This is a genomic window from Nocardia sp. NPDC052566, from assembly GCF_044547285.1.
Taxonomy (GTDB): domain Bacteria; phylum Actinomycetota; class Actinomycetes; order Mycobacteriales; family Mycobacteriaceae; genus Nocardia.
Genome location: NZ_JBIUAF010000002.1, coordinates 802,803 through 860,473 on the forward strand (window position 1 = coordinate 802,803; position 57,671 = coordinate 860,473).

General features: G+C 66.1%; 53 protein-coding genes and 1 tRNA gene (2 of these 54 cut by a window edge). 23 read left to right on the forward strand and 31 right to left on the reverse strand.

Annotated features, from left to right (window positions below; genetic code table 11):
* Window positions 1-736, reverse strand: the 5' portion of a protein-coding gene (locus tag ACIG5A_RS10685; RefSeq protein ID WP_397239929.1) for a phytanoyl-CoA dioxygenase family protein. The gene continues 314 nt to the left of window position 1, outside the view; the window shows 736 of its 1,050 coding nt (coding positions 1-736); it begins with the start codon at window positions 734-736; the stop codon falls past the left edge of the window.
* A gap of 522 nt (window positions 737-1,258) precedes the next feature.
* On the opposite strand from ACIG5A_RS10685, the gene ACIG5A_RS10690 reads away from it, so the two are divergent.
* On the forward strand, window positions 1,259-2,542 hold the full coding sequence (locus ACIG5A_RS10690; RefSeq protein WP_397239930.1) for a hypothetical protein: 1,284 nt from the start codon (window positions 1,259-1,261) through the stop codon (window positions 2,540-2,542).
* Entirely contained in the window at window positions 2,539-4,803 is a 2,265-nt protein-coding gene (locus tag ACIG5A_RS10695) for a peptidase domain-containing ABC transporter (RefSeq protein WP_397239931.1), read from the forward strand. The genes ACIG5A_RS10690 and ACIG5A_RS10695 overlap by 4 nt, the downstream gene beginning before the upstream one ends.
* Before the next feature lie 47 nt (window positions 4,804-4,850).
* On the opposite strand, the gene ACIG5A_RS10700 is transcribed toward ACIG5A_RS10695, so the two are convergent.
* From ACIG5A_RS10700 to ACIG5A_RS10785, 18 genes are all read right to left on the reverse strand, one after another.
* A complete protein-coding gene (locus ACIG5A_RS10700; RefSeq protein WP_397239932.1) occupies window positions 4,851-6,131 on the reverse strand; it encodes an MFS transporter in 1,281 nt (426 codons plus the stop codon).
* A 28-nt stretch (window positions 6,132-6,159) separates the two neighbouring features.
* Window positions 6,160-6,732 carry a peptide deformylase gene (locus tag ACIG5A_RS10705; RefSeq protein WP_397239933.1) on the reverse strand — a complete coding sequence of 191 codons (573 nt, stop codon included), beginning with the start codon at window positions 6,730-6,732 and terminating at the stop codon, window positions 6,160-6,162.
* Window positions 6,729-8,081: a hypothetical protein gene (locus ACIG5A_RS10710; protein WP_397239934.1), complete on the reverse strand. Its 1,353-nt coding sequence runs from the start codon at window positions 8,079-8,081 to the stop codon at window positions 6,729-6,731. The genes ACIG5A_RS10705 and ACIG5A_RS10710 overlap by 4 nt, the downstream gene beginning before the upstream one ends.
* Before the next feature lie 154 nt (window positions 8,082-8,235).
* Complete coding sequence (locus ACIG5A_RS10715; protein WP_397239935.1) at window positions 8,236-9,648, reverse strand: nucleotide sugar dehydrogenase; 1,413 nt, start codon at window positions 9,646-9,648, stop codon at window positions 8,236-8,238.
* Window positions 9,645-10,202, reverse strand: coding sequence for an adenylyl-sulfate kinase (gene cysC / locus ACIG5A_RS10720; RefSeq protein ID WP_397239936.1), 558 nt, complete (start codon window positions 10,200-10,202; stop codon window positions 9,645-9,647). Before cysC ends, ACIG5A_RS10715 begins: the two co-directional genes overlap by 4 nt.
* Before the next feature lie 37 nt (window positions 10,203-10,239).
* On the reverse strand, window positions 10,240-11,043 hold the full coding sequence (locus tag ACIG5A_RS10725) for a glycosyltransferase family 2 protein (protein WP_397239937.1): 804 nt from the start codon (window positions 11,041-11,043) through the stop codon (window positions 10,240-10,242).
* The gene (locus ACIG5A_RS10730; protein ID WP_397239938.1) at window positions 11,025-11,747 is read right to left on the reverse strand and encodes a polysaccharide deacetylase family protein; all 723 of its coding nucleotides are present in this window, start codon (window positions 11,745-11,747) and stop codon (window positions 11,025-11,027) included. Before ACIG5A_RS10730 ends, ACIG5A_RS10725 begins: the two co-directional genes overlap by 19 nt.
* Complete coding sequence (locus tag ACIG5A_RS10735; RefSeq protein WP_397239940.1) at window positions 11,744-13,174, reverse strand: Ldh family oxidoreductase; 1,431 nt, start codon at window positions 13,172-13,174, stop codon at window positions 11,744-11,746. Before ACIG5A_RS10735 ends, ACIG5A_RS10730 begins: the two co-directional genes overlap by 4 nt.
* 4 nt (window positions 13,175-13,178) lie before the next feature.
* On the reverse strand, window positions 13,179-13,607 hold the full coding sequence (locus ACIG5A_RS10740) for a glyoxalase (RefSeq protein WP_397239941.1): 429 nt from the start codon (window positions 13,605-13,607) through the stop codon (window positions 13,179-13,181).
* On the reverse strand, window positions 13,604-14,413 hold the full coding sequence (locus ACIG5A_RS10745; RefSeq protein WP_397239942.1) for a sulfotransferase: 810 nt from the start codon (window positions 14,411-14,413) through the stop codon (window positions 13,604-13,606). Before ACIG5A_RS10745 ends, ACIG5A_RS10740 begins: the two co-directional genes overlap by 4 nt.
* Complete coding sequence (locus ACIG5A_RS10750; RefSeq protein WP_397239943.1) at window positions 14,406-15,260, reverse strand: sugar phosphate isomerase/epimerase family protein; 855 nt, start codon at window positions 15,258-15,260, stop codon at window positions 14,406-14,408. The genes ACIG5A_RS10745 and ACIG5A_RS10750 overlap by 8 nt, the downstream gene beginning before the upstream one ends.
* A 4-nt stretch (window positions 15,261-15,264) precedes the next feature.
* Window positions 15,265-16,245 carry a Gfo/Idh/MocA family protein gene (locus ACIG5A_RS10755; RefSeq protein WP_397239944.1) on the reverse strand — a complete coding sequence of 327 codons (981 nt, stop codon included), beginning with the start codon at window positions 16,243-16,245 and terminating at the stop codon, window positions 15,265-15,267.
* A 601-nt stretch (window positions 16,246-16,846) separates the two neighbouring features.
* Window positions 16,847-18,574, reverse strand: coding sequence for an FAD/NAD(P)-binding protein (locus ACIG5A_RS10760; protein WP_397239945.1), 1,728 nt, complete (start codon window positions 18,572-18,574; stop codon window positions 16,847-16,849).
* Window positions 18,564-19,661, reverse strand: a complete 1,098-nt coding sequence (locus ACIG5A_RS10765) for a nucleotidyltransferase family protein (RefSeq protein WP_397239946.1) — start codon at window positions 19,659-19,661, stop codon at window positions 18,564-18,566. Before ACIG5A_RS10765 ends, ACIG5A_RS10760 begins: the two co-directional genes overlap by 11 nt.
* A complete protein-coding gene (locus ACIG5A_RS10770; protein ID WP_397239947.1) occupies window positions 19,658-20,797 on the reverse strand; it encodes a hypothetical protein in 1,140 nt (379 codons plus the stop codon). Before ACIG5A_RS10770 ends, ACIG5A_RS10765 begins: the two co-directional genes overlap by 4 nt.
* Entirely contained in the window at window positions 20,794-21,981 is a 1,188-nt protein-coding gene (locus tag ACIG5A_RS10775; protein ID WP_397239948.1) for an acyl-CoA dehydrogenase family protein, read from the reverse strand. Before ACIG5A_RS10775 ends, ACIG5A_RS10770 begins: the two co-directional genes overlap by 4 nt.
* On the reverse strand, window positions 21,971-23,200 hold the full coding sequence (locus ACIG5A_RS10780) for a type III PLP-dependent enzyme (protein ID WP_397239949.1): 1,230 nt from the start codon (window positions 23,198-23,200) through the stop codon (window positions 21,971-21,973). Before ACIG5A_RS10780 ends, ACIG5A_RS10775 begins: the two co-directional genes overlap by 11 nt.
* 3 nt (window positions 23,201-23,203) lie before the next feature.
* Window positions 23,204-24,664 (reverse strand): class I adenylate-forming enzyme family protein, encoded by a 1,461-nt coding sequence (locus ACIG5A_RS10785; protein WP_397239950.1) that lies wholly within the window; start codon window positions 24,662-24,664, stop codon window positions 23,204-23,206.
* Between the two features lie 881 nt (window positions 24,665-25,545).
* Here ACIG5A_RS10785 and ACIG5A_RS10790 point away from each other — a divergent pair.
* Window positions 25,546-26,163 (forward strand): 2'-5' RNA ligase family protein, encoded by a 618-nt coding sequence (locus ACIG5A_RS10790; RefSeq protein ID WP_397239951.1) that lies wholly within the window; start codon window positions 25,546-25,548, stop codon window positions 26,161-26,163.
* Window positions 26,164-26,168: 5 nt separating this feature from the next.
* Here the strand turns inward: ACIG5A_RS10790 and ACIG5A_RS10795 are convergent, their stop codons facing one another.
* From ACIG5A_RS10795 to ACIG5A_RS10815, 5 genes are all read right to left on the reverse strand, one after another.
* Entirely contained in the window at window positions 26,169-27,380 is a 1,212-nt protein-coding gene (locus ACIG5A_RS10795) for an MAB_1171c family putative transporter (RefSeq protein WP_397239952.1), read from the reverse strand.
* Window positions 27,381-27,390: 10 nt separating this feature from the next.
* Window positions 27,391-27,978: a hypothetical protein gene (locus ACIG5A_RS10800; protein ID WP_397239953.1), complete on the reverse strand. Its 588-nt coding sequence runs from the start codon at window positions 27,976-27,978 to the stop codon at window positions 27,391-27,393.
* 481 nt (window positions 27,979-28,459) lie between these two features.
* The gene (locus tag ACIG5A_RS10805) at window positions 28,460-28,666 is read right to left on the reverse strand and encodes a hypothetical protein (RefSeq protein WP_397239954.1); all 207 of its coding nucleotides are present in this window, start codon (window positions 28,664-28,666) and stop codon (window positions 28,460-28,462) included.
* Between the two features lie 218 nt (window positions 28,667-28,884).
* Window positions 28,885-28,961, reverse strand: a tRNA-Arg gene (locus ACIG5A_RS10810).
* Window positions 28,962-29,064: 103 nt separating this feature from the next.
* The gene (locus tag ACIG5A_RS10815) at window positions 29,065-29,439 is read right to left on the reverse strand and encodes a DUF4345 family protein (protein ID WP_397239955.1); all 375 of its coding nucleotides are present in this window, start codon (window positions 29,437-29,439) and stop codon (window positions 29,065-29,067) included.
* Window positions 29,440-29,523: 84 nt separating this feature from the next.
* On the opposite strand from ACIG5A_RS10815, the gene ACIG5A_RS10820 reads away from it, so the two are divergent.
* The 9 genes from ACIG5A_RS10820 to ACIG5A_RS10860 all read left to right on the forward strand — a co-directional run bounded on the left by ACIG5A_RS10820 (window position 29,524) and on the right by ACIG5A_RS10860 (window position 42,150).
* Window positions 29,524-31,563: a cytochrome c oxidase assembly protein gene (locus tag ACIG5A_RS10820; RefSeq protein WP_397239956.1), complete on the forward strand. Its 2,040-nt coding sequence runs from the start codon at window positions 29,524-29,526 to the stop codon at window positions 31,561-31,563.
* 52 nt (window positions 31,564-31,615) lie between these two features.
* Complete coding sequence (locus ACIG5A_RS10825) at window positions 31,616-32,557, forward strand: threonine/serine dehydratase (protein ID WP_397240590.1); 942 nt, start codon at window positions 31,616-31,618, stop codon at window positions 32,555-32,557.
* A gap of 140 nt (window positions 32,558-32,697) precedes the next feature.
* Complete coding sequence (gene ssb, locus ACIG5A_RS10830; protein ID WP_397239957.1) at window positions 32,698-33,219, forward strand: single-stranded DNA-binding protein; 522 nt, start codon at window positions 32,698-32,700, stop codon at window positions 33,217-33,219.
* A 44-nt stretch (window positions 33,220-33,263) separates the two neighbouring features.
* On the forward strand, window positions 33,264-34,940 hold the full coding sequence (ettA, locus tag ACIG5A_RS10835; RefSeq protein WP_397239958.1) for an energy-dependent translational throttle protein EttA: 1,677 nt from the start codon (window positions 33,264-33,266) through the stop codon (window positions 34,938-34,940).
* Between the two features lie 135 nt (window positions 34,941-35,075).
* Window positions 35,076-35,198 (forward strand): hypothetical protein, encoded by a 123-nt coding sequence (locus tag ACIG5A_RS10840; RefSeq protein ID WP_397239959.1) that lies wholly within the window; start codon window positions 35,076-35,078, stop codon window positions 35,196-35,198.
* A gap of 191 nt (window positions 35,199-35,389) precedes the next feature.
* Complete coding sequence (locus ACIG5A_RS10845; protein ID WP_397239960.1) at window positions 35,390-40,336, forward strand: NAD-glutamate dehydrogenase; 4,947 nt, start codon at window positions 35,390-35,392, stop codon at window positions 40,334-40,336.
* Window positions 40,333-40,797: an acyl-CoA thioesterase gene (locus ACIG5A_RS10850; RefSeq protein WP_397239961.1), complete on the forward strand. Its 465-nt coding sequence runs from the start codon at window positions 40,333-40,335 to the stop codon at window positions 40,795-40,797. The genes ACIG5A_RS10845 and ACIG5A_RS10850 overlap by 4 nt, the downstream gene beginning before the upstream one ends.
* Window positions 40,798-40,828: 31 nt before the next feature.
* Window positions 40,829-41,494 (forward strand): hypothetical protein, encoded by a 666-nt coding sequence (locus tag ACIG5A_RS10855; RefSeq protein WP_397239962.1) that lies wholly within the window; start codon window positions 40,829-40,831, stop codon window positions 41,492-41,494.
* 371 nt (window positions 41,495-41,865) lie between these two features.
* A complete protein-coding gene (locus ACIG5A_RS10860; protein ID WP_397239963.1) occupies window positions 41,866-42,150 on the forward strand; it encodes a hypothetical protein in 285 nt (94 codons plus the stop codon).
* A gap of 106 nt (window positions 42,151-42,256) precedes the next feature.
* Here the strand turns inward: ACIG5A_RS10860 and ACIG5A_RS10865 are convergent, their stop codons facing one another.
* Window positions 42,257-42,568 (reverse strand): AzlD domain-containing protein, encoded by a 312-nt coding sequence (locus tag ACIG5A_RS10865; RefSeq protein ID WP_397239964.1) that lies wholly within the window; start codon window positions 42,566-42,568, stop codon window positions 42,257-42,259.
* A 52-nt stretch (window positions 42,569-42,620) separates the two neighbouring features.
* Window positions 42,621-43,325, reverse strand: coding sequence for an AzlC family ABC transporter permease (locus tag ACIG5A_RS10870; protein ID WP_397239965.1), 705 nt, complete (start codon window positions 43,323-43,325; stop codon window positions 42,621-42,623).
* A 124-nt stretch (window positions 43,326-43,449) separates the two neighbouring features.
* On the opposite strand from ACIG5A_RS10870, the gene ACIG5A_RS10875 reads away from it, so the two are divergent.
* Complete coding sequence (locus tag ACIG5A_RS10875) at window positions 43,450-44,010, forward strand: helix-turn-helix domain-containing protein (protein WP_397239966.1); 561 nt, start codon at window positions 43,450-43,452, stop codon at window positions 44,008-44,010.
* Between the two features lie 7 nt (window positions 44,011-44,017).
* Here the strand turns inward: ACIG5A_RS10875 and ACIG5A_RS10880 are convergent, their stop codons facing one another.
* Entirely contained in the window at window positions 44,018-44,722 is a 705-nt protein-coding gene (locus ACIG5A_RS10880; RefSeq protein WP_397239967.1) for an HNH endonuclease, read from the reverse strand.
* A 268-nt stretch (window positions 44,723-44,990) separates the two neighbouring features.
* Here ACIG5A_RS10880 and ACIG5A_RS10885 point away from each other — a divergent pair, with 268 nt between their 5' ends.
* The 8 genes from ACIG5A_RS10885 to ACIG5A_RS10920 all read left to right on the forward strand — a co-directional run bounded on the left by ACIG5A_RS10885 (window position 44,991) and on the right by ACIG5A_RS10920 (window position 51,241).
* Entirely contained in the window at window positions 44,991-45,395 is a 405-nt protein-coding gene (locus ACIG5A_RS10885; RefSeq protein ID WP_397239968.1) for a globin, read from the forward strand.
* Between the two features lie 133 nt (window positions 45,396-45,528).
* On the forward strand, window positions 45,529-47,133 hold the full coding sequence (locus tag ACIG5A_RS10890; protein ID WP_397239969.1) for a glycoside hydrolase family 13 protein: 1,605 nt from the start codon (window positions 45,529-45,531) through the stop codon (window positions 47,131-47,133).
* 68 nt (window positions 47,134-47,201) lie between these two features.
* Window positions 47,202-47,483, forward strand: coding sequence for a hypothetical protein (locus ACIG5A_RS10895; RefSeq protein WP_397239970.1), 282 nt, complete (start codon window positions 47,202-47,204; stop codon window positions 47,481-47,483).
* Window positions 47,470-47,934, forward strand: a complete 465-nt coding sequence (locus ACIG5A_RS10900; protein ID WP_397239971.1) for a DUF5130 domain-containing protein — start codon at window positions 47,470-47,472, stop codon at window positions 47,932-47,934. Before ACIG5A_RS10895 ends, ACIG5A_RS10900 begins: the two co-directional genes overlap by 14 nt.
* 282 nt (window positions 47,935-48,216) lie before the next feature.
* Entirely contained in the window at window positions 48,217-48,786 is a 570-nt protein-coding gene (locus ACIG5A_RS10905) for an NADPH-dependent FMN reductase (RefSeq protein ID WP_397239972.1), read from the forward strand.
* 108 nt (window positions 48,787-48,894) lie between these two features.
* The gene (locus ACIG5A_RS10910) at window positions 48,895-50,046 is read left to right on the forward strand and encodes an MFS transporter (protein ID WP_397239973.1); all 1,152 of its coding nucleotides are present in this window, start codon (window positions 48,895-48,897) and stop codon (window positions 50,044-50,046) included.
* 27 nt (window positions 50,047-50,073) lie between these two features.
* Window positions 50,074-50,709 carry an HD domain-containing protein gene (locus tag ACIG5A_RS10915; RefSeq protein ID WP_397239974.1) on the forward strand — a complete coding sequence of 212 codons (636 nt, stop codon included), beginning with the start codon at window positions 50,074-50,076 and terminating at the stop codon, window positions 50,707-50,709.
* A gap of 61 nt (window positions 50,710-50,770) precedes the next feature.
* Window positions 50,771-51,241, forward strand: coding sequence for a helix-turn-helix domain-containing protein (locus ACIG5A_RS10920; RefSeq protein ID WP_397239975.1), 471 nt, complete (start codon window positions 50,771-50,773; stop codon window positions 51,239-51,241).
* Window positions 51,242-51,523: 282 nt separating this feature from the next.
* On the opposite strand, the gene ACIG5A_RS10925 is transcribed toward ACIG5A_RS10920, so the two are convergent.
* Both ACIG5A_RS10925 and ACIG5A_RS10930 read right to left on the reverse strand, forming a co-directional pair.
* A complete protein-coding gene (locus tag ACIG5A_RS10925) occupies window positions 51,524-52,114 on the reverse strand; it encodes a ClpP family protease (RefSeq protein ID WP_397239976.1) in 591 nt (196 codons plus the stop codon).
* Window positions 52,111-52,716 carry a ClpP family protease gene (locus ACIG5A_RS10930; protein WP_397239977.1) on the reverse strand — a complete coding sequence of 202 codons (606 nt, stop codon included), beginning with the start codon at window positions 52,714-52,716 and terminating at the stop codon, window positions 52,111-52,113. Before ACIG5A_RS10930 ends, ACIG5A_RS10925 begins: the two co-directional genes overlap by 4 nt.
* Window positions 52,717-52,932: 216 nt before the next feature.
* On the opposite strand from ACIG5A_RS10930, the gene ACIG5A_RS10935 reads away from it, so the two are divergent.
* Window positions 52,933-53,736 (forward strand): NAD(P)H-binding protein, encoded by an 804-nt coding sequence (locus tag ACIG5A_RS10935; RefSeq protein WP_397239978.1) that lies wholly within the window; start codon window positions 52,933-52,935, stop codon window positions 53,734-53,736.
* Between the two features lie 70 nt (window positions 53,737-53,806).
* On the opposite strand, the gene pepN is transcribed toward ACIG5A_RS10935, so the two are convergent.
* Entirely contained in the window at window positions 53,807-56,380 is a 2,574-nt protein-coding gene (gene pepN, locus ACIG5A_RS10940; RefSeq protein WP_397239979.1) for an aminopeptidase N, read from the reverse strand.
* A gap of 244 nt (window positions 56,381-56,624) precedes the next feature.
* Between pepN and ACIG5A_RS10945 the strand changes: the two genes are divergently transcribed.
* Window positions 56,625-57,452, forward strand: coding sequence for a phosphoribosylaminoimidazolesuccinocarboxamide synthase (locus ACIG5A_RS10945; RefSeq protein WP_397239981.1), 828 nt, complete (start codon window positions 56,625-56,627; stop codon window positions 57,450-57,452).
* Window positions 57,453-57,523: 71 nt separating this feature from the next.
* On the opposite strand, the gene ACIG5A_RS10950 is transcribed toward ACIG5A_RS10945, so the two are convergent.
* Window positions 57,524-57,671, reverse strand: the end of a protein-coding gene (locus ACIG5A_RS10950; RefSeq protein ID WP_397239982.1) for an NUDIX domain-containing protein. It continues 335 nt past the right edge of the window; 148 of the gene's 483 nt are visible here — the last part of the coding sequence; the start codon falls outside the window, past its right edge; it ends in the stop codon at window positions 57,524-57,526.

Here is a 57,671-nt window from a genome sequence, read left to right on the forward strand (position 1 = left end):
CCGTGTGGTGATTGCGGTACAGGACGTCACCCGGCCCGCAGTGCACGACTACCTCGCCGGGGAGTGGCCCGATGCCCTTCACTGCGATCTGCCGGCGCTCCGGTTCGGACAGCGGGCGCCGGTGAGATCCGGGGATGACCCGGAAGGCATGCTGCTCTGTGAGGCTCACGTCGAGCTGGACGTGGTTGGAGCCACCGGTGCTGTCGAAGTGTTCGTTCTCGCCGTTGTCCCGGTGCCAGTTCAGCTCGTAGTTCACCAACTGTGGCTCCCAGAGCGCGTGCGCGTTCCAGAAACGCAGTCGCTCACCCAGGAACAGGTGCACAAATCGCATCAGGGCGGGGTTGGCGAACATCGCGGCGAGGTCGTCTTCATACAGGCCCGGATCGAAGACGTGGTTGACCCCCCACGTGTCGACGCGCGTTTCGTCCCGTGCGGTGTAGCGACTCTCGTACGAACCGGGGGAGCTGCGCACCTTGTCCCTCACACGGTCGGCCGCGGCGGTCATTCGCCCTACCTCGTCCTGGGTGAAGACATTCCGGACAACGGTGTAGCCGTTCTCCCTGAACTCCTCGATGTGCTGGTCCATATGCATCGTCCTTCGATTGCTCACCTGATCGAAACTCTGGCGTCCCGGCGAGCGGCGCCGCTCCTGCGGCGCGCGCGGGGTATCGGGGCATCGAGTGCCACTGAGGAATTGGTCGGGGGCATCCGGGCGGAAGTCGAAGTCCCATGTCATGCGGTCGTTCCCTTTGATTCCACATATTTCCTCTCTGCCGATGAACGTCACCGGGCGATCTGTGCCGGGGACAACAGTGGGCAGACTTCATGCTCGCATAATGCGCTTCCGGCAAAGCGTCGCGACTTTTCGTGACAGCACAGCACGGCGGCAGCGGTTAATATGGGATCACACCTTGTCGACTATCGACTCGTTCACCGGGGTGCCTTGTTCCCTGCCATTTCTATTGGAGGCTCGCCGCTCGCGGCGCGGACCCCTATGTCAGTCCTGATTGCTTCGTCCGGCATCAGGCTGCTGAATTCTCGAAGATTTCGCTGACGGGTCTCGGCTCGGCCGCCCGTCGGACGGTTGTTTCCATCGATTGTAGGAAGGAGGTGAAGAACGTGAAGATCGAATTTGTGAAGGTCGACATCGAGACCATCGATGAGTTGGAGCTCGACGACATCGTCGGCGGTCGACTCGGCTGTGGCTAATACCGGCTGATTCTGTCCAATAAACGGAATCGCCAAGTTGTGGGGCGCGGTGGAAATCGCGCCCCACAACTATCCAATCTCCTTGTCGGACTATTGCGAACTCGGGGCGAACATGAAGTTTCCGGTATTGGCCGGTCAGGTGGATTTGCTCCTGGAGCAGCAGCAGGGCTCGACAGGGGGTAGTAATCATCTCGGATTTACGATGAGTTTTCCGAATGGAGTGCGCCCGGAGCACATCGCGGCGGGTATACAAACCGTTCTGCGTGGGTTTTCGGCGCTGCGCTCGGTATTCTCGGGGTCCGTCGCGAGCGGGTATGTGCAGGAGGTCGAGCCGTTCGAGGACCATGTCGCCGCAGTCGAATTTTCCGATGTTTCGGATGCCGACCCGGCCCGGCAGGCGAATTACGTCAGGGGGCTCCTTCATCGAGATGCCGCCCAGTGGGACTGGTCCCGTCACGGGGTGTACCGATTCGTGGTCGTGAAAACTTCGCCGACCAGGTTCCACCTGGTCATTTCCCTGCAGCAGATCGCGGTCGACCACGCTTCGATCGGTCTCGTGTTGGACGCGCTCCGCGCGGCCGTGCTGGCCGCCGCGGCAGGGGAAGATCCAGTGCCGCCGGGCGACCGATATGAATCGGCGATAACCGACGCTCAGCCGAGCCCGGCGGCCGCCGGCGCTGCGCGTCGACATTGGGAGCGTGAATTCGAGCTAGCGGGCGCGACATTCGAGGAGTGCATCGATGTTCCGGTGGCCAGATTGCGCACACACAGCGCGATCATCGCTGGGGCGGCGTATCTCGAGCTCACGCGCAATGCGGCGGCCGGGCCGTGGGGGCCGTCGGCGCTGTTTTTCCAGCGGCTCGCTGCCACCTGGTGCGAATATCAGCCCAGGTTCACACTCATCGATGTCGTCTTCACAATGCGTTCGGAGCGCCTGGCACAGCAGGTCGGTATGTTCTCGACCGTCCGGCCGATAATAATCGACCGCGACCGCCCGCGATGGCAAGCCGGGATAGTGGGGAAGCTCATTCGGGCGTCGGCGCATCAGTGGGTGGACAGCATTGCGCTACGTGATCTGGAGTCGCAGCGCGCGATTTGTGAACGCCCTTTTCCGATCTTCAATTATCTCGATGTCTCCGAGGCGGCAGGGCGTCTCGAACGGGCCGATGGTGTGTCGATCGTCAAATTCGTGGCGCCGATGTCCTCGCAGCGGCCGATATCCCTCAAGATTCGCAATACCGGCGAGTCATTCACCATCGATCTTCATGCGAACTCGGCGGTGTTCCCCCCTGCGGCGTCGGAAAGAATTCTCCAAGGATTGGTGGGACGATGACCGAGCATCCGATCTCGGATTCGATCGAACGGCTGGTTGGTCGGCCGCGGTTTCGCAAGTCGGCGCGTATCAGAAGCGACGGCATCTTCGGCGCGGTATCCTTTCGTGCCGGTAATGATCCGAATCGAATACCGCGCGGTGTCCGGATGGGCCGCCGCATCGATGTACCCTTCTATCCGCAGCACACCATGGCGGACTGTGGGCCTGCCTGCCTGCGGATGGTTCTGGCGACCAGGGGTATCCACGTCTCGGCGCAAGAGCTGCGCGAGCAGTCGAGCAGCGGCCGCAACGGCGTGTCCGCGGCGATGTTGCTGCAGGTCGCACGTCGATACGGGCTCGATGGCCGTGGTGTTCGCGCCGATCTGTCCGGGCTGTCCCATCTGACGCCCGGATCGATTCTGTACTGGCGGTTCAACCACTTTGTCGTTCTAGTGAAGGCCACCCGCTCGCATCTGCTGATCGTCGATCCGGCCGTGGGCCGCCGGGCGATCACGTGGGCCGAGGCCGACTCCGACTTCACCGGCGTTGCACTGGAATTCAACAGTCGGGCCGTCCGCAACCGCGCCGAGACGGGACCGGCCGAGGGGGACGCGATGGTTGCGCTGGCGGCGTCGCTGCTCCCCCGGACGGTGCGTTGGCTGGGCGCGCTCGCCACCTCCGCTCTCCTGCTCGGCTACGCCCTGGCGTTCCCGTTCGTGCTCGGTCGGATGGTTTCCGCGGGCCCGGATGCATTGTGGGACGGGATGCCGGCCTATGTCGACTGGGCGGCTCTACTGGCCTGCGCGATTGCTTCCTTCGGTCTGCTGCAGGTTGCTCGGTCGAGATTGATAGTTTCGGTGCAATGCTTGCTCGAGGAACGCGCGGCGCAGCTTTTGATGGGGCATCTCAGCCGACTGCCACTGGAATTCTTCCAGGCGCGGCACACGGGTGATCTCGCGCACCGTGTGCGCTCCACCGGGCGCCTCAAACAGGTCGTCTCGGTGACTACCGTCGGCGCCGTCTTCGATGTGGTGGCCGTCATTGGATATCTGCTTGTCATCGCCTTCGAAGAATTTTGGACGTCGATGGCAATACTGCTTTCCATCGTGATATTTGCGCTCGTCACGGTGTTGTCCTGGCGGCGGCAGCGGCATCTTTCCGCAGATGCTCTCGAGGCGCGCACCAAGTCGGCCAACGAGATTCACGAAATTCTGACAAACATAACCACCGTCAAGGCATTGGGCGCCGAAGGAATTGCCCATACTCGCTGGTTGAATTCTTTCGCCGACGAACTCACCGCCGGCACCAGGCAGCAACGGCATGCGGGCCTGATTTCGTCCGCGGTGGCGACCCTGCAGTTCGCGGCTCCGCTGCTGGTCTTGCTGGTCGGTCTGGGCAATGCTGGGCAGAGCGGCGCCGCTCTGTCGTCCGTGGTGGCGCTGGGGGCGCTCAGTTCCGGGTTGTTCGCCTCGCTGTCGAACTTGTCGCAGGCATCGGCGGCACTGGTGGAACTCACCCCGGACCTGTATCGGATGAACGATATTCTGACGGCCCGATCCGAGGTGCGCGGTACGTTGAGCGTCGACAAGTCGGAGCGGCCACCGGCCATCCGGCTGGAAGATGTGTCCTACATTTACCCGGGTGCACCGACGGCCTCGGTGCACCCGGTGACCGCCGAGGTCCAACCGGGGGAGACGCTGGCGATCATCGGCCGGTCGGGATCCGGCAAGTCCACCCTCGGTATGCTGGTCGCCGGGCTGATCGCCCCGACATCCGGCCGAATATTGATCAACGGGACAGCTCTTTCCGATCTTGATCCGGTGGAGTTCCGCCAGCAAATCGGATACGTCGATCAGGGGAGTTCACTGATGGCGGGCACGATTCTGGACAATATCAAGTTCTGCCGACCGGAGGCATCAATCGACGAGGTGCGGGCCGCGGCGCGGGCCGCGGAAATAGACGATTTCATCATGTCCCTTCCGATGAAATATGAAACCTTGCTCGGTGTCGGCGGATCCGGCCTGTCCGGTGGGCAGCGGCAACGCGTCGTTCTGGCCCGCGCGCTGGTCAAGAAGCCCATCATCCTCGTTTTGGATGAAGTGACGAGCGCCGTCGATCCGGCGACCGAAGCCGAGATCCTGGACAATATTCGAGATCTGGGTGTCTCCACGATTGTGCTCGGTCACGGTGCGGCGCAATCCGCAGGCGCTTCGGGAATACTCCGCATGACGAGCGGGGTGGGAGAATTTCTGACCGATGCGCTGCCGGGTTCGGCGAGCTGAAAGCGGCACGTCCGAGGGACCGGGGCCGGGGGTATGATCCGACAACTTCACCGCGTGGCTCGTTTCACACCCGATGTCGAGCGCTCTGCCGCGGAATGAGGCAACGCCAACCTGCTCAATGCGCAGCCAAGCCCGACGAGCACAATCTGTACCGGCCATAAAGCCTCGGGGTAGGTGGCCAAGAGAATCGAAACCAGGGCGGGTGTGATCAGCTTGGCCGCGGTATCGCTCGCGGTGAAGACGGCCAGGTATCGCCCCGGGGACGTGGCGGGCGCCAGCGCCACGGAGACGGTCCAGCCCGCGACATAGGAGTAGACCTCGGCGCCTGAGTTCGACACCACCGCGACGACGATCGCGACCGCCGCGAACGGAATCGGCTCCAAGCGGCCGGACAGGAGATACAGCGCGCCCGCAAGGCAGGTCAGCGCCACGACCCGTGGATACAGTGTGCGCGCACCTGTCAGGGATTCGAAGCCACGCGACAGGGGAATCTGCCAGCACACGACGATGACCGTGTTCAGCGTGAGCAGCACGCCTGCCATGCTGACGGGCAGCAGGGTGTGGCCACTGACCCACAACGGCACGGCGAAGGTGCATGAATACACCTGAATGAGGATCAGGGTGTTGCCGGACGCCAGCGCGAGGTATCTGAAATCCCGGTATGGGCTGCCGCCTGTGGGCTGCTCCTGCTTGGGCTCGGGGGCCGCGGCGGGTGTACCGTCCGGCATCGCGCGCACGAGCAATGCGGCCGCAGCATAGGACAGCGCGTCGATGACGATCAGCCATCGAAAACTGCTCGGCCCTATGCTCATCGCGGCCGCGGCAACCAGTCCGCCAACGGCATAGCCCGCGTTTCGCAGTGATCGCTGCACCGCCAGCAACCGCACCCGATCGGGACTTGCGGCGAACGATGCGAGGAAGGTCTGTCTGGCCGTCCGCCCAGTCTGGTTCGCTATCTGGTTGATCGCGGTGATCAGTGCGAGTGCACCCCAAGACGTGGTGAACAGATACGACACGCAGCACGTTGCGTTGACCAGCAATCCGGCGACGACCATCCGCCGGGGACCGAATCGATCGACTGTCGATCCGATGACGGGCGAGGCGATCAGCGCGGCCCCGGTGGCCGCGGAGATCGCGGTTCCGACACCCACCACGGAGATGCCGTCGACCCTTGTGAAATAGAGCAGGATGACCGGAAGCGTCAGACCGGTGCCGATCGCGTCGATCGTCACCGAGACGTACCAGCGCCGCAGCGTCCCGTCGAAATGGATACCGTCGACACCCAACTGCCGCCGCGCTGCCAGCCGCGCCCTGTGCGTCACACCCATCGCGCACCCACTCCCATCGCGCACTCGCTCAGAACCCGAGACACGCGCGAGCCGATCGCACATCGCAGGCATACGCGCGGTTGGCCACCCCGTGGGTGCACAGACTCCGCGATGGGGCTCGATCGACGAACAGGATCCCGTCCAGGTGATCGATCTCGTGCGCTACGACGCGGGCGGCCCTGCCGTGCAACGTCGCGGTGACCACTCGGGAGTTCGCGAGTTGGGCGGTGTAGTGCACGGTGACCGGCCTGGCGACGACACCGGTGATCCGTGGCACACTCAAACACCCCTCGAAGGCATCCTCGGTGTCCGTGCTCGCCTCGGTGATCCGCGGGTTGAAGTGGATCACCACATCGGGATGATCTGGCGACAGCGCCCTGATCTGGCACATCGAGGCCGCTCTCAGTGCGACGACGCGGAGGGGGACGCCGATCTGCGGAGCCGCGACGGCGATCGCGTCGGGATTGACACGCAGTACGCGAACAAGGTTCTCGCACAGTCGGTCCCGGTTCACGTCAGCGCCGGCCAAGGCCACCGGGGCGGCCGATTCGCGCAGCAGCGCCGATCCCATCGGCACCAACAGGTCGCTCAGCGTAGTCACGATGCCCCCAGCAGGTTGTCGGCGACCGTCTCCTGGGTCGCATAGAGGTCGAACTGCCTGACCTTGCCCGAGTCACCGATCACTGCCTCCGGCGTGGAAACGCCGATCGTGACCTGTGACATTCGTAATCGATCGGCGATGCCTGCCCGCAGCCGATCGATTTCGGCGGCCGCACTGCTGTGCGCGTCGTAGGCGAGGTCGATGTGCAGCGTGCCCGCCTCCCGCTGCGCCACCCGCCATGCCGCGACCGGGAGTCCGTCCAGCGTCGTCTGCAGCCACTTGATGTTGAGATGGCCGCCGTCCGAATCGACTAGGAAGCCGCGCTGGCGTCCCTTGATCTGCCGCACCCTGGCCAGCACCCGGCCACAGGAGCAGGGTTCCGGCACCGGGACGGCACAGTCTTGCGGTGCGTAATTCACAAGGGTCATGGCAGTATTGATCAAGCTGGTGAGCGCCAGGATGTTATCCGGCAGGAAGCGCAGCAACACACGCTCCTCATTCACGTGATAGGTATCCACCTCCACCGGGCATTGCCAGGCGACCTGACCGAGTTCCTGCAGCGCGTAATAGTCACAATGCGCGGCTTCGAATGTCTCCCTGATCACGGATCTGGTGCGCGGGCTCACATTGTCGCCGTGGGTCATCACGAGTTTTGGCGTGAGTGCGGGAACAAGCCCGTCGCGTATCTTCGAGGTAGTGATCAGCAATTCCATCGGCTGGCCCCATATTGCGTCGGGACGGAATTGCGCGCAGATATCGTGCACGGTCGCCCGGTTTTCCGGAGTCACCTTGGAGACATTCAACTGGAGCGCCGGTCCGAGAGCGTCGACGACGTCGAAGTCGAGCAGCGGGTGCCGGGGATCGCAGGTGACCCGGAGGCAGCGCAGGCCGGGGGCGAGCCCGTACGCGTCGAGGACGCGCAGGGAGCATGCCGAACCGTAATCGAGTTGGCGGTCTGAATGGTCGATCGAAATCGGCTGTCCGGTGGTGCCGGAGGTGAATACCCGCAGCACGTCGACGGGGTCGACGAGGCCGGTGTGCAAGGCGTCCCAATTCTCGACGAGATCCTTCTTGTCGAGGACGGGGAAATGCGTGAGGTCGAGTGTCTCGGCGGCCGAGGTGGCAGCGGCGCGCTGCCGGAATGGTCCATGGGTGGCGGCGCGCGCACACAGTTCCCGCAATCGGCCGCGTACATGGTCATCGAGCAGTTCGCGGTCCCACTGAGTGCGACTGAGCAGTGTGTGGTGCAGATCCCATCCGCGGGCGACCGAGGCGGTGACCCGGATGGTCTGGTTGTGCCACCACGCCGGTCTGTTTTCCAGCCCGGCTACGGTTATCGAGGTACTCATCGTTTAATTTCGCAATCATTCGTGAACGAGAATGACCGGGAGTCCGTCCCTGTGTCTTCGACTCCCGGTCCTTCATTGCCTCTTAGGAGGTCTTCTCGCCGAGGATGATGATCATTTCTCGGTCCCTCCCTTCATGCTGTATCCGCTGTTGACGTTATCGGTGAACCGAGCGGATTACGAGGTCTTCTCGCCGAGGATGATGATCATTGCCGGAACCTCCTTTCATTTCTCGATATGCGGCCCCGGCGCTGGGAATCGAGTTCCACGCCGGGAAGGCTTGCGCTCGCGGGCGAGCCGGAATTCCGGCCGTTACGAGCACGCAGCTCGCCTCACGAAGAAATTTGGGTTCGTAAATCGAATGTGGCTGTCCGAGAATCACCAGGTCGACCTCACGGACGGCGTGCTGCCAATCTTCGACGCAGTGCAGGACGATTCGATCGACCTCGAGTCGGCTGACGAAGGGATCGTGGATCGAAACGGTGATCCCGTATTCGTGCAACCGTCGAATCAACGGAACGGCCGGCGTGTTGCGTATATCGTCGACGTCCGGTTTGAATGTTGTGCCGAGCACCAGCACCCGGCAGTCGGCCGCGCTGCCCGATCTGGCGGCGAGTGCCTCCGCGCATTGATCCGCGATTCTGATCGGCTGGCGGGTATTGACACCGTGCGCGAGCTCGATCATTCGCATTGGAGTGCCCGCCCGGCGCGCCGCGTCGGCAAGGTACAACGGGTCGACCGGAATGCAGTGCCCGCCGACGCCGATGCTCGGATAGAAGGCTTGGAATCCGAACGGTTTGGTGGCCGCGGCATTGATGCTGTCCAACACGTCGATCCCGCGCGCCTGGCAAAAGGCCGCGTACTCGTGTATCAGCGCGATATTGACCTGGCGATAGGTGTTCTCCAGGACCTTGGCGGCCTCGGCCTCCTCGAGACCTTTCGTCACGTAGGTGTGCGGCGCCACGCCTCGGTACAGCTCATCGGCCCTGCGTGCACAGACGGAGGTGTACCCGCCGATGACCTTCGGGGTGTTCGTCGCGTTGAAACCCGCGTTACCGGGATCGATCCGCTCGGGCGAGAACGCGAGGCTGAAGTGCACGCCTGCCAGCAACCCGGTCGATTCCAGGATCGGTTTCACGATCTCGGCCGTAGTGCCAGGGGCGACCGTGGATTCCAGGATCACGATCTGGCCGGCGCGCAGATTGTGCGCAACCGAGGTGGTTGCGGCGCGCAAGATCACCAGGTCAGGCTGATCGTCCGGGCCGACCGGCGTCGGCACACAGATCAGGATGGCGGTGCAGTGGCGCAGCTCGTGTGCGTTGTCGGTGACAGTGAGCCGCGTGGCCACCCGTTCGATGTCGCGGTGGGCGATGGTGCCCACCGGGCTTCTTCCTGCCCGCAGCGTGCCCACCACTGCGGCATCGACGTCGAATCCGACGACCTCGTGCCCGGCCTCGGCGAAGGCGACGGCCTGAGGTAGCCCGGCATAGCCGAGGCCGACGACACCGATGCGATACCCGAGCGTCCCCGTTGTCCCGGGTAGCGCAGCGGCTTGCACGAGCGTGGTCATCGCGCGACCTCGTCTCGCATTGCGGGGACGGGGTCGCGCACCAGCCCCATGATGCGGGCGACGCACTCGTCGACGGTCAGCACGGCGGTCTCGAGGTGCAGACTGGGATCGTGGGGCGGCTCGTAAGGGTCGTCGAACCCGGTGACGCCCGTGATCTCCTGTCGTCGAGCCCGTGCGTACAACCCCTTGACGTCGCGTCGCTCGCACACCGCGGCCGGTGCGTCGACCCAGACCTCGTCGTACCGAATTCGTGCGTCGGCGTGCAGTTGCCGGACCCACTCGCGCGCCTCGCTGCTCGGCGCGATCACGGAGACCAGGACCGTCACCCCGTGCCTGGCCAGCATCGTCGCCAGGCGGCCGGTGCGCCGGATGTTCTCCGTGCGATCGGACCAGGAAAAGGTCAGCTCCGGAAAGAACCGGTTGCGCAGCATATCGCCGTCGAGTACTTCTGCGGGCGTGGTCAACGCGGCCGCCACTGCGGCGGCCAGCGTCGACTTCCCGGATGATGGCAAGCCCGTCAGCCAGATGGTCCGGCCGGTCGATGGTGCGAGCATGTGAACTCCAGGTTCGTGATGATCGGGTGGATGTGGTTCAGCTCCGCGGCAGGGCGCTGGCGACCGCGTGCACGAGGCCGAGGGCCTGGTTGAGCAGCCGGACGTTCGGTGCGGCACCGAGCCCGCTTGCACCGACGGCGCGCATCGCCTGGGTGACTCCTATGCGGTCCGGAGCGTTCAGGCCCGCGTACCAGGAGTCCGCCACCGCGCGCGGCCAACCCTTTCCGTTGCGATGCGCGATCACCAGATCCGGCTCGAAGACCACCGCCTGACCCATCGCGCGCAGTGCGTCGACGATGCTGTTGTCGCCGCCCGTGCCGGTCCGCGTGAAACCGCCGCAGCGATGGAATACCTCCGACCGGATCGCGCTGTTGCCGCCCGCGAAGAAGGTCACCGGATCACCCGCCGACACCGTCGCGTAGCGCGCGTCGTATCGGGCCTGTCTGCTGCGTGCGACGAGATTGTCGTCGAAGGCCAGCACTCGGCCGGTGATCGCCGGACGAGCGGGCGAGACCCCGCCGGCAACGATCAGCCAATCACCGCGCGGCACGGCGTCGTCGTCGAGGAAGGCAAGCACGTCGCCGGACGCGTATGCGGCGCCCCGGGCTCGGCTCGGCCCCGCTCCGAGCGGCCGCTCATTGCGAAGCACGGTGACCGGCAGGCCATGAGCCGAGCCCAGTACGGTGGGAGTGGCAGACGCGTCGTCGACGATGACAACCTCGTGCAGCGTCGCGGCGAGGTGCGGCTCCAACTCATCCACGCATTCGGCCAGCGCGCTCAGACATCGGCGCAGCTCATCCGGTCGGCTTCGGGTGGGGATGATCACCGAGATGCCAGGCATTGCCGCCTCCATTCTGTGGTCAGCGCTTGCCAGTTTCCGGCGTCCTGACTCGGCAGGTAGGTCCGGCGAATCGAGTGCGGGGCCTGCGACCATGGCGCGGGCGGACTCTTCACCGTGCCGAACGCGAGCATCGACCTGGGGACCACCGGATGGTCAGGGATACGTCCGTAGGGGTAGGCGAAGGTGGCGGGTGCTCGGCCGGTGACCGTGGCGATCGTCGCGATCGAGTCGGTCACCTCGGTTCGGGCCCGTTCGGCCGTGATCGCGGTGAGATCGGGATGTGTCCGGCTGTGGGCAGCCAATACATGCCCCCGCCCCGCGAATTCGGCGCAGTCCGCCCAGCTCAGGTAGTCGCGCCGATGCGAAGGCAGGTTGGCGGCTGAGCCACCGATGCTGTCGGTGATACAGAAGAGGATCACCCGCACGTCGAATTCGTCGAGGATCCCGGCGGCGTGCACCAGGTTGTCGCGGTAGCCGTCATCGAAGGTCAGCAGCACCGATGGGTGGCCGGGCGGCTGGAATCCGGGCGCAACAGCAGCAGGTTCGATCGCGGGGCCGACCTGCTCGAGCACCAATCCGAGACCGCGCCGGAATTCGTCCGGCGTCAGCGAGGTGTAATGCTGCAGGGTCGGCGAAACGTGGTGGAAGTACAGCACGAGCGGCCACCCCGGCGCGCTGCCGATTTCCGGATTCGCGAGATTCATCGGACGGCCCAACCCAATTCGGCGCAGACCGTGGCCGGAATCGTGACACCGTCACGCTCCGCCTGCGCGGTGTGATCGCGTTCCATCTGGTCGGGAAACCACGGGCGGGCCGGCGGCCGATCATGTCCGGACAACACTGCGGCCTGTGCCTGGTCGATCAGATCGTCGACCAGGTCGGCGGGTTCGGCGCCGAAATGGGCCGCGGAAAACCCGATGAACATCTGGGAACAGCCCATCGTCGTTTCCGGTTGCTTGCGCTGCTTGGCCACCTGCGGGCTGATCCGCTGCCCGGCCAGGATCCCGGCCAGCACCTCGACGATCAGCGTGACGCACAGGCCTTTGTATCCGCCGAAGAGGGGAATGGCTCCGCCGCTGTCCAGATCGGCGGGGTTCCGAGACGGCTTTCCGTGCCGATCCTGCAGCCAACCGGGCGGCAGGATCGCGCCCCTGTTGGCCGCATCCCGGATTTTGCCCGCTGCCACGACACCGGTCGCGAGGTCGACGCAGAACGGTTCAGTATCTGAGGCCGTCGGCGTCACCAGGCATAAGGCGTTGCTGCCGAGTGTGGGCCGTTGGGCTCCCGGAGGCGCGACCGAAGGTCCGGAGGTGTTGGTCAGCAATCCGATGACGCCGTGCCGCTGGAACGGCGCCCGGTAGGCGGCGAGCATTCCGATGTGGTTGTTGTTACGCACCGCGACCGCGGCGAGACCGTATGCGCTCGCGGTGGTGGCGCACCAGTGCGCGGCCGCGTCGGCGGCGAGCTGACCCAGCCCGCCGTTCGCATCGATGGTGGCCGTCGTCGCGCCGAGCTCGGTCAACACCGGAGTCGCGGTGACATCGATACCGCCTGACGCGATCCTGCGGAGGTAGGTGGGCACCAGCGCCACTCCGTGCGATCGATGGCCGCGGCGTTCCGCGTCCACGATGACCTCGGCCACCGTCGCCGCCGCCGTTTCGGCGGCGCCCGCGGCGCGCAGCTCGGTCACTATTCGCTGCCGTAGTTCGGCGATCGTCAGCCGGATGGCGTCGGCACCGGAGGGCCTCGGCACGAAGCGACCCCCGGTCAGCTCCAGCCATCGGTAGTCGGTCGGTGATTGAGTGGGCGAGCCTGCGAGCACAACGACACTGCGCCGCGCCCCAGCGATCGATCGGTAACCGGACAACGCCTGGTGTCCGACGGTGTCGCCGCCGTCGAGAACCGTGAGGTTCCCCGCCTCGGGAGCACCGCGGAGCACCTGTCCGTATCCAGGCCGGGTTCGGCCGGCGAGCAGGGCCATCATCGCCTTCCTTGCCCTCGAATCGAGGCCGGAGACGAGCACCGACTCACCCGGCGCGATGTGCAGATCCGCGCCACGGAGCACGACCTGTTCGTTGTTATCGCGGCCGAGTGCCAGCACCACATCCACGAGATCGATTACGGATGTCATGGCCCTACTCCCAGTTCTGATCGGCCGAATCGCGGCACATGAACTCGAGCCGATTCCCGACGTGATCGAAGGCGTAGCAGCGGCGAAAGCCAGGAAATTTGGCGTCCCATTCGACGTCGACACCGCATTCCGAGAGCCAGGAGGCCAGCCCCTCCAGATCCTCGACCAGAATTCCTGGGTGCGCCTTGCGGGCCGGGCGGAAGTCCGCCTCGACGCCGAGGTGGATCTCCAGCGAGTCCGCGCGCAGCCAGAGCCCGCCGCGGCCGGCCAGATCCGGTGGTTTGCGCAGTTCGGTCATGCCGATGATGTCGACGTAGAACTTGCGGCATTCGGCCTCGGAGCCAGGCGGAATGGCGAGCTGCACGTGGTGCAGACCCAATCCGAACGTGTTGGTGGGTTGGGCGCTGTACGGTGCGCCGTCAACGGTTGTCACGATGTTCGAGTCCCCTTGGTCGTATTGGAGCTGTGTGCTTGATCGAGCAGGCGGTTCCATACTCGGCCGATGTCCTTCGGCAGCGAGTGGTCGACCGTGGACTGGTGCTCGATCAGTCCGGCGGCGAAAGGAGCCAGGTTCAGGTCTATGGCCGCGGATAGTCGCCCGAGCCCGTCGCCCCGGCAGAGGCTGTCGTAGTCGAGGACCGTGCACCGAGTCGGATCCGCAGTCCACGGCAAGCCGAGCCACGGGCCGTGCCAATCGGCCCATTTGGCCAATGCGTCAGCCCGGTCGACCGGTCTCCACGGCCGGTCGCCACGCCATCGCAGCATGGACGCCGCGACCGCGGCCGGATGGCGGATCAACAGCAGCCAATGGGCGTCGGGAAAGATCGGTGACAGCGCTTCCAGCTCCAGCAGATGCTCGTTGTATTTCTCGCCGTACCGCGATGCCGGCGCATAGCACTCCTCGATGATGCTTCGGCGTAATGCGCCTGCATCGGCGACTCCCCCGCGGGCAACTCGCGCCGCTGTGGTCCGCAGTACCCGCTCGACTCGCAGACGCCACGTCACCGAATGAGTGCCGTACGGCTGTTTGCGATCGAGGGCGTGCAATATCTCGTCGGCCCGGAAATGTCTGCCGCGGATGTCGGCGTCGGTGCACCAGCGCTGCAGCAAATAGGCCAGCTTGCCGTTGATGGTGAAGATGCCGCCGACCGTGTCGAACGCCGCATCGAGGACCGAAGCCAGTGCCGTGGTTCCGCTGCGCTGCGCGCCGACGAGCAGCAGCGGTGGATGGCTAGACATCGGCGCCCACCCGATCCAGCCAGGACCGCAGCTGTTGCATGCAGACCACGCTCGCCTCATGACCCCCGGCCGAGAATCCGGAGCCCCAGGGGTTGTCTCGTTCCTCCGCGGTCAACTCCCGATCGACCCGCCAGTGTGTCTCGAGGCTCACGTAGCCCGGGTAGGCATCGGCCGCGAGTGCGGCCAGAATCGCGGGCCAGTCGAGGGCGCCGTCGCCGAGCCGGACATAGGCCCGCGTCCCATCGGGGTCCTTCACGTGCACATGCCGGACCAAACCCTTGGCCAATCGGTAGTCGTGCGGGAACGGCGATTCCGTCCATCCGCTGAATACACTGTTGCCGGGATCCCAGAGGATGCCGACGTCGTCGCGGCCCAGCTCGTCCAGGAAACGCACCGCGTGCTCGACGGTTGGTGTATTGGTCCGGGTCCCGGTCTCCAGTACCAGCGGCGTCGGCAGCCGAAGCCCCGCGAGCAGCAGACCGACCGTCTTCGCCGCGGTGGCGGGGTCGGGCGCTTCGTCCCGATAGAAGCTGAACACCCGGACGTGTGGTGCGCCCAACCGGGCCGCCTGGCCCGCGGTATGGACCAGCATGTCCCGGGCGGCCGCGAGTTCCGCGTCGGTCCTCGGTAGGTGGTGCTTGAAGGTCGGCGGGGCAAACCCCGCCACGGTTAGACCGGCCCGCTCGACCGTGGCCTTGGCCGCGTTGAGCTGTTCCGGCCCGAGCTGATGCGGCGGTGTCTCCCAGGCCGAGCGGATCTCCACAGCGGCAAAGCCCAACTGCCGCGCCGTATCGACGGCCAACTCGTGATCCTGTGAGATCTCGTCACCGATGACAGCCAGTTTCATGGGACTACCCCCTTCCGTGCGAGACGAAGCCATCGAGCAGCCCGGACAGCATCGTGACGACGCCGCCGCTGCGCCGCAGGGCGGCGAGCTCGAGCGGCCGAATGCCAAGCGCGGCATCGGCGAGTTCCCGGTAGACCTCGGTCCGCAGCCACTGTGCCGGGCGGGCGTCGCGCTCGACGGCGTCGTCGTCGAGCTGGCCGGATATCCTGCCGTCGCTGATTTCCACCCAATCCCGTCGACCGAGCACGGTGAGCCGCTCGATCCGGGCCGTGGCATTCGTGGTGACGATCACGGTCAACTGGGACCCGTTGCGGAACCGGACGAAGGCCGATTGCTCGACGTCGATCCCCGGTGCGACCTCGGCTCGCGCCAGCCGTTCGACGGAGGCGGGCTCGCCGAGCAGCTGACCTGCGAGGTCGAGGTAGTGCACGCCGAGGTGCGCGGTCACGCCGCCCCAGGCGAGGGCTGGAGCCGAACGCCACCCTGTGCCGCCGTAGTGTTCGGCGGAGCGGGGGCGTGACACCAGCAGCGTGGCTTTCGCCCCCTCGAACCGCCGCGGGGCATCGGACCGGAGTTGCTCCGGCAGTGCGAAGCGGTGCTGGAACATGACGGCCGCGAGCCGGTCTGCGCGATCAGCGGCCTGCAGGAGCCGGTCCAGCTGCGCACCGGTGGCGGCGGGCGGTTTCTCCAGCAACACATGCTTGCCTGCCTCGAATGCGCGCAGTGCGACCGCTTCCGCGGCGCCGGGCGGCAGGCAGATCGAGACCATGTGTACGGCTGGATCGCCGAGTGATTCCTCCAGTGCGGTGACGGGAATCGGGCTGTCGGCGGCGACCGCCGGATCGGTATCGACCGCGGCGTGCATCCGGCAGGTATCGAGCCGGGTCGCTGCGGCCAAATGCTGTCGGCCCGCGCGCCCCAATCCCACGAGTGCGATACCGAGCCTGGGCGTATCGCCGCCGCGGGGCCGAATCACTGCGGTCACGGATCCACCTCCCTGCATTGTGAAATCATCTGATCGAAACGAACTATTCGGATGAATCTCGAACTCGTCCGCTCATGAAGTAACGCTACGGAGTCGACATCCACGCAGCGTCGACAAGACGTATACGAGCAGTTCAGATGGCATTTTTTGGATGATTCGACGGACGCTGGGCCGGTGTGTGCCAAGAATGTGGCCGGTTCGACGGGAAATGCGCAAAAGGTGCTCGTATATCGCGCGTATTCTGCATGTATACCCACCTCGGCGATGATTTGAATTATCGAGCCGACCGGTTACCGCCGTTCCGGCAATATTCACTACATAATATGAGGTATCGAGCATGCCGAAAAACGTGCGACAGAGGTCGTCGCAACTGTGGCGAATTATCGCCGCGGTCAGCATTTCGCTGTCCATCGTGATCGGCGGTGCGGCGGCTGCATCGGCTGCACCGCCCGCGCCGCCGGAGCATACGAACGATTGGGGTTCGCCCGGTCCCTGACACGACCCCTCGGGTACGCACCGGCAGTGTGCCGGCGACGGCAGACGATTCGTCGCCGGCACACTGCTGCCGCATGTCATCGGTCATTCGACAGCGCACCGCCGGTCATGTCCGTGCGGTCGTCGTGTCCAGCACGGCCTCGACGACCGTCGTCGCATCTGCGAATGCTCGTGAGGTGCTGTTCGGTGAGGTGACGTAGTGGTTGTAGTAACTGGACCCCTCGGCGAGCGGCCCGAGGACGAACAGGGTTCGCGACGTGGTGCCATCGCGCGCGACCGGGTTACCGGCGCGGGTCAGCGTCGAGCCGATCTCCAGCGTGCCCGCGGTCCGGGCAGTCAACCGGCCCTTGGCGATCAGATCGCGGACGATCCCGTTCTCCGACACGCTGGCGGTCGGCGGGTTCAGATAGGCCGCGATGGCGAAGTCGGCCCGCTCGCCGCACGGTACCGCCAGCCGCGTTGAACGCACCATCCATCCGTCGCCGTCCCAGCTGATCTCCGGCGAGGGACCCGGTCCGAGCCGCAGGATGCCGCAGCTGATCAGGGCGGACAGTTCCAGATTGCGCTGCGCGGGCGGACCGATCACCAAGCGGTTGATGATCGCGGTGAAGGTGCGGAAGAAGTACTCCTGCGATTTCTCGTTCAGCCCGGGCGCGTCGACGATGAGGCGCAGCACACTCAAGTGGTCGCGGAAAAGCTCCAGCGCGTACTTGAGCGGGCTATGGTCGACCCCTGCCTCGGCCTCGACGAGGTCCTCGTCGATAGCCGTCACATACCACTTCTGGAAGGCCGCTGCGTCGGCGAGAGCGTACTCGGGGACCGCGTCGAAAAGGATCTCGGCCAGGCTCCCGGTGAGCTCGGTGCCGCCGGCGTGTGCGTATCGATGTTCCAATTCGGCCAGCACGAGGGGGAGCACATCCGCGTCGAAGTCGAGTTCGCCGCGCGGTCGCGGGGTACGCAGTTTCGCGACGGCATCCGGCGTGAGGAACCGAGGGGGTTGTCGTTCGGTGGGGTGATCGGGTAGACGGGGCAGAGCTCGAGCCGGCAGGCCGCTGCGGCTGCAGAGGACGATTCGTGGTTCGCGTCCGCTCGCCAGGTAGTCGAGGCGGCGGCCACGTGTGCGGTACCGGCCGCCTCGTCCGACGGTCAGCGCCGCGATGACGTCGACGGCCGACAGCCCGGATCCGACCACGGCGACCGTCGCCTCGGCCGGTATTCCCGCCACAGTGTTCGGTAGCGGGTAGGGCGCTCCGATCCACCGCTGCGGATCGGCGGCCGGATCCGCACTCGATACTGCCGCCACACCGTGGTGGCCAACGGTGAGGATCACCGTGCTCACCGATATGCGTACCCCAGTGTCCAGCCGGACCGATTCGCCCGGTCCCATCGGTAACGGGTCGATGGTCTCGGCGACGGCGCGATGGTGGATGATCCGGCACCGCGCGGACGCGACGATGCGCCGCGCGGCCCATGACAGGTACCTGCCCAATACTGAGCGCGGGAGGTGATCCGTCGGCAGTGGCGGGCGGTCTCCGTTCCTACCGTCGGCGACCCGCACGTGATGGTCGCGGGCCCATTCGAACAACGTCGGACCACGAGAAGAGTCTCCCCGGGTCGATGGGGCGGCGAACGCGGACACATATCCGCATGCGGTGTGGAGCACGAGGTAATCGGGCTGGTCCGGCCGATGCGTGCCGACGCCGAGCTCGCCGCGTTCGATAACATGCACCGTCACGTGAGACTGCGGTGGCGTGCAGGCGACCAGCCGTTCCAACACGTTCAGCCCCCGCGGCCCGCAGCCGATCAATGCGATCGAGATGCCGTCAGTGTGCATGGCTGGCGGGCCCGCCCAGGAGAGCGGTGCTGCCGCCGGGACGGTGGAAGGTGCGGCCGTCCGCTCCCATGGCCTCGGCAAGCCACTCCGGGGCGGCGTATTCGAGGAGGTCGAGTTCGTCGGCGATCGTGGTATCGAACAGCAAGTCGGTATGGCGGCACACCCACGCCATGGGGCGGAACAGGTCGTGCTCCCCGATGATCTGCCCGACCGACTTGCGCGCGGCGGCATCGAGTCTGCGCCACTCGCGCAGCACGTCGCCGAACAGCGCCAGTGCGATGCCCTTGATTCTGGTGAACCGATCCAGCCAACCCTCACGGAACAGGTGCAGGCAGGTGAACAGGAACGAGTACTCGGCACTGAGAACAGGCAGTTCCGGGTCCGTTCTGCGAGTGTCCATGACGGGGTCCATCGGCACGGTCCACGGAGCGTTGTGCCAGGTGAGCGAGTTGGCGACATCCACGATGACGACGGGTACCAGGAGGTCCGCGACGACCCGATGAAAATGCGGCAGGTGATCCGGGGAAAGTTGATACGTCCGCAATTCTGTGCGGGAGCGCGGAACCAGGGTCTTGGTGGCCGGATCCCAGACGTTATCGGCGATGAAGCCGAGTTCCAGCAGTTCCGAGCGAAGTTCGCCGCGATGCCGCGGGTGGATCATCAGGTCGATGTCGTTGAAAACGCGTACGCCGGAATTGTCGTAGAGGGCGGTCTGTGCGACGACGCCCTTGGTCCAGGCGAACGACAGGCCGACCGCCTGCAGATGCGTCGAGATGGCGACCGCGTGCCGGGTCAGTACGGCGGAGCGGTGCTGAGCGGCTTGCAGAAGTCCGTAGAGCGGGTTGCGCAGCGGCACGGGTATGGATCTGCGCAGTCCATGTCGCGTCACGAAATCGGCCAGCGCGGCGCCCAGTTTGTGGCGCATCGCGTGCTCGATCAGCCGTCCGTGGTCGAAATCGGGGCTGGACAGTAGTCCGGCCCGGGCATCCGGCTCGGCGTCGAGGGCCTGGAGTTCGGCGACCATCGTCAGCACGGACCACTCGTCGACACCGATGAAAGGCGTCCACGTCACCGGGGGACTGGTCATGTCAGGTTCTCCTCATTCGGGACGAACAGGGTCGGCGTAGCTCGGTCGCAGTGCCGGGACGGTGTCCAACGCAGCAGGTGCACGGGCACGTCCGCGACGAGTTCGCGCAGGGCGTCACGCAACGAATCCGCGCTCTCCACCTCGGCGCCCGGCGACAGCCACTGTGTTCGGTAGGCCGGATCGGGTACCAGCGCGTGATCGAGGACAGCACTCAGCGGATCGGCCGGATCGGCCCACAGGGGCCGATCGGATCCGTCGGCCGACAGCACGACGATGCGATCCAGCCGAACGCCACTGACGAAACCGCCGCCCACCAGCTCCGCGACCTCGCGATTGGTCAGGGAGATCTTGCCCCCCGGTGCCAGGGCCGGACCGTTGTCCCGGTGCCGGGCCAGACCCGAGGAATCGTTGATTTCCAACGCCTGGACGGCCCCACGACCGAGCCGGGTCGTCGACGGCAGGCCGATCATCCACCACTTGTCCGCGTCGAGATCCCGGAGCACCAGCAGGCGGTCGGTGGCTACACAGCGACCGCCCGTGGCGGCGACCTGCACCGATGCCGTGGTCTTACCCGCGCCGGAGTGGCCAGGCAGCATGATGCCGCTACCGTCGGGCAGCACGCAGCCTCCGGCATGGAACATGAGCGCACCCCGCTGAACGAGGTGTTCACGAACCAGTTCGCGCAGGATCCGGGCTGTGGCGACGGCGGCGCCCGGGATGATGTCGCCGATCAATACCCAGGACCGGAAGTCCTCGGTGACCAGGACGTGCTGCCACGCGTAGCCAACGCCGGAGGCCAGCACGTGGAAGCCGTCCTCGGTCGTCCACGAGCTGTACCACCAGCCGGCGAAGGATTCGACGGCCGTGCACGCACGGATTTCCCCGGTCGCACGCACGTCGGCGGCGAGGTCGGCGTTGACCAGCACATGCAGCTCGTAGGTGGCCGAACGAACGACGGACGCCGGTTCGGCGGTGTGATACTCGGCCGAGACCGCGGCGCGTACCGCGTCCACCTCGCTGAATACCTCGAACCCGACATCGAACCACTCGGCGGGTACCGGCGGTCTCGCCATGGTGGCGGCTCGTGCGATCCCCACCGTGGCGCGCAGGGAGTTCGTATCGATACTCTGTTTCACAGCAGACCCACATTTCGGTCGAGTAGTGCCAGCGCACCGTTCGCGCTCCACAGCTGGTCATTGGAGTAGTTCAGCGCCGCCGAACGCAGATCGCGGAACGTGCGCTCCAACCGCAGCGGCGAATCGGCCGAGTACCCCGCCGCGAGCCCCGCCAACTGAATCATCCGGTCCACGGCGCGGAACGTGAGTTCGGACGCGGCGAGTTTCAGCGTGTTCAGATGGATCTGCCGACGGGGGACATCCAGCGTCTGCCCGCCTGCCCAGACCTCGTCGACAGATTCCCGCACCCGGTCCAGATAGGTGCCGACCAGTTCCAATTCGAACCGAATTCGAGCGATTCGCTCACGCAACAGCGTCGAGGACAAGTCTCGGGAGCTGTCCCGGCTCAGCATCCCGATCAACTGACGGAATGCGGCGTGTGCGGCGCCCAGCCAGCAAGCGCTCCAGCCGATGTGACCCACCGGGATCATCGTCTCGGTCGCGATGATTCGGAATCGGCCGGGCTCGCCGATGACATCGTCGGCGCGGACCGTGCCGATCAGTCGAAGCGCGCCGCTCTCCGTACCACGCATGCCGAGTGTGTTCCAGGCGCCCACCGGCTCGATCGTCAGCGCCGAGCGTTCCGCGTACACCAGGGACACCGAGTGCCGCCCGGCCTCCGCGCTCGCCCGCATCGTGATCAGGAAGGCGTCGGCGTGCATACCTCCCGTGACAACCGGGGCGCTGCGGGACAGCAGTACCTCCGTACCTGCGGTTCGCAGGGGGTCGTCGACGCTGAGCAGGCGACCACCCGAAGTCTCTCCGGTCGTCACCGATGCGAGGTAGAGCTCGCCGTCGGCAATCCGGGGCAGGACATCGCCGAGCAGGCGTGGATTCGCATGCCGCACAAGCACTTCCACCTGCTGGCAGTGCATCGCCCAGATCATGGCCGTCGAGAGGCATCCGCCTGCGAGCGCCTTCGCCGTACGGACCAGCCCGGCAAGATCGCCGCCCATGCCCCCGTACGCAACGGGAACGAGGTAGCCGAGGTACCCCGCGCGGCGTAGTGCGTCCATGCTCTCGGCCGGGAACCGTGCCGCACGATCTACCTCGGCAGCGTGCTCAGCCAGTACTCCGACTACCGAGTCCAGATCGGACCGATCGCTTTCCCGAAGCACCCGATCCTGAGTCGACTCACTCGACAAGATTCACCTCACTCGATCTCAATTGAAGGCGCCGAACGGACTGCACTCGGCCGACATCGACCGTGACTTCCACCGGCATCGGACGGCTGAGGAAGCCGACCAGACTGGCGGAGAGCCCGTACGCGCCGACGTTCGGGACCGCGAGTAGCTGGCCCGGTCGGGGGTTGGCCAGCGTAGCCGCGCGATTGAGAACGTCCAGCGGTGTACACAGCGGACCGACCAGACTCACCGGCATCCCATCGGACGGCTCGGCGCCGACGGTGCGCGGCTGCGTGCTCGGCGACATCAGCCGCCCCAGGCCGGTCATACCACCCAAGACATTCACGCCCGCGTCCAGCAGCACGAAGGTCTGCCCGGACGACCGCTTGATGTCGACCACCGTCGTCAGCAGCGTGCCCGCGGTGGCTGTCAGGTACCGGCCCGACTCGAACAGGATTCGCGGTTGTCCGCCGCGCCAGCCGGGAAAGCATTCGTCCAGCGTTTCGGCCAGTCCCTCAGCCAGATTCGGTAGGGCGACCCTGACACCGGGTTTTGCGGACGGAGCCGGAAAGCCACCGCCGAGGTCGAGAACGCGGGGAGTGAATCCGCAGCGGCCGACGGCGTGCGCGGCGGTCGCCACCGACCGGCGCAGTTCGGCCAAGAGCGCGGCGGGATCTTCGATGTTCGTCGCGGAGAAGGTGTGGGTGCCGATCGGACGTGTCGGCCCTGCCGGGCGGAAGAGCGCAGCCAAGTCGTCCGCCGCGTCCAGGTCGACGCCGAACGCGGTCGATCGGCCCGTCATGCGCAGCGACCCACCTCTACTGCCGCTGGGCCCATTGATCCGAACGAGGTAGTCCGCTTGATGGCCAGTTCGTTCGCACACCTCGGCGAGCCGGTCACGGTCGGCCAGGGATTCGACTGAGAACGTCCGTACGCCTGCCCGGAGCGCCTGGCGCATTTCGCACGGTGTCTTACCGGGACCGGTGTAGAGCGCGCGGTCCGGGGTGATCACGAGGTCGAGCTCGCCCGGCGAGCTCACCTCCGGAGCCATCCCTTCGGCGGTGAGCGTCTCGACCACCGCCGGGTGCGGGTTGGCTTTCACCGAGTACAGCACCTCGGAACCGACTGGCAGCTGGCTGCGCAGCTGGTGCGCCGACGAGCGAAGTTCGCCGAGATCATAGACGTACGCTGGGGTGCCGTACTTGCTCCCGATATCAGCGAACAGCGTGTCCCCGAGCATGTTTCACCGCACCTTTCCTGCTGTCGCGGACAGGGCCGCACGGTCGATCTTGCCGTTGGCCGTGCGCGGCAACTCCGCGACAACCACGCACCGGTCCGGCGTCCTGGCCGCACCGAGCCGGTCGGTCAGTTCCCGGAGCACCTCGGCAGGTGTGCGGCGGGTTACGGCCCAAACCGTCAGTACGCCTTCCGGTCCCGGCGGGACGGCCGCTGCGGCTTCGACGCCGGGCACGTCCAGCATCGCGGTCTCCAATTCCTGGGTGCACATCCGCCAACTTCGGCGCTTGAACAGGTCGTCGTCCCTGCCGACGAAATACAGGCGACCGGCACTGTCCAGGTATCCCTTGTCACCGGTGAACAGCGCGGGCCCGGCATCGTCGGGCCCGGGACGGAAGCGCTGTGCCGTCTGTTCGGGCGCACGCCAATAGCCGTCCATCACATGTGGTCCCGCGACAACGACCTCGCCGATTTGCCCTGTCCGGAGCGGGATTCCGGCCTCGTCGACGATCCACAATCGAGTGCCGGGGAGCGCACGGCCGACAGTGCCCGGGTATGTAAGGTCCTCATCCGGTTCGGCGATCGTGATGCGCTTGCACTCGCTCATGCCGTACATGCAGACCAATGCCGCGGTCGGAAATCCGGCCCGCAGATGTTGCGCGTCTTTGCCGACGAGCGCGGCGCCGGTATTGGTGAACAGGCGCACGGCGACCGGCCGAGTGTCCCGAGCCGCCAGCCGGGCCAGCATCTGTGCGAGGGTAGGTACTACCGGAACAACCGTAGCTCCGCTGTTGCGCAGCAGCGTCAACTCATCGGCGGCGGCGTGCCCTGCGGGCAGCACCAGTTCGGCACCGGAGAACGCGCACAGGAAAATCTGGTAGAGGCCGTAATCGAAGGACAGCGGCAGCCGGGTCCATACGACATCGCGGTGTGTGTAGCACAGCCGCTGGGCAATGGCCGACGTGGCGAACGCGATGGCACGGTGCCTGCACACGATTCCCTTCGGCCTGCCACTCGACCCCGAGGTATACAGCAGCAAACCGATGGCATCGTCGCGGTCGAGCGGCGAACGAACCGACGCGGATATCGGCATCCGGTCATCCAGCAACTCGGCGGGGGCGACGACGGGCACACCGGACACGCCGATCCGATCGGTCACGACGATGACCGGTTCCGCATCGTCGATCAGCCAGTCCAGCTCGAACTGGGAGGCCGCGCCGTTGGCCGGAACAAGAACTGCGCCCAGGCGAAGTACACCGAACAGCACAGCGACGAATTCCCGCCCCGACGGCAGTACGGACAGCACTCGGTCGCCGGGGTGGACGCCACGCTCCACGAGCCCCTCCACCACCAGCTCACTGAACCGGGCGACCTCACGCCAAGTCCAGGTGCCGTGATCGTCGGTGATACCGCGACAATGCCCATAAAGTTGTGCCGTGCGATCGAGCTGCAGCACAATGTCATCCACACAGCTCAGCGGGTGCAAGCTCGCGTGGCGAATCAATTGTCCGCTCCTCTCCGTCCGACGATGTAGAAAACGAGTCGGGCCGAACAGGGGCTACGAACTCCCGATTACCGTATCGACGCGGCCGGAACGCCTGCGAGTCACGAACTTCCGTTACCGGCAGGCCGGAATGCTCAGGACAGTGCTGGATTCTCTACGCCGCACAGAAGATTCAATTCGACGTGTCGTTCCTGCCAGGGATTGAAGTATGCAAGTTGATCGAATCGCCCCGGGATGCGGCCCGAACGTACTTCAGTGAATTTCGGGGCACAGTCGACAACCAGGTGGTTCCGGTGCCGAACATCGCTCAGGAAGTCGACACCCTTGAACCAGTTTTCGATGTCGTCCGCGACGATATCGCCGTGTCGCGTCAATTATCGGACGCTCTGCGCACTTTCGCCGCCAACACCAGCACCGATGCCGACCGATGGCCGCTCGTCGCCTGCGCAGGAGCCGGTCCGGCAGGAGCATTGGTTCGATGTCGGCGCTCGAATTCAGCTCGAAGACAAGTCGTTCGGCGGTGTCGGCCGATCGTGAACAGGACGACCATCGGGCCCTTCGCATCCCACTGCGCGCATGAGTCCCGTAGCGTGGATCGCCGATCGGCAGGGTTCAGCGCTGGCCGCGGTTCGAGATGCCTGGGAGCGTGTTGCGCAGGGACTGGCGTAGCCTGAGCCGGGCTGAGGATATTGAGGCCGGTCGCTCGCCATGGGCTCGATCGGCACTGCGAGGTGCTCGGCATCTCAATCTACCGATGGCCATCTGTCACGGCCTGGCGTTGTAGAATTCTGCCGCCTGCCTGTGTAAGCCATATTCCGATAATCGGAAGGGATGAAACTATCGCTGTGGACACGTTTATGGTTGACCAGCTGAAGCTTCGTTGGCCACCGGACTGGACGAAGTTGCATGTTTATTTCGTACCCGATCCGGTTGAGATCAAGCCATTGATTGATGCTTACGGGAGTATTGTCGATGATTTTGATTTCGTGTCACGACAGCCTGATGAATGGTTGCATTCTACGATAATGGTAGTCGATGGTATTCCGGCTCGCGATGTGACCGTCCAGCAGCGAACCGAGTTTAAGGAGCGGTTACGGCAGGTATTGATAGAGTTGCCTTCGTTCGCGGTGACGTGTGGGCCCGCAATCGTGCGTCGCAGTAGTATTGCCTTGGAGATGGTGCCTGATCGGGATTTTGCCGAGTTGGTCGATCGCGTGAAAACCGCTGCGGGTGATGTTTTTGGGTGGGAGGCTGTTCAGTATTCGAGCGGTCGGCCGCATATCACTTTGGGTTACGCTACAGGCGATGGGGACTCGGGCATTATCCAGTCCAGATTGCGCGATGTAACCGATCTTCATGTGACGCTCATGGTGGACAATGTTCGGCTGGTGGATGTCCGCGTGGATACTGAACTCTGCCAGTTCCGTTGGGAGGAACTGGCGGTTCTCCGGATGAAGGGCTGAAAAGTCTACCGTTTTTCGGGCGCGGCAGAGCCGAGTTCTTCGCGTACTCGCTGGCGTATCTGCTGGACGACGAGGTCTTGCGCGAAGGCCCGCGAGACACGGATGAGCCAGTCTCTTTCAGCGCTGAGGTCTCCGGCGCCGATGTGCGACGCTTCAGCAGTGGATGGAGCGGTGTGAAAGCGAACGCCGACAGCGTGCGCTTCGATCGCTCCAGCGGTCACGGCGGCCTCGACGACGACCTGGACCTGGTCACCGGTGATGCCGTGATGATGGGCGGCATCGGTTGCCCAGCGACGGAGTTGGGGGTGGCAGTGCGCGCGTAGGGCGAGGTTCGCGTCCCGTATCTCGATCACGCGGCGATAGATGCTGAACTCGTCGCCGCTGTCTTCGATTGGTGACAGATTGATCTCGGGAAGTGCGTGGTGCACTTGACGCCAGAGTGGTGTGAGTTCGCGGTCGTACCTGGCTGTGCGGGCACGTCGTATCGGGGCTCCGATATATCGGATCACCAGCGGAATGACTGCGCCGATGGCGATCAGTGCCGCGGCTGTCGAAGACAGGAGCGCGGTGATGAGTGCTTCTGCCGCGACCGGTTGGGGGCTGATTCGATTGACGACGAGGACGACCGTCTTCCAAGCTGCCCATAGCAGTCCAGCGAAGGCGCCGACCATCATGGTGTTCAAGCCGATGCGAAGCGGTCGTTCGGGGGTCGCTGCGGAGTATCGGCGGATGAGTGCTAGGAACGCGGCAAATGCCGAGGCGCAGTAGGCGCTGAACAGAACCAGGTATGCGGTGATCGGCAGGCTATTTCCGTAAACAGTAACGAATTCGGCCGTGAATCGAGTGTCGCCGATAATGAGCAGCACCCCCATGGACGTGCTGACAAGAGCGGCGGCCGTCGCGTGGCGGATAACGAGACGGCGGGCGTTCCCAGGGTCTCGGACCGTGTATGCCAAAATTGCGAAGACGCACCACCCTGCTGCGATCACGATGCTGTTTCCCAACCAGCGGGTCAGGTTCGGCAGCGGTTCGAAGGCACTCGCGAAACGCAGTGTGCTAGGAGCTATCACGACAGCGGCCAAGCCCAGCAGAACAAAACAGGAGATGGCGTAGCATGATGCTGGGTTGGTGTCTTTTCGTCGATGGTGCTGAATGCCTTTGGAAATAGCAATGATTAGACAGAGTGCGCAGACGGCGTACTTGACGGAATCGATCACGGTGCTCAATCTACCCGAACGCTGATTTCAGTCTATCCAGGCCATCTGCGAGTTCAGGGTTGATGGGCCGTGTATGGCGAGCGCGTCCTGCGCGAATCAAGATGGCCGAGGCGAGCATTTCCGCCTCGGCTTCCTCTGACTCGGAGTACGCAGTGCGGCCGAGAACGCTGCTGATCAGGTCGGCAGAAAGGTTCTTCATCAAGGATACGGCGAACTGTTGGAGTGTCCTGGTCCCGTTATGTCCGCACAGGAGATGGCCAACTTCGTGAGCGATGATGTGCTCTTGATGCAGCAGTGTGGTATTGGATGCGTAGAAGATATAATCGACATCCGGGGTGCTGATGAGTACCCCGGTAGGATTGTGCTGTTCAGCGACCATACCGACTAGTTCGATGCGCCTGTCTCGATACTCGATCAAAGCATCGATAAAAGCTTCGGCGCTGAACGGTTGGGGGATGGGGAGTTTTTGTGCCACTTCCTCACATTGTTGCCGCAGGAGTGATGATTTTTTCATCACTTCGGTCGTACCTCCAACCTCTGCAGCCGATGTCGACTTGCGGTGCACCGCGGCCCGCTGATAGCCAGCCGTCGACACCAACGTCGCTTCGTATCGGCTCAGCCTAGCGCTACTGGCCGGTGCCTGCTCCTGCATGGCTTCGCGCGCGGGTGATCGCCGAGCGGTGCGACCCCGCGCATGGGGGCCATGCGGCAGGCGGTCGATTATCGGATGCCATCAGTGCACTGCGTGATGAGCTATGGCGGGCATGCTGGGACGGTCAAGCCGATCGGCTGAAGTTCAAGAAGTTCGAGCCCGCTCGGTGGAGCTGACTCCTGGTGGATCAGGAGCAGCTTGTTTCGTTGCAACAACGTAGTCAGTTGCGTTGCAAGACAAGAAGTGCGCTGGCGTGAGCTACACGAAGACGTGTGGGTAGAGTCACGCCATCGACATGATCTTCACCTGAAGCGAAGACGTGACAACCTTCTCGCTTGAGGGCGTCGGGTCGGCCGGTCGGTGGCGATCGCGGCTTGCGTCCCGGGTTTGTGTGGCTGGCATGGTACTTCGTGGAGCGTAGTTCGGGCTAACTTGTGTCCGTTGGCTTCTGGACTGCCTGCCATCGCAGGATCTTGTGGAGGACTTCGGCCTGTCGTTGGGCGATGTTGTCGCCTTCCTCGCCGTCGACGTACTCGATCTTGAATACGGCCTCGGGTTCGGGGGCGCGCCGATGTTCTTTGCGGCTGGGTCTGGTCGGCCGCGGTTCGTTCGGTCCAGGTGCCTTGTCGGGCATGACCTCAGTGTTTCACCGTTCGCGCTCAGCATCCGCGCTTTGTCATGTCGTGCCTTTGAAGGCCTAGCATCGTCTTGTTGGTGTCCGGACCGCGGGTGCTAGCTCGGCTAGCGGGGGTAGGGCGCGAACCTGCGACCGGCGACCTGGGGGTTTAGTGGATCCGGTGTTGGGTAATGATGTGGGTACACGGCCTGACCTGCGAAAACGGTCAGGTGTGGTGGTGCCCCCGGCAGGAATCGAACCTGCGACCTAGGGATTAGAAGGCCCTTGCTCTATCCAACTGAGCTACGGAGGCAACGCGTTCCACCATGGCCGACATTGGCCGTGCTGTCCAGCACGGCAATTATAGCGACCGTCCAGGTTGCTAGGTTCTTAGCGTCGGCAACATTGCAGCCACCTCAGTCGAGGGAGAGGGCCAGCACCAGCAGGCCTGCGCCGAGCGCCTCGATGATCAGGAAGAACCAGACGGGGTAGAACGCGGAGGGTCTCTCGAGCACGGCGGACCAGATACGGCCGAACGCCATGCCGCCGAGCGCCGCGGCGACTGTGACACAGGTTCCGAATCTCATGTCGCCGATATCGGCGGCGGCCAGTCCGAGGACGACGGCGATCGCGATACCGAAACCCCCATAGACGGCGCGCACCTCGGCACGGCTGTCCGGGCGATCGGCGAGCAGACCCAGTGGGTCGACCAGTTGGCTGGGCCGCAGCAGCCCGTACACGCCCATCGCCGCGAAGAACAACGCAACCACGGCGATCAAGACGATCGACATCACACCTCCGCAAGATCCGGGGGCAAGGATATCGGCCCAAACCCCACCGGGTCACCCGATACCGGTCGAACTACGCTGAGTCGTATGTCATCTGCGCAGGACCCGCCCGTAAAACCCGATATCGAGATTGCTCGGACGGGTGGCGCGGCGACCTTCGCGACGGTGACCGTGCTGGCCGGCGCCACCGCTGCCGTGGTGGCCGCGCTGGTGGTCGGGCTGTCGGCGACGCAGGCGCTGAGCCTGCTCGGCATCCCGGATCCCGGCCCGCTGACCACCTACGGGCTGCCCGCGTTGCGCGCGCTCGCCGACCTGTCCGGCGCGGTGGCCGTCGGGTCGCTGCTGTTCGCGGCGTTCCTGGTACCGCCGCAAGCCGATGGGCTGCTCGATGTCGGCGGCTACCGGGCGCTTCGGCGCGCCTCCGATGCCGCGCTGGTGTGGGCGTGCTGTGCCGCGCTGCTCGTGCCACTGATTGTGTCCGACACCACAGGACGTCCGGTGGGCCAGGTGTGGCGGCCGGAGGAGTTGTGGCGGGCCATCGATCAGATCGCGCTGGCGGGCGCCTGGCGCACCACGGTGATTTTCGCGCTGCTGCTCGCGATCGGGTGCAGGCTGGCATTGCGGTGGGGATGGACGCCGGTGTTGTTCGGCGGCGCGATCGTCACGATGATGCCGTTGGCGTTGACGGGTCACTCGTCCTCGGGAGGTTCGCACGATCTGGCCACCAACAGCCTGATTCTGCACATGGTTTCGGCCGCGGTGTGGGTCGGCGGGCTGTTCGCGGTGCTCGCGCACGCGCTGCGCGGTGGCGCGCACACCGATCTCGCGGCGCGGCGTTTCTCCAAGGTCGCGACGGTCGCGTTCGTCGTCATCGGGCTCAGCGGCGTGCTCAACGCTTTGATACGGGTGCCGCTGGACGAGCTGTTCAGCACCACCTACGGCAAGCTGGTGCTGGCCAAGGCCGTCGCGCTGGTGATCCTCGGTCTGTTCGGCTACCAGCAGCGCCGCGCCTCGCTGCCCGCGCTGGCCGCCGATCCGGGAGATCGCGGCGCGCTCATCCGGTTCGCGGGCGTCGAGGTACTGGTGTTCGCCGCGACCATGGGGCTCGCGGTCGGGCTCGGCCGCACGCCACCGCCGCCGCCACGCACGGTGCCGACGCCGACGGAGGTCGAACTCGGTTACAACCTGGCCGGTCCGCCGACCGCGGGACGGCTGCTGTTCGACTGGCGCTTCGACTTGATCTTCGGCACGCTGTCGATCGTGCTTGCGGTGCTGTATCTGATGGGGGTCGGACGGCTGCGTGCGCGCGGTGACGCCTGGCCGGTCGGCCGCACCATCGCGTGGCTATCCGCTTGTGCGATCCTGCTTTTCGCGACGTCGTCCGGTGTCGGACGGTATTCGCCCGCGGTGTTCAGCGTGCACATGGGCCAGCACATGGCGCTGTCGATGCTCGCGCCGATCCTGTTCGCACTCGGCGGTGCGGTGACGCTGGCGCTGCGTGCGCTGCCGCCGGCCGGGCGCGGTGGCGCGCCCGGTCCGCGCGAATGGATTCTCGCCGCGGTGCACAATCCGGTGTCGCGCTTGCTGACCCATCCGATCGTCGCGTCGATCATTTTCGTCGGCGGGTTCTACGCGCTGTACATGGGCGGCATCTACGACGCGTTCGTCGATTCCCACGCGGCGCATCTGCTGATGAACCTGCACTTCCTGCTCAGCGGCTACCTCTTCTACTGGGTGGTGATCGGCATCGATCCCAAGCCACGGCAGGTGGAACCGCTGACCAAGCTGGGCATGGTGTTCGGCTCGCTGCCGTTCCACGCCTTCTTCGGCATCGCGTTGATGAGCATGACCACGGTGATGGGCGGCTGGTTCTTCCGCAGCCTCGGCCTCGGCTGGAACACCGACCTGCTCGGTGATCAGCGCACCGGCGGCAGCCTGGCGTGGGCCAGCGGCGAGGTGCCGCTGGTGGTGGTGATGCTCGCGCTGCTCATCCAATGGTCGCGCAGCGACAAGCGTTTGGCGCAGCGGATGGATCGGGCCGCCGACCGCGACAACGACGCGGAACTCGCTTCCTACAACGCGATGTACGCCGAACTGGCCAAACGGGACCGAGGGGCGCACCAGTGAGTCGATGGTGCGCGAGACAGCGCCGGGCGGCGTCGTGAGTGAGCGTGCGGTGATGGAACCACGGCATCGATCGGGGAGCCAGGTATATCGGTCCGATGTGCGCGCGGCACGCAAGCGGCTGGCCGGGCGGATCCGCAAGACACCGGTGTTCCACACCTCCGTCGCCGGGCCGTACGGACCGGTCCCGGTGACGCTGAAACTCGAATATCTCCAGCACGGCGGCACTTTCAAGGTGCGCGGCAGCCTCAACGCACTGCTGGAGTCGGCCGAGGGCGCCGAGCAGATCGTCATCGCCTCCGGCGGCAACGCGGGGATCGCGGCCGCGCTGGCCGCGGCCCGGCTCGGCATGTCGTGCACCGTGGTGGTGCCGGAGTCCGCGCCGCATACCAAGGTGGCCGCGATGTGGTCCTACGGCGCCGAGGTGCTCTGGCACGGCACCACCTACGAGGAGGCCTATCGGTACGCGGCGGAGCTCGCGGCCGAGCGGAAAGCGTTGCGGCTGCACGCCTATGACCTGCCCGCGGTGGTCGCCGGCGCGGGTGTGGTCGGGCTGGAGCTGGAGGAACAGGTGCGCGGGCGCCCGCCGGTGCTGGCCACGGTCGGCGGTGGCAGCCTGGTCGCCGGTGTCGCCGCGGCGCTCGGGCGGCGCCAGCAGGTGATCGGCGTCGAGCCGGAGCGTGTCCCGACACTGCACGCGGCGCTGAGCGCGGATCGCCCGGTGGACGTCGCCGCCTCCGGAAATGCGCTCGGCGCCACCAGGATCGGGGAGATCGCACTGGAAATCGCGCGCCGCTACGGTGTGCGTTCGCTGCTGGTGACCGAGGACGCGATCACCGCGGCCCGCGAATACCTGTGGCGTGAATTCCGCATCGTGGTCGAACCGGCGGGCGCCACCGCGCTGGCCGCGGTGCAGAGCGGCGCCTATGTTCCCGCCGAAGGGGAGCGGCCCGTCGTGGTTTTGTGCGGCGCCAATACCGATCCCGCGATGCTCTGACCGGAATTCGCCTGAAGCGCGAGATATCCACAACCGGAAAACTTATCCACATTCGCACATCGCGCCGCCCACGCCCGCCCCGGATCGATCAGGCTGAGGAAACCAGCCCGCACCGGGACGAAATATGAAGGGGCGTAAACATGTACGAGACGAATGCGACCGTGATCGGCACCGTGGTCACCGATCCGGTCAAACGCGACCTGCTCAACGGGGACCAGGTGGTCACCTTCCGGATGGCGAGCAATTCCCGCCGCTTCGACAACACCACCGGCCAGTGGGTGGACAACGGAACCCTGTTCCTCACCGTGGTGTGCTGGCGCAGGCTGGTCGACGGGGTCGACCGTTCACTGCACCGCGGCGACCCGGTCATCGCGCACGGTCAGCTGCGCACCCACGACTACCGCACCAGGGACGGCGCGGAACGCCGTGACGTGGAGCTGCGGGCCAGCGCGATCGGTCCCGATCTGTCCCGCTGCACCGCACAGGTCTTCCGGCGCTCGGAGCAGCGAGCCGATTCCGCGCCGGACGGTGCGATGCGGAATACTTGCGCGGGATCGAACGCTGCAAACCACGCACGTGTCGGCGAGGGTCCGGGGGACAGCGCAGCGACCGTGTCATCCACATCGACCCGAGGCGCCGAACCCGAGCCGGTCGATGCCTGATCCCACCACTTATCCGCTACTCGCGCACCGATAGGCTTTCGTACATGGCTGAGTTCATTTACCAGATGAAGAAGGTTCGGAAGGCGCACGGCGACAAGGTCGTGCTCGACGATGTCACCTTGAACTTCCTTCCCGGCGCCAAGATCGGTGTCGTCGGTCCGAACGGCGCCGGTAAATCCAGCGTGCTGAAGATCATGGCCGGACTGGACCAGCCGAACAACGGGGAAGCCTTCCTCGCACCCGGCGCGACGGTTGGCATTCTGCAGCAGGAGCCGCCGCTGAACGAAGAGAAGACCGTTCGTGGCAACGTCGAGGAGGGCCTCGGCGAGGTCAAGGTGAAGCTCGACCGCTACAACGAGGTCCTCAAGCTCATGGAGACCGAATACTCCGATGAGCTCCTCGAGGAAATGGGCAAGCTGCAGGAGTATCTGGATCACGCCGATGCGTGGGATGTCGACTCCCAGCTGGAGCAGGCGATGGACGCGCTGCGCTGCCCGCCGCCGGACGAGCCGGTCACCAAGCTCTCCGGTGGTGAGCGCCGCCGCGTCGCGCTGTGCAAGCTGCTGCTGAGCAAGCCCGACCTGCTGCTGCTCGACGAGCCGACCAACCACCTCGACGCCGAGAGCGTGCTCTGGCTCGAGCAGCACCTCGCGTCGTACGCGGGCGCCGTGCTCGCGGTCACCCACGACCGGTACTTCCTGGACAATGTGGCGCAGTGGATTCTCGAGCTGGACCGCGGCCGGGCGTACCCGTACGAGGGCAACTACTCCACCTACTTGGAGAAGAAGGCCCAGCGCCTCGAGGTCCAGGGCAAGAAGGACCAGAAGCTGCAGAAGCGGCTCAAGGAAGAACTCGCCTGGGTGCGCTCCGGCGCCAAGGCCCGTCAGGCCAAGAACAAGGCCCGCCTCGACCGGTACGAGGAAATGGCGATCGAGGCCGAGAAGCAGCGCAAGTTGGACTTCGAGGAGATCCAGATCCCGGCGGGCCCGCGTCTGGGCAATATCGTGGTCGAGGTCAGCCATCTGGACAAGGGCTTCGGCGACCGCCAGCTGATCAAGGATCTGTCGTTCACGTTGCCGCGCAACGGAATCGTCGGCGTCATCGGCCCGAACGGTGTCGGTAAGACCACGCTGTTCAAGACGATTGTCGGACTGGAACAGCCGGACAGCGGCGAGGTGAAGGTCGGCGAGACGGTCAAGCTGAGCTACGTCGACCAGAACCGCGCGGGCATCGACCCGGCGAAGAACGTCTGGCAGGTCGTTTCCGAGGGCCTGGACTTCATCCAGGTCGGCAACCAGGAGATGCCCTCGCGCGCCTACGTCAGCGCGTTCGGCTTCAAGGGCCCGGATCAGCAGAAGCCCGCGGGCGTGCTCTCCGGTGGTGAGCGCAACCGCCTGAACCTGGCGCTGACCCTCAAGCAGGGCGGCAACCTGATCCTGCTCGACGAGCCGACCAACGACCTCGACGTCGAGACCCTCGGCTCGCTGGAGAACGCGCTCGAGCAGTTCCCCGGTTGCGCCGTGGTCATCTCGCACGACCGCTGGTTCCTGGACCGCACCTGCACCCACATCCTCGCGTGGGAGGGCGACAACGACAACGACGCCAAGTGGTTCTGGTTCGAGGGCAACTTCGAGGCCTACGAGGCCAACAAGATCGAGCGCCTCGGCCTGGAAGCCGCGCGCCCGCATCGGGTAACCCACCGCAAGCTCACCCGCGACTGAGCCGAGTGCCGCAGGCCCCCGGGTGCGATGACATCATCGCGCCTGGGGGCCTGTTTGCGTCACCGCCCAGCGTGGTCCCAGGACCGGGGACGGACCGGACAGCGAACCACCGTAGATCTGACTAGGGTAGTGGTCGTGAATGCGCAGGCGCAGTCCGAGCAATCAGCGATCCTCAACGGCGAGGCGGTCGCCGATCACTTTGGCGACGCCTTGTCGCCGCTGTTGCCGGGAATCCCGCGCCTGCTCGCGTTCACCTGACGTCCGCGCGTCCGGAACGATGCTGTGCCGTGATCATTTCGGCCAACCTCGGCAAACGAGTGGCGAACTGTGCGGTTTCGGTGAACAACCCGTGATTAGAAGGGATTTCACCCCCGCGCCTCCTGGGCACAGCTACTCTCGGACCGGCGTCACTTTGTTGCGGAACCGATATCCGAGGAGTTGGCGAAAAAATGACGGTCTCGTCCGAATTGTCCAGTGCGGCGTGGGCCGCGAGTTTGCCGCAGCAGCTGCGCGGCGACCTCGCGACGCTCGAGGAGGCGTATTTCCGCCACGTCGACGCTGGCGATGTGGACTGTGCGATCACCGGAATCACCCAGATCTTTCGCAGGCATATGGAGCTGGCCATGGTCCGCCAGGAGGGGCGGGCCCTGGTACGGGTGTACCACCCCGACGACGGCTCCGGTCTCGGCGCCGCGGTCCAGCTGGTCACCGATGACATGTCCCTGCTCGTGGAGTCCATCACCTCGTCGCTGAGCCGGATGGGCGTCAGCGTCAGCGAGGTGATCCACCCGATTTTCGAGGTCGAGCGCGACGGTAGCGGTCGGCTCACCCATGCCGCGCCGCACGAGGTCGACGGCAACGGCAATGGCAACGGCACCCTGCGCGAATCCTGGATGCACTTGCAGCTGCACCCGTCGACCAGCCGGGCGCTGCTCGACCGGGTCGCGTCGGCGATGCCGGACGTGGTCGCCGACGTGCGCCAGGTCATCGATGACACCGAGGCGATCATCGCGGTGCAGGGCAAGCTGGCCGACGATCTCGAGCTGGCCGCGAAGTCCGGCTCGGCGCCGTTCCAGGAGACCGACCTGGTCGACTGCGCGAACCTGTTGCGCTGGTTGGCAGGTGGCAATTTCACCGTGCTCGGCTACGCGCGCTATCGGCTCGCCGAGGAGCAGGGGCAGACCACCTCGAACGCGATGCCCGGCACCAATCTCGGCGTGCTCCGCCCCGATGTCGGCACCGACTTCCGCGTCCCGGTCAACGGTGGCGACGGCTCGCTGCTGATGCTCACCCAGGGCCTGGTGCCCGCCACCGTGCACCGCTCGGTGTACCCGTATTTCGTCGGCGTCGCCGAATTCGACGACAGCGGCGCGATCGTCGGCCAGCACCTGTTCCTCGGCGTCTTCACCGTCACCGCGGTGCACGAGAACGTGCTCGACATCCCGGTCATCGCGCGCCGGGTGCGCTCGGTGATCGAGGAGAGCGGCTTCGACCTGGAATCGTTCTCCGGGCAGGCCATGCTCGAGGTCATCCAATCGTTCCCGCGCACCGAGCTGTTCTCCTCCGACGCCGAGACCATGCGCCGTACGGCGGTCGCGGTGCTCAATGTCGGCCTGCGCCGCCAGGTTCGGCTGTTCATGCGCTCGGACGGCTTCGGCCGGTTCGTCGCCTGCCTGGTCTACCTGCCCCGCGACCGCTACACCACCAGGGTGCGGCTGGAGATGCAGGAGATCCTGGTGCGCGAGCTGGGCGGCGTCTCCATCGACTACTCGGCCAGGGTGAGCGAAAGTGAGCTCGCCAGTGTCTATTTCACGGTGCGGATGCCGGAGGGGAACTTCGGGATCCCGCGCTACGCGGCGCCGACCGCCGATGTCTCCGAGCCGAACCGGCTGCGCATCCAGAACCTGCTCGCCGAGGCCAGCCACACCTGGGAGGACCACCTCGCCGACGAGGTGAGCACCTCGTCGGTGCTCGATCCCGGCATCGTCGAGCGGTACGCCGACGCCTTCCCCGAGGGCTACAAGCAGGACTTCGAACCGGGCCGCGCACTGGTCGACGTGGTCAGGCTGGAGCGGCTGTCCGAGGGCGCCATCGACCAATACCTGTACCGCAGAACGGAATCCGATCCCGGCTCGTGGCGGTTCACCCTCTACATCGGCGGCACCGGCGTCTCGCTGAGTCAGGTGCTTCCCGTGCTGCAGAGCCTCGGCGTCGAGGTGATCGACGAACGGCCGTACCAGATCAAGCTCGATCCGCCGCCCGGCGCCGACCTGCCGGTGGAACGCTGGATCTACGATTTCGGCCTGCTCGCCAGGCCCGAATTGCTGCGCAGCTCACTGGATCGGGACCTGGACGCGGAACTGCTCGAATCCTCGGCGCGCGCGGACGCGCTGGAGGCGGCGGTGCGCGGGTTGCGCGAGCGCTTCACCGAGGCGTTCGAGGCGGTCTGGTACGGCCGTGCCGAGGCGGATCAGCTCAACGAACTCGTGCTGCGCGCCAGGCTGCCGTGGCGCGCGGTGTCGATCCTGCGCACCTACGCGAAATACCTGCAGCAGGCCGACTTTCCGTACAGCCAGGCGAATATCGCCAGGGTGCTGCTCACCTACCCGGATGTGGCCAGGCTGTTCGTCGACCTGTTCGGCGCGATGTTCGATCCGGACACCCACGCCGCCGAGCACGCCGCCGATCTGGAGGCGCAGGTGCGCGGCCGGATCGACGAGGTGGTCAGCCTCGACGCGGACCGCATCCTGCGCGCCATCCTCAGCCTGATCAAGGCCACGCTGCGCACCAACTACTACGTCACCGATCTCGAGGGTGTCTCGCGCTCCTACGTCTCGGTGAAGGTGGAACCGCAGGAGATCGCCGAATTGCCCAAGCCGCGGCCGCAATTCGAGATCTTCGTCTACTCGCCGAAGGTCGAGGGCGTGCACCTGCGGTTCGGTCCGGTGGCCCGCGGCGGGTTGCGCTGGTCGGACCGGCTGGAGGACTTCCGCACCGAAATTCTCGGCCTGGTCAAGGCGCAGGCGGTGAAGAACGCGGTCATCGTGCCGGTCGGCGCGAAGGGCGGTTTCGTGGTGAAGCAGCCGCCGCTGCCCACCGGCGACCCGGTCGCGGACCGGCAGGCGCTCGGCGCGGAAGGCGTCGACTGCTACCGCACCCTCATCTCCGGCCTGCTCGACCTCACCGATAACGTCGATCACGCGACCGGGCATGTCATTCCGCCCGCGCGGGTGGTGCGCCGCGATGGCGACGACACCTACCTGGTGGTCGCCGCGGACAAGGGCACGGCGACGTTCTCCGATATCGCCAACGAGGTGGCCAAGCGCTACGGCTTCTGGCTCGGTGACGCGTTCGCCTCCGGCGGCTCGGCGGGCTACGACCACAAGGCGATGGGCATCACCGCCAAGGGCGCGTGGGAGAGCGTCAAGCGGCACTTCCGCGAGATGGATATCGACACCCAGACCGAGGATTTCACCGTCGTCGGCGTCGGCGATATGAGCGGTGACGTGTTCGGCAACGGCATGCTGCTGTCCGAGCACATCCGCCTGGTCGCGGCGTTCGACCACCGGCACATCTTCCTCGACCCGAATCCCGATGCGGCACGGTCGTATCGGGAGCGTGCGCGCATGTTCGCGCTGCCGCGCTCGTCCTGGGCCGATTACGACGCGTCGCTGATCAGCACCGGCGGCGGCGTCTGGGATCGCACCGTGAAGTCCATCCCGATCAGCCCGCAGGCCAGGGCCGCGCTCGGGCTCGCCGACGATGTGACGGCGCTGTCGCCGCCCGAGCTGGTGCGCGCGATCCTGCTCTCGCCCGCCCAGTTACTGTGGAACGGCGGTATCGGCACCTACATCAAGGCGAGCACCGAAACCAATGCCGAGGTGGGCGACAAGTCCAACGATCCGGTGCGAGTCAACGGAAATCAGTTGCGGGTCAAGGTGATCGGCGAGGGCGGTAACCTCGGCGCCACCGCGCTCGGCCGGATCGAATTCTGCCGCAGCGGCGGCAAGATGAACACCGACGCGCTGGACAACTCCGCCGGTGTCGACTGCTCCGACCACGAGGTCAACATCAAGGTGCTGCTCGACGGCGTGGTCTCGGCCGGGCTGCTGCCCGAGGCCGAGCGCAACCCGCTGCTCGCCTCGATGACCGACGAGGTCGCGCGGATGGTGTTGCAGGACAACGTCGCCCAGAACTTCCTGATGGGTATCTGCCGTGCCGACGCACCGCAGATGCTGAACGTGCACATGCGCCTGATCGACGATCTGGAGCAGCGCCGCGGCCTCGACCGCGAACTGGAGGCGCTGCCCTCGAACGCGCAGATGAAGCGGATGATGGAGGACGGCGCCGGGCTCACCTCGCCGGAACTCGCCAACCTCATGGCGCACGTGAAGCTTTCGCTGAAGGCCGATCTGCTCGAGACCGATCTGCCGGAGAACGCCTACTTCGCCAACCGGCTGCCGAACTACTTCCCGACCCCGCTGCGCGGGCGGTTCGGCGCGGCGATCAAGCGGCACCGGCTGCGCAGGGAGATCGTCACCACCATGATCGTCAACGAGATGGTGGACTACGGACGCATCACCTACGCGCACCGGTTGAACGAGGAGATCGGCGCGACCACCACCGATTCCGTGCGCGCCTTCGCCGCGGCGACCGAGATCTTCGACCTGCACGCCATGTGGGAGCGGATCCGGGCGGCCGAGGTCGCCACCGCGGTGCGCGACCTGCTGGAGCTGGAAACCAAGCGGACCCTCGACCGTGCCTCGCGCTGGCTGCTGTCGAACCGCCCGCAGCCGATCGCGGTCGGCGCGGAGATCAACCGGTACAGCCGTGGCGTGCGCGAACTCGCACCGAAGGTGCCCGGCTGGCTGCGCGGCCATCACGTCTCCACGCTGACCGACCAGTCGGCGGAGCTGATCGCCCGTGGTGCGCCGACTGAACTGGCCACCGAGGTGTTCGGTCTGCTCAACCTGTTCCCGCTGCTCGATGTGCTCGATATCGCCGACATCACCGATCGCAGCGGCGACGAGGTCGGTTCGCTGTACTACGCGCTCAACGAGCACCTCAAGATCGACTGGCTGCTGGAGGCGGTCGGCCACCTCGAACGCGGTGACCGCTGGCACTCGCTGGCCCGGCTCGCGCTGCGCGACGATATGTACGGTTCGCTGCGTTCGCTGACCCTCGATGTGCTCTCCGCCGGCGACCCCGAGGAGACGGCGGACGAGAAGATTGCATACTGGGAGTCGAAGAATCAGTCACGGCTCGGGCGTGCCCGGGCCGCGCTGTCGGAATTGTTCGAGTCCGGAGCGCACGATCTCGCCACCCTTTCGGTTGCAGCGCGGCAAGTGCGGAGCATGGTGAGCGGGGTGGGCGCCCAATCGGAGGTACCTCGTTGACTAGTTCGGTGAACGGCAGGGCGCACGGTAGTAGTGGTGTGCTGCCGAAGCGCTTTCACGCCAAGGTGGACGTGCGGTGGTCGGACATGGACGTGTTCCAGCACGTCAACCATGCGCGCATGGTGACGCTGCTGGAGGAGGCGCGGATTCCGTGGCTGTTCGAGGACGGCCGCCCCACCGCACCGTTGCGTGAGGGTTGCGTGCTCGCGGACCTGCGGGTCCGCTACCGCGGCCAGCTGCGCCACGAGGACACCCCGCTCGATATCGCCATGTGGATCGAGCAGTTGCGTGCGGTCGACTTCACCATCGGTTACGAGGTGCGTGCCGCGGGCGCGGCGCCGGATTCGCCGCCCGCGGTGATCGCCTCGACCCAGATCGCCGCGTTCGATATCCAGACGCAGCGGTTGCGCCGGTTGACCGAGCCGGAGCGCGATTACCTCGCCGGCTGGATGAGCGAATAGAGCGGACGGTAATCGGGTAAGGACCGTTGTGATGACGGAGCAGCGAGTGCTGCATGTGGCCGATCCGGCCGAGCGGGAGAACCTGGCCACCTTCCTGACCAGGGCCGTCCGGCTCGATCCCGCGGCGGTGGTGCGTATCCGCCGCCGCGGGGAGCGGTACGTCTCCGCATGGGTGGCAACGGGTTTCGAGGCGCTCGCGGTGCGGACGGTGGTCGCCGAGCTCGGCGTCGACGACGTCACCGTCGGCGCCGACTTGGTGCTGGCCGGGCTGTCCACCGGCAGCCCGATCGACCTGGGCTACTCGATGGATTCCGCGTGGCGTGGCGCGCTGCCACCGGTCGACGGCTTCGTCCACGTCGACGATGTGCCCGCGCGCACCCTGGTCGAACTCGCCGAACAGGGTGCCGCGCTGGCGAAGGAACACGGCAGCAGCCACGGGCCGCCCGCCTCGCTGCTCGACCAGACGGTGCTCACCGTTTCGGGCGGCGAGACCCAGGTGCAGGTGCCCATGCGCGTCGTCTTCGCGCTGACCGCAATGGATTTCATCCCGCACTCCGGCGACAAGGCGGAGTCGCGCCGTATCTCGCCCGCCGAGATCGTCCGCGTCCGCGCCACCAACACCTGGCTGCGCCTGGACGCCCGCTACGGTTCGGTCGCCCGCCGCCTGGGCGGCGCCATCCCACTCTTCCCTGGATAGCTTTGCTGGTCCGCCTCTCAGGGGCTGCATGCCGGGCTGAGTACTCGTCCGGCTCGCGGTTCCTTCGTCGAGCGCAGTCGAATGGCCCTGCGACACGCCGTAATTGGGGGCCATTTGACTGCGCTCGACGAACTCGGTTACTTCAGGAGCTCTCTGGCCGCGGCGTTGGGGCGCGAAATCTGCTGCTGGTATGAGCCTCTCGTCGCGCGAACTGGGGGAATGCGTGCGAGGATCAGATGGTCAGTCGTCCAGTTTTGGCGTTTCGGTGCCATTGCTCTTGGGGGCACCGGAATCGCTGGCTGGGAGTGCTGTTGCCGTGACCATAACCTTCCCCTGCGGGGCGGGTGAATTGCAGTGGAAGGCAAGGGATTATGCAAGTTAGAGGGTTTGCCGCCGGTGTGGCCGTCGCGGCCGCGCTGACCGTTCCGTTCGCCGCGACGGCCAACGCTCAGGTGCCGGCCGCCGAATCCGCCTCGGCGGGGCTCGAATTGGTCGCTCCGGTGGCCGACAGTGGATCCAGCAAGGGCGCAACGGGATCCAGTGCGGGCAGCAGCCGCCCCGGTACCGGCTCCGGTACGGGCAGCGCGAAGGGCGTCGCCTGCTTCATCACCTCGATCCTGCGCGGCCCCGAACCGTGCAACCGCTCCGACTGGTGATCTGAGCGCCGCGAACGCACCACGGCCGCGCACCTTCTGATCTCCCGCACGCCGAGTCGCATGCGAAACCATGTGCGGGACATCAGAAGGTGCGCGGCCGTTTCGTTTACGCGACGCCGAGTAGGCGCAGTCCGGCGGTGGTCGCGGCGGCCGCCAGGATGACGACCAACAGGGGGACCTGCCGCCAGGCCAGCACGCCCGCCACCACAACCCCTGCGGGCAAAGCGAATCCGAACGTGCCCGTGCCCGTCGGTAGCGCGGTGATCGCCACCAGTGCCGCGATCAGCACTACCGCACCGACTTCCAGCACTCGCACCGCGCGCGCCGGGAAACGGACGCGGTCGCGCAGCGCCGGACCGGCCCAGCGGAACGCGTAGGTACCGACGGCGAGCGTAACCATCCCCGCTGCCAACATCATTCGACAACTCCCTTCCGTGCCGTTGCGAGTTTCCGCGCGCTTCTCGTAGCAATCACGGCTGTTCCGGTGCGGTCCGCGGCGTGGACGGTTCGCCGCGATCGAAGGCGACCGCGATCAGGCCGACAAGTGCGATCAGCACGGGCATTCCTGCGGGTACGAATGGCGCGCTGAGCACAGCGGCGCCCGCGCCGAGCAGTGCGGCACGCAACGTTGTGCGATTCCGCAGGGCAGGCACGATCAAGGCGAGCAGTACGGCGGGGAACACCGCATCCAGTCCCAGTGCCGCGGTATCGGGCACGAATGTCCCGATCAGCGCGCCGATCAGGGCGCCACTCGGCCAAGCGAGCCCGATGCCGAAGCCGCAGGCCCAGTAGGCCGCGCGCCTGCGGGTGGCGTCCTCTTCGGCCAGCGCCATCGCCACGGATTCGTCGTTCATCAGATGAATGCCGACCGACCTGCGCCATCCGGTGCCGACCACCTCGGGGACCGACAATCCGTAGGGCAGATGCCTGGCGTTCACCAGCAACCCCGCGAGCACCGCCGCGATCGGGCTGCCGCCCGCGGCGACGATGCCGATGAACAGGAACTCCGAGCCTGCGGCGAGCACCACGCAGCTGAGCGCGATCGGCAACCACATCGGAAAACCCGAGGTCACGGCGGTGGCGCCGTAGGAGACGCCGATCAGCCCGACCGCGAGGCAGACCGCCGCGATCCCGGTGAGTGTGTCCCGGCCGAGTGTTCGCCATATCGAACGCATGTTGCTTATAGTGAACAAGCCTCGTCTGTTCGTCAAATCGAACGCGTGTTGCTTATGGTGAACATGGCGGGACGGTTCGTCAATATGGTTACCTTTGGGCTGTTAGCGACCTGACGGGAGGGTGATGGCAGAGCGGGAGTCGACTCCGCAGGCGGTGATCGCCGAGGCGCTGCGCCGCGAGCGCACCCGCGCCGGGCTATCGCTCACCGAGGTGGCGAACCGGGCAGGCATCGCGAAATCCACGCTGTCCCAGCTGGAGTCGGGCACCGGAAATCCGAGCTTGGAGACACTGTGGGCGCTCTGCGTCGCGCTCGATATGCCGTTCTCCCGGCTGCTCGATCCACCGCGCCCGAGCGTGCAGGTGATCCGCGCGGGGGAGGGGCCGGTGGTCGCCGCTTCGGAATCGGACTACCACGCGACACTGCTCGCCGCCGGCCCGGCCAATTCCCGGCGCGACCTGTTCCGCATCACCGCCGAACCCGGCCACGGCCGCAAGTCCGACCCGCATATCCCCGGCGTCGTCGAGCATGTACTCATGGCCAGCGGCCGCGCCCTCGTCGGCCTGAGCGACGCCCCCGTCGAACTGCGCCCCGGCGACTACATCTGCTACCCCGGCGACCTCCCACACGTCTTCGAAGCACTGGAACCATCCACCTGGGCAACCCTGGTCATCGAATACACCTGACCCTCGGTCAGGCGGCGCCTTCGCCGAGGTATTGGAGCCAGACGGGGTCGAGGTCGGATTGGGTGGAGAGCAGGCGCCAGTGCGGACCCTTGGGGGAGACCAGGGGGGAGCGCAGGGCCCAGCCGAGTTCGCTGAGCAGTTTGTCGGCCTTGCGGTGATTACACGGGGCGCAGCTGGCGACGCAGTTCTCCCACGAGTGCTCGCCGCCGCGGCTGCGCGGGATGACATGGTCGATGGTTTCGGCCTTGCCACCGCAGTAGCCGCAGCGGTAGCGGTCGCGATGCATGAGGGCGGCGCGGGTCATCGGGACGCGGGCCCGATAAGGGACGCGCACGTAGGTGCGCAGGCGGATGACCGAGGGGATCTCGATGGCGGAACCGGCGGAATGGACCACCGAACCGTCGGGATCGTGGTGGACGGCATCGGCTTTGTCGCAGATCAGCAGTACGACGGCGCGGCGCGCGGACAGGGCGGTGAGCGGCTCGTAGGTGGCGTTGAGAAGCAGCACCCGGCGCTTCAACCAGTTCGTCGCCTCGGTGGGCGGTGGCGCGGAGCGGTGTGCGTGATCATGATGCCCGTGATGGGGCCCGGGATAGTGGTCGGACAAGATGTGCAGCGGAGTAGCCCCCGACCCACGATTGTGGACGTCGGCGGGCTGGAGTTGTCGGTGCGTGCGCGCCTCGTGTGACTTGGCGCCGTGCCGCTGCTTCATCTGGACCTCAATTTCATGATTGGCAGGATCATGTGGTATTCCGGCAGAGCTGCCACCCAGTTGACCATGGAACGCCGCAGATTGCACGGTGATTTCGCGCAATGTCCGGTGAACTGTGGTTGAAGGGCCGCTCGTTCGTAATGCGGAGCGGGCCGGTGGGGCTGCCGCCGGCTTCGCTCCGGCCCGGCGCGGGCTGTCGGCGGACTTCGTCCGGCAGCGCTGGACGGGCACAATGGACTGCGTCGGTACAGCGAATCGAGAGGGCTTTATGACTGCGGGCGAGCAGACAGCAACGTCGTTCTACGAGGCCGTCGGCGGGGCGGAGACGTTCCAGCGGATCATTGCTGCCTTCTATCGAGAAGTAGCCGCCGACGAAGTGCTGCGGCCACTGTACCCGGAGGAGGATCTCGGGCCCGCCGAACGGCGCCTGCGGATGTTCCTCGAGCAGTACTGGGGCGGCCCGCGCACCTACTCCGACGAACGCGGGCACCCGCGGCTGCGGATGCGGCACATGCCGTTCACCATCGGCCCGATCGAGCGCGACGCGTGGCTGCGGTGCATGCGGATCGGGGTCGCCGAGATCGAGCCGGAGGTGCTCGACGACGCGCACCGCAAGCAGTTGCTGGACTATCTGGAGATGGCAGCCAATTCGCTGATCAACGCGCCCTGGTGAGATTACGGCCGAGTGTCGCACGGTCCCTAGGGTTTTCGTGGATATACCCCTTGACTGCTGGATATTTGCCAGAACTCGAGAAGTTTGCTGCGGTTGAGGGAATTTGTCGCACCCCTTTGGCAGTATTACGGATGTGACACAGACATCTGCCGTGCCGGCACCGGCGGATCGCCCTGCGCAACCTTGGTGGCGGTCGGCCGTTTTCTACCAGGTCTATCCGAGATCCTTCGCTGACTCCGACGGTGACGGCGTCGGTGATCTGGGCGGCGTCCGTGACAAGCTCGGCTATCTGGAGCTGCTCGGCGTCGACGCGCTATGGATCTGTCCGGTCATGAGATCCCCGATGGCCGACGGCGGTTACGACGTCGCCGATCCGCGTGAGATCGATCCGCTCTTCGGCGGTCTCGCCGCGATGGACGAGCTGATCGCCGAGGCGCACGACCGCAACATCAAGGTCACGATGGATCTGGTGCCCAACCACACCAGCATCGAACATCCTTGGTTCCGAGCGGCGTTGGAGGCCGCGCCGGGCAGTCCGGAACGCGCCCGCTACCACTTCCGTGACGGCCTCGGCCCGGACGGCGCGCTGCCGCCGAACAACTGGCCGAGCATCTTCGGCGGACCCGCCTGGACCCGCGTCACCGAGGCCGACGGCCGCCCGGGGCAGTGGTACCTGCATATCTTCGCCCCCGAGCAGCCGGACCTGAACTGGGAAAACCCCGAGGTGTGGGCGGATTTCGAGAAGACGCTGCGCTTCTGGCTCGACCGCGGCGTCGACGGCTTCCGGCTCGACGTCGCGCATGGCATGGCCAAACCGGACGGGTTGCCCGATATGACGCGGGTCAACACCGCCGTGATCGCGCACATCGACGACGACGATCTGCGGTTCAACAACCCGGGCGTGCACGAATACCACCGCCGCATCCGCAAGGTGCTCGACGACTATCCCGGCACCGTCGCCGTCGGCGAGGTCTGGGTGGACGACAACACCCGCTTCGGCGAATACCTGCGCCCCGACGAACTGCACCTGGCCTTCAACTTCCGCCTGGCCGAGACCCCCTTCGAGGCCGCGGCCGTGCGCGATGCGATCGATAACTCGCTCGCCGCGGTGGCCTCCGTCGCCGCCAGCCCCACCTGGACGCTGTCCAACCACGATGTGGAGCGCGAGGTCACCCGCTACGGCGGCGGATTCGCCGGTGTCGCGCGGGCGCGGGCGATGATACTGACGGAGCTGGCGCTGCCCGGCGCGGTATTCCTCTACAACGGCAGCGAACTCGGGCTGCCCAATGTCGACGATCTGCCCGAGGAGGTGCTGCAGGATCCGACCTGGGAGCGGTCCGGGCATACCGTGCGCGGGCGCGACGGCTGCCGGGTGCCGATGCCGTGGGAGGGCGCCGCGCCGCCGTTCGCCTTCACCACCGGCACGCCGTGGCTGCCGATGCCGCAGGCGTGGGCCGCGCTGACGGTGGAGACGCAGCTCGAACATCTCGGCTCCACCCTGTCGCTGTACCGGATGGCGATCGAATTGCGCGGTGTGCGACCGGAATTCGCCGGGCCGGGCATCGAGTGGTACGGCAGCCCGCCCGGCTGCCTCGCCTTCCGCCGTCCCGGCGGCCTGATCTGCGTGCTCAATACGACACCGGTGCCGGTCGCGCTGCCGCACGGTCTGGTGCTGCTGTCGAGCGCGCCGCTCGAGGGTGGTCAGCTGGCCGGGAACGCGGCGGCCTGGCTGGTCTGACTCGACACGGAGCCCGAACCTTTCGACCAGAGGGCGAACTACTACACAGCATCGTCTACCGTTGGTCCGTGACCATTCTCGAGACAGTGCTGATCTTCGTCGGCATCCCTGTGGTGATCTACGGCGTGATCGCCGGATTGTCGTTTCTCGGTAAGCCACTCGCCGGTGAGAAGCCGGCCCACTTCGACCTCGGTCAGCAGTGGACCGCGCCCTCGGTGCTGTGGAGTGCGACCGACGAGGTGACCGTCTCGGGTCACCATGACACCGCGGAATCGTCGCATGGCTCCCATGCGGCCATCGAGTCCGCCAAGGCAGACCTGATCGGAGGCCGGGCAAGTGGCAAGTTCTAAGTGGCCCGCGGTGGTCGAGGCCGACCTGCCGCACGGATACGCCCTCACCAGCAGCGGTCGCGTCTCCGGCGTGCACGAGGCGGGCGACGTGTTCAAGGAGGCGCCGTTCAGCGATAACGAGCGGCTGCTGATGGACAACGTGCTCACCGAGGCGACCAGGGCGACCAAGGTGCGCTTCAACGTCTTCATCGGCGATCTCGGCTCGGATACGGCCGCGGGCGCGGACGCGATCTTCCCGGAGACGCCCGAGGCGGCGCATTCGGTGCTCATCGCGGTCTCCCCGAACGACAAGGCGATCGAGGTTCGCGCGGGCCGTGAGGTCGCCGAGCGCGCCAATGATCGCGTCTGCCAGCTCGGCGTCACCGCCGCGCTCAGCTCGTTCCGTCAGGGCGAGCTCATCGACGGTCTGGTCGCCGCGGTCCGCGTGATGGCCGCCGCCATCGGCCGCTGATTTTCGTCACACCGCTTTAAATACAGCTCAGCCTCGGTCCGCGACGTCTTGTCGCGGGCCGAGGCTGTTTTGTCGTGTTCTGTCCGCAACTAGTCGCCGGGGGTCCGGGGGTGCGGCCGTCGCCTGGCCGTAGATTCATGGAGCGAGCCGAGGCGGACGCGATGCGGGGGAAGAACTTTCACCGATCGGGAATGCCACTCGCCCTTCTAACTGTTGCCAGCATGGTGACCGGTTAGAAGGACTGGCCGAACAAGCATCATCTCGACCAAGAGGGAAAAGACAGTGACCAGCTACAAGATCCTCGCCATCTCCGGCAGCCTGCGCGCGGATTCGCACAACACCGCGCTGCTGCGCGCGGCGCAGAAGTTCAACAGCGGGCTCGACATCGAGATCTACGACGGCCTGCGCGACATCCCGCCGTACGACATGGATCTGGACAACCCGCAGAACCGGCCCGCCGCGGTCGCGGAGCTGCGCAGGCGCGTCGACGAGGTCGACGGCCTGTTGATCGCGACGCCGGAGTTCAACTACTCCATCCCCGGCGTCCTGAAGAACGCGATCGACTGGGTCAGCACCGACTGGACCAAGTCCGAGGGGCTGCCGCTGCTGCACAAGCCGGTCGCGATCATGGGCGCCGCGCCGACCAACTTCGGTTCGGTCCGTGCGCAGCTCGCGCTGCGCCAGGTGTTCGTGTGGACCGAGAGCGATGTCGTGGTGAAGCCCGAGGTGATCGCCTTCCGTTCGCACGAGCGCTTCGACGAGGAGGGCAACCTGATCGACGAGACCACGATCGGCCTGATCGAAGGGCTGCTCGAGGCGCTCGCCAAGAAGATCGAGCGCGCGAAGCAGTAAGCGGCGAATCACCGCTCCCTGTAAGGAATCCGCCGTGGAGTCGCGGCGGATTTCCTTCACCATGAAGTAACCGTTAATCCATAGTTAGATAGTTAGGAAGTGGTCGGCATGCGACGCGACCAGATGGCCTGGGCCGGATTGGCGGCGATGACCGTTTCGTTCGGGCTGAACTTCTCGATGGGCGTCTTCTTCGCGCCCACCGCCGCGTCCTACGGGGTGAGCGCCGCGGTACTCGCCGTCGCGGCGGCACTCGGCACCGCGGTGACCGGGTTTGCCCAGCCGTTCGTCGGCAGACTGCTCGACAGCGTCGGGGCCAAGACGGTGCTGATCGGCGGGCTCGCGCTCATCTCCGGCAGCTACCTCGTACTGTCGGTGGTGCGCGAGACCTGGGAATTCGTCACGGCCTACATGCTGCTCGGCGGGGTGGGTTTCGCGGCGTCGTCGACGTTGACGGTCACCACGTTGATCGGGCGATCGCTCGGAAACCAGGTCGGCCCCGCACTCACCAGAGCGGCCGTCGGCATCAACCTGGGACAGCTGATCGGGCCATGGGCGGCGACCGCGCTGTTCGACCCCGTCGGCGTGCGGGTGACCTACGCGCTGCTCGGCGCGGTGGGGCTCGCGGTCACCGGGCTCCTGTGGGCCGTGCTGCCCGCCGACCGGGTCGCCGGAGCCGGTGTGGCGCGGGCGGAGTCGCTGGCGGGCCGGGGCAAGGTGCTGATCTCTTTCGGGCTGCACTCGGCGACGTTGTACGTGGTGATCCTGATGCTGCCCAAACATGCCGTCGAGCTCGGATGGTCGGTGGTCGGGGCGGGGCGGCTGGTGGCACTCGCCGCGCTGTCCGCCGGGCTGACCTCCGCCGCGATGGTCAGGCTGCAAGGCGGGTATCGGCAGGAAACATTGCTGCGCATCCTCTACGTGGGGCGGATAGTGGCGCTGGCACTTGCCGTTTCGTCGACGGCTCCCGCCGCGCTCATCACCGTCGCGGTGCTGTTCGGGGCCGCCTCGTTCCCGGTCGTTCCGCTGACCATGGCCGTCATCTCGCGTGGGCTCGACCCGGCCAGGATGGGCAGGACGCTATCGCCCGCCTGGGTGATCCATCAGCTCGCCGCCGCTGGGGGTTTGGTGGTCGCCAGCCTCATCCACGCTCAAACCGACAGCTACCGAGGCTATTTCGCGCTCGGCCTCGCATTCAGCGTCGCCGCCGCGCTGCTGCTCACCCCGAGCAGGAAGCCCGAACTCATCACAAGTGCGGCCTGAGCGCCGCCCTGCACCAAGGAGATCACCATGACCGACCAGGATCGGCCCGCCGTTCCCGACAGCGCACTGGCGGCCGAGGCCACCGAGCTGGTGCGTGCCGCCGCGACACCGCTGATCTACCACCATTCGCGCCGGGTCTACTACTTCGGCGCACTGCGCGGACAGCGCGACGGGCTGCGCTTCGATCCCGAAATCCTTTATGTGGCGGCGATGTTCCACGATCTCGGACTGACCGAGCGTTACCGGCGCACCGATCAGCGCTTCGAGATCGACGGCGCGGACGAGGCACGCCGATTCCTGCTCGCCAACGGCATCGCCGAGCATCTCGCGGAATTGGCCTGGGCCGGAATCGCTTTGCATACGACTCCGGAGATCCCCCTGCACATGGCGCCCGAAATCGCGCTGGTGACCCGGGGTGTCGAACTGGATGTGCTCGGTCTCGGCTATCACGAGATCGCCGACGAGCAGCGCGCCGCCGTCGTCGCCGAACATCCGCGCCCCGATTTCAAGCGACAGATCCTCGCCGCCTTCACCGACGGGATAAAGGGCCGCCCCGGCACCACATTCGGCAACGTCAAGGCGGACGTGCTCGAGCATTTCGTGCCCGGGTTCCAGCGTGGCGACTTCGTCGAGGTCATCCAGAACTCCGGCTGGCCGGAATAAGCGCTACGCCCTGAGCGAAACGACCGGGCCTACCGGGTGGGTCGGGCCATACGCTCTAGTCATGACCGAGCATCCGAGACTGCACGCGATTCCCGGTGGCCGCGACGACCAACCCCAGCGGCCGCGTGCCGACCGGGAACCGCGGGCAGTGCCTCGGCCACAGGTGGTCCCGCACTCGCAACCGGTGCCGGGGCCACAGGGGGTGCCTGGGCCGCAGACAGTGCGCGAGCCGCTGTGGCGCGAGGTGTTGGGTGAGCGGCTGCGCGCGCTGCGCCAGGAGCAGCGCGAAACGCTGGTCGAAACCGCAGGACGGGCCGGGGTTTCGCCGCAGTACCTGTCCGAGGTGGAGCGGGGACGCAAGGAGCCGTCCAGCGAGATGATCGCGGCACTCGCCGGGGCATTGGGCACCTCGCTCGGCGGGCTCACCGAACAGGTCGCGCGGGAACTGCTGCGCCAGCGCCATGCCGCCCTCCCGAGGCAGTTCGCACCCCGCTCCAGCACGAGCCCGACGCTGCTCGCGTTCGCCGCCTGATCGAGTCATGCCCCTGATCGAGTCACGTCCCTGATCGAGTCACGTCCCTGATTGGGTTGCACCTCTGATTGGGTTGCATGTCTGATTGGGTTGCGCCCCTGATCGAGTCGCGCTGCTCGACCGGGGGTCGCGCTGCTCGACCGGGGTTGCGCCGCCCGGCCGAGTAACGTTGCGTGGCCGGTCACGTTGCCAGGCCGGGGCGGGTCGCATGCTCGGTCGAGTGGCTGAGCGCAGTCGAAATACACTGCGGCGCAATGAATCCGTCTGGCTGTGCTCGGCAGTTCAGCCCTGCGCACCGAGCACGTTGTCGACGAGGCCGTACTCGACCGCCGCCGCAGCGGTGAAGACGCGATCGCGGTCGGTATCGCGGCGCAGGGTCTCCGCGGGCTGCCCGGTGTGCCGGGTCAGGATGGATTCGATCTGCGCGCGCATCCGCACCAGTTCGTCGGCCTGCAGGATCAGGTCGGGAATCGTGCCCTGACCGCGCGCGGCGGGCTGATGCAGCACCACCCTGGCGTGCGGCAGCATCGCACGCCTGCCCGGCGTGCCCGCCGCGAGCAGTACCGCGCCGACCGCGATGGCCTGGCCGACGCAGGTGGTCACCACGGGCGCCTTGATGAACTGCATGGTGTCGTACACCGCGAGCATCGCGGGTAGCTCGCCGCCCTCGCAGTTGATGTAGAGGTTGATCTCCCGGTCCGGGCTCTCCGACTCCAGGTGCAGCAGCTGTGCGATGAGCGCGTTGGCCACGCCGGAGTCGATCGGGGTGCCGAGATAGACGATGCGCTCGGCGAGCAGATGCGAGTAGATGTCGGTGATCCGCTCGCTACCGCGGTGCTGGGCAATGACATTCGGGATGGTGTAGCTGCTCATTGCGAGATTCCGATCCGTTGACGCTGCGGGACGATCTGTGCGAACGAGTCGACGATGTGGTCGATGAAGCCGTATTCCAGCGCCTGCGTCGCGGTGAACCAGCGGTCGTGCAGCGAATCCTCGTAGATCCGCTCGAACGGCTGCCCGGTGTCCTCGGCGATATTGCCGAGCACGGTGTCCACCGTGTACCGCAGATCGTCGGCCTGCACCTCGACCTCGACGGCGCTGCCGCCGATGCCTGCCGAACCCTGGTGCATCAGGATCCGGGCGTGCGGCAGCGCGAAGCGCCGTCCTCTGCTGCCCGCGGAGAGCAGGAATTGTCCTGCGCTGCAAGCTAATCCGAGGGCAAGCGTGGTCACCTCGCACGGCACCAGCCGCATCACGTCGCGAATGGCGAGCATCGCGGGGACCGATCCGCCGGGCGAATGGATCCACAGCGAGATACCCGCGTCCGGATCCTCGGCGGCGAGGGTGAGCAGCTGAGTCATCAGCAGCGTGCCGTTGTCGTCGTCGAGCGCTCCGTCGAGTACCAATATGCGCCTGCTGAGCAGTTGCTCGCGGGCGCGCCAGCTGAACATCGGGGTCTTGTCGTCTCGGGCCATACATCCACGGTGCCGCAGCGGTACCCCGAAAGTCGCGTCGCGCTGCTGTGAGCGGATCTGCTCACAGCAGCGGGCGAGTCACGCGGAGGCCGGCACCGGAAAATTTCCGTGGTGGTGTCGGAAATTTTCCGTGTCTGTGTCGGAAAATTGTTGTTATTCAGGCGATTTCGGCCTGGAAGATTGCCTGTAGGCCGCTCTTACTGTCAGGTTGGAGCCATGAAAATTCTTGTGACAGGCGCTACCGGGAACATCGGGCGAAAGGTCGTCGACCACCTGATCGCCGAGGGTGCGAAAGATGTCCGCGCACTGTCGAACAACCCGAAGCGGGCCGCGCTGCCCGCGGAAGTGGAGGTGGCCGAGGGTTATCTGCGCCGGCTGTCGTCGCTGCCCGCCGCCTTCGAGGGCGTGGACCGGATGTACCTGGCGCCGGTGCCGGAGACCGTGATCGAGGTCGTCGCGCTGGCGCGGGAGGCAGGCATCGCGCACATCGTCGATCTGTCCGGCGACGAGACCAGCGAGTGGGAGCCGATCGCCAAGGCCGTCGAACAGTCCGGCGTGGCATGGACCCATCTCTATGCCGGGGAGTTCCTCGAGAACACCACCATGTGGGCAGAGCAGATCCGCACGACCGGTCAAGTGCGCGAACCATTTCCGGACGCCGCGAACGCGCCGATCGCGATGGACGATATCGCCCGCGTCGCCGCCGCCGTACTGCTCGGCGAGGGGCACGAAGGCCGGGCCTACGATCTCACCGGGCCGGAGACGCTGACCAGGGCCGACAAGGTGCGTCTGCTCAGTGCGGCACTCGGGCGCGAAGTCACCCTGGAACAGGTGTCGCGCGCGGACGCCATTCGGTCGCTGGAACCGGTGATGGGGGAACTCGCCGAATGGTACGTCGACGGCCTCGCCATGATGGTCGACCATCCACAGCGCCCGACGACGACCGTCGCCGAGGTAACCGGCACGCCTGCTACGTCTTTCGCGCAGTGGGTGGCGGACAACGCCGCTGCCTTCCGCTGAGTGCCGACGGCGACCGGCGCGCCCACCCTGCTCGGGTGGACGCGCCGGATCTGTTCGGAGACTTACTGTTTCAGGAGGCGGAGTCGAATGCCCGTGCGCGCAGCGATCGTTCGATGCCCGCCTTGCCCTCCACGACCAGACGGCGCAGCGCGGGCGGGTGCTCGCCCGCGAGGAACTTGTCGGCGACCGCCACCGCGTCCTCGCTGATCGCCCAGGACGGGTAGAGGCCGACCACGACGGTCTGCGCGACCTCGTTGGAGCGCTTCTCCCAGACCTCGGCGATCTCGGCGAAGTAGCGATCCACGAACGGCGCGAGCAGCTCGCCCTGGCCCGCCGGAGCGAACCCGCCGACGATGGCGCGCGCGGTGATGTTCGGGATCGAATCATCGTGCAGCACAGTCGCCCATGCCTTTTCCTTCACCGCGGCCTGCGGGCGCGCGGTGGCGGCGGTGGCGGCCTGGCGCTTACCCGCCGCGGTCGGATCCTTGGCCAGTTCCGCGTCGATGAACGGGGTGTCCGTGCCCTCGGCGTCGATCTGGCCCGCCGCGGCGAGCGCGGTCACCAGTCGCCAGCGCAGGTCGGTATCGACGACCAGACCGGTCAGGCCCGCCTCGGCCGGATCGGTGTCGATCAGCGTGCGCAGCACCGCGGTGTGCGCGGGCGCCAGTTTGGCGCCGGTGAGCGCGTTGACGAAGGCCAGCTGGTGATCCGAGCCAGGCTCTGCGGCGCGGGCCAGCTCGAGCAGGCGGTCGGCGAACTCCGGCCAGCCGGTCGCGCTCGCCCACGCCGGATCGGCGTACGAGCCGATCGCGGTGTTGGCCTGCATCAGAAGTCGCTGCACCACACCGATTTCGGTCTCCGCGCCGATACCGCGCTGCACCAGTGCGACGAAATCACGGGCACGGAATTCGGCCTGCCTGGTCATCTCCCACGCGGCCGACCAGGCGAGCGTACGCGGCAGCGGCTCGGCGATATCGCCGATGCGGTTGACGAGCACGTCGAGCGATTCGGGATCGAGGCGGACCGAGCAGTAGGTGAGGTCGTCATCGTTGATCAGCACGAACTTGCCGCTCGGAATGCCTACCAGCTCAGCGACTTCGGTGCGCTCGGCCGGGTCGAGATCGAGCTCGACGCGGTGCGTGCGGACCAGCTTGCCGTCCTGGTCGTCGTAGACGCCGACCGCGAGGCGGTGCACCCGCCGCTCACCGGCGCCGGGCGCGGCGCCCTCCTGGACGACGGCGAAGGAGGTGAACGTGCCCTCGGCGTCGACCGTGAAGTCGGGCCGCAGGATGTTCAGGCCGGTGGTCTTGAGCCACTGCGCGCCCCAGGTCGACAGGTCGCGGCCGGAGGACTTCTCCAGCGCGGCCAGCAGGTCGTCGAAAGTGGCGTTGCCGTAGGCATGTTCGGCGAAGTAGTCGCGCAGGCCCGCCAGGAACGGCTCCAGGCCGACGTAGGCGACGAGCTGCTTGAGCACGCTCGCGCCCTTGGCGTAGGTGATGCCGTCGAAGTTGACCTCGACCGCGCGCAGATCCGGAATGTCCGCGGCGATCGGGTGCGTGGAGGGCAGCTGGTCCTGGCGGTAGGCCCAGGACTTCTCCACATTCGCGAAAGTGGTCCACGCACTGGTGTATTCGGTCGCCTCCGCCTGGCACAGCACCGAGGCGAAGGTGGCGAACGACTCGTTCAGCCACAGGTCGTCCCACCACTTCATGGTGACCAGATCGCCGAACCACATGTGCGCCATCTCGTGCAGCACCGTCTCGGCGCGGCGCTCGTAGGACGCGCGCGTCACCTTGGAACGGAAGACGTAGTCCTCGAGGTAGGTCACCGCGCCCGCGTTCTCCATGGCGCCCGCGTTGAACTCCGGCACGAACAGCTGGTCGTACTTGCCGAAGGGATACGCGAAGCCGAAGTTGTTGTGGTAGAAGGTGAAACCCTGCTTGGTCTCGGTGAACAGCCGCTCGGCGTCCATATGCTCGGCGAGCGAGGCGCGGCAGTAGATGCCGAGCGGGATGGTGCCGTGCTCGTCGGTGAACGAGTCGGTCCACTGGGCGTACGGGCCCGCGATGAGGGCGACCAGGTAGGTGCTGATCCTCGGGGTGGTGCGGAAGACGTGCTTGCCGTCGGTGGCTTCCACCGTGGCGCCGTTCGAGATGACCTTCCATTCGGCAGGCGCGGTCACGGTGACGTCGAAGGTGGCCTTCAGATCGGGCTGATCGAAGCACGCGAACATCCGCTTGGCATCGGCGGTTTCGAACTGTGTGTACAGATACACCGAGTCGTCGGTGGGGTCGACGAAGCGGTGCAGGCCCTCGCCGGTGTGCGAGTACTCGCAGTCGGCCTCGACGACGAGCAGGTTGCGCTCGCCGAGCCCGGTCAGGGTGATGCCCTTTTCCTCGTCGTAGCCCGCGATATCGACCGCGGCGCCGTTGAGCGTCGCCGAGCGCACGCCCTTGGCGACGATATCGATGAACGTGCTCGCGCCAGGCGTACCGGTGAAGCTGACCGTCGTCCGCGATAAGAAGGTGTGCTCACCCGGTTTTCCGGCGCCGTCGGTCAGGTCGAGGTGGATGGCGTAGTTTTCGACCTGCACTGTCTGCGCGCGTTCGATCGCCTGCTCGCGAGTCAGATTCGGTGCGGACATGGGGCTCCTTACGTTGTTCGACGAACCGGCACTGTGTGGCAGCACCAACAATGCCATGCCACCCCGGTGGGCCGCCCGGAAGTTTTCCCGGTCACCGCCCCCGATCGAGCCGGGACCTCCGGTATCCGGCGCGTCCGTACCGAGAAGTCGTGGCAGGCTCGCCCGCGCGGCCGACCTCGAAAGGGCCCGGCGGTATTGTGCCTGTGCAGCGCGGTTCACAGACCAAGGATTCGGAGGCTCGACGTTGAAGCATGTGCACGCCGGGAAGGTGCGCGACCTCTATGAGGACGGCGACACGCTGTTGCTTGTCGCGTCGGACCGGGTATCGGTCTACGACGTGGTGTTGCCGACGCCGATTCCCGACAAGGGTGCGCTGCTGACCCAGCTGTCGAACTGGTGGTTCGAGTTCCTCGCCGACGTGCCCAACCACGTGGTCTCGGCGACCGATGTGCCCGCCGAATTCGCCGGTCGCGGTATCCGGGTGAAGCCGCTGAAGATGGTGCAGGTCGAATGCATCGCCCGCGGCTACCTGACCGGTGGCGGGCTGACCGAGTACCAGCGCACCGGCACCGTCTCCGGTGTCGCGCTGCCGTCCGGCCTGCGTGACGGCGACAAGCTGCCCGAGCCCATCTTCACTCCGACCAGCAAGGCCTCCGAGGGTCACGACGAGCCCATCACCTTCGCGGATGTGGTGAACCAGGAGGGCAAAGAGGTCGCCGAGCAGTTGCGCGAGCGCACCATCGATATCTACCTGCGCGGTGCCGAGCACGCCGCGGGCAACGGCGTCATCATTGCCGACACCAAGGTCGAATTCGGGTGGGACGGTGATGTTCTCACCCTCGGCGACGAGGTGCTCACCTCCGATTCGTCGCGCTTCTGGCCTGCCGGCACATGGGAGCCCGGCCACGCCCAACCCTCCTTCGACAAGCAGTTCGTCCGCGACTGGGCCACCTCCACCGGCTGGAACAAGGAGGCCCCCGGCCCGGAGATCCCCGCCGAGATCGTCGAGGCGACCCGCCGAAAGTACGTGGAGGCATACGAACTCATCACCGGGCGGAAGTGGACCGCCTAGCCGTCCGCTGATGGCGTGAACGACGGCGTCGGCATCCTGGATGTATTCGCCGCGATGCCTCGGCCCGGCGCTCACTGCGGCGTGATCACGCCCGCCAGGGTCGCCAGGTACGGGCGTTGCCCCTTGCCCAATTTGAGTTCGGCGGTCGGCAGATCGAACCAGGCGGCGCGATCGATCTCCGGGAACTCGGCCTTGCGGCCCGAGCGCGGCGGCCACTCC

Bases quoted from the DNA above. Each gene is read 5' to 3' on its own strand.
- ACIG5A_RS10925 (WP_397239976.1), bottom strand. From the start codon at position 52,114: ATGAGCAGCTACACCATCCCGAATGTCATTGCCCAGCACCGCGGTAGC.
- pepN (WP_397239979.1), bottom strand. From the start codon at position 56,380: ATGTCCGCACCGAATCTGACTCGCGAGCAGGCGATCGAACGCGCGCAG.
- ACIG5A_RS10825 (WP_397240590.1), top strand. From the start codon at position 31,616: ATGGAACCACGGCATCGATCGGGGAGCCAGGTATATCGGTCCGATGTG.
- ACIG5A_RS10695 (WP_397239931.1), top strand. From the start codon at position 2,539: ATGACCGAGCATCCGATCTCGGATTCGATCGAACGGCTGGTTGGTCGG.
- ACIG5A_RS10870 (WP_397239965.1), bottom strand. From the start codon at position 43,325: ATGCGTTCGATATGGCGAACACTCGGCCGGGACACACTCACCGGGATC.
- ssb (WP_397239957.1), top strand. From the start codon at position 32,698: ATGTACGAGACGAATGCGACCGTGATCGGCACCGTGGTCACCGATCCG.
- ACIG5A_RS10885 (WP_397239968.1), top strand. From the start codon at position 44,991: ATGACTGCGGGCGAGCAGACAGCAACGTCGTTCTACGAGGCCGTCGGC.
- ettA (WP_397239958.1), top strand. From the start codon at position 33,264: ATGGCTGAGTTCATTTACCAGATGAAGAAGGTTCGGAAGGCGCACGGC.
- ACIG5A_RS10875 (WP_397239966.1), top strand. From the start codon at position 43,450: ATGGCAGAGCGGGAGTCGACTCCGCAGGCGGTGATCGCCGAGGCGCTG.
- ACIG5A_RS10760 (WP_397239945.1), bottom strand. From the start codon at position 18,574: ATGCACACTGACGGCATCTCGATCGCATTGATCGGCTGCGGGCCGCGG.
- ACIG5A_RS10820 (WP_397239956.1), top strand. From the start codon at position 29,524: ATGTCATCTGCGCAGGACCCGCCCGTAAAACCCGATATCGAGATTGCT.
- ACIG5A_RS10715 (WP_397239935.1), bottom strand. From the start codon at position 9,648: ATGACCACGCTCGTGCAAGCCGCTGCGCTACCCGGGACAACGGGGACG.
- ACIG5A_RS10745 (WP_397239942.1), bottom strand. From the start codon at position 14,413: ATGTCTAGCCATCCACCGCTGCTGCTCGTCGGCGCGCAGCGCAGCGGA.
- ACIG5A_RS10730 (WP_397239938.1), bottom strand. From the start codon at position 11,747: ATGAATCTCGCGAATCCGGAAATCGGCAGCGCGCCGGGGTGGCCGCTC.
- ACIG5A_RS10935 (WP_397239978.1), top strand. From the start codon at position 52,933: ATGAAAATTCTTGTGACAGGCGCTACCGGGAACATCGGGCGAAAGGTC.
- ACIG5A_RS10930 (WP_397239977.1), bottom strand. From the start codon at position 52,716: ATGGCCCGAGACGACAAGACCCCGATGTTCAGCTGGCGCGCCCGCGAG.
- ACIG5A_RS10710 (WP_397239934.1), bottom strand. From the start codon at position 8,081: ATGAGTACCTCGATAACCGTAGCCGGGCTGGAAAACAGACCGGCGTGG.
- ACIG5A_RS10915 (WP_397239974.1), top strand. From the start codon at position 50,074: ATGACCGACCAGGATCGGCCCGCCGTTCCCGACAGCGCACTGGCGGCC.
- ACIG5A_RS10725 (WP_397239937.1), bottom strand. From the start codon at position 11,043: ATGCCTGGCATCTCGGTGATCATCCCCACCCGAAGCCGACCGGATGAG.
- ACIG5A_RS10805 (WP_397239954.1), bottom strand. From the start codon at position 28,666: ATGCCCGACAAGGCACCTGGACCGAACGAACCGCGGCCGACCAGACCC.
- ACIG5A_RS10765 (WP_397239946.1), bottom strand. From the start codon at position 19,661: ATGACCAGTCCCCCGGTGACGTGGACGCCTTTCATCGGTGTCGACGAG.
- ACIG5A_RS10860 (WP_397239963.1), top strand. From the start codon at position 41,866: ATGCAAGTTAGAGGGTTTGCCGCCGGTGTGGCCGTCGCGGCCGCGCTG.
- ACIG5A_RS10845 (WP_397239960.1), top strand. From the start codon at position 35,390: ATGACGGTCTCGTCCGAATTGTCCAGTGCGGCGTGGGCCGCGAGTTTG.
- ACIG5A_RS10815 (WP_397239955.1), bottom strand. From the start codon at position 29,439: ATGTCGATCGTCTTGATCGCCGTGGTTGCGTTGTTCTTCGCGGCGATG.
- cysC (WP_397239936.1), bottom strand. From the start codon at position 10,202: ATGCTCGCACCATCGACCGGCCGGACCATCTGGCTGACGGGCTTGCCA.
- ACIG5A_RS10855 (WP_397239962.1), top strand. From the start codon at position 40,829: ATGACGGAGCAGCGAGTGCTGCATGTGGCCGATCCGGCCGAGCGGGAG.
- ACIG5A_RS10920 (WP_397239975.1), top strand. From the start codon at position 50,771: ATGACCGAGCATCCGAGACTGCACGCGATTCCCGGTGGCCGCGACGAC.
- ACIG5A_RS10865 (WP_397239964.1), bottom strand. From the start codon at position 42,568: ATGATGTTGGCAGCGGGGATGGTTACGCTCGCCGTCGGTACCTACGCG.
- ACIG5A_RS10780 (WP_397239949.1), bottom strand. From the start codon at position 23,200: ATGCTCGGGGACACGCTGTTCGCTGATATCGGGAGCAAGTACGGCACC.
- ACIG5A_RS10700 (WP_397239932.1), bottom strand. From the start codon at position 6,131: ATGGGTGTGACGCACAGGGCGCGGCTGGCAGCGCGGCGGCAGTTGGGT.
- ACIG5A_RS10750 (WP_397239943.1), bottom strand. From the start codon at position 15,260: ATGAAACTGGCTGTCATCGGTGACGAGATCTCACAGGATCACGAGTTG.
- ACIG5A_RS10910 (WP_397239973.1), top strand. From the start codon at position 48,895: ATGCGACGCGACCAGATGGCCTGGGCCGGATTGGCGGCGATGACCGTT.
- ACIG5A_RS10735 (WP_397239940.1), bottom strand. From the start codon at position 13,174: ATGACATCCGTAATCGATCTCGTGGATGTGGTGCTGGCACTCGGCCGC.
- ACIG5A_RS10880 (WP_397239967.1), bottom strand. From the start codon at position 44,722: ATGAAGCAGCGGCACGGCGCCAAGTCACACGAGGCGCGCACGCACCGA.